Source organism: Streptomyces sp. NPDC045955 (genome assembly GCF_056430805.1).
The window spans coordinates 1-42,367 of sequence record NZ_JBWKKY010000023.1; the positions used below are offsets into that span (position 1 = coordinate 1).

The 42,367-nt window shown below is 71.7% G+C and carries 37 protein-coding genes; 28 read left to right on the top strand and 9 right to left on the bottom strand.

The genetic code is table 11. The annotated features are described in order from the left end of the window. Positions 1 to 156 precede the first annotated feature (156 nt). Positions 157 to 660 (bottom strand): transcriptional regulator BldD, encoded by a 504-nt coding sequence (bldD, locus tag AC07F0_RS33450; protein WP_003988955.1) that lies wholly within the window; start codon positions 658 to 660, stop codon positions 157 to 159. 266 nt (positions 661 to 926) lie between these two features. Between bldD and pyrR the strand changes: the two genes are divergently transcribed. From pyrR to AC07F0_RS33520, 14 genes are all read left to right on the top strand, one after another. Next, entirely contained in the window at positions 927 to 1,493 is a 567-nt protein-coding gene (pyrR, locus tag AC07F0_RS33455) for a bifunctional pyr operon transcriptional regulator/uracil phosphoribosyltransferase PyrR (protein WP_436725959.1), read from the top strand. A 100-nt stretch (positions 1,494 to 1,593) separates the two neighbouring features. Beyond that, complete coding sequence (locus AC07F0_RS33460; protein WP_478983700.1) at positions 1,594 to 2,571, top strand: aspartate carbamoyltransferase catalytic subunit; 978 nt, start codon at positions 1,594 to 1,596, stop codon at positions 2,569 to 2,571. A 5-nt stretch (positions 2,572 to 2,576) separates the two neighbouring features. Then, a complete protein-coding gene (locus AC07F0_RS33465) occupies positions 2,577 to 3,863 on the top strand; it encodes a dihydroorotase (RefSeq protein ID WP_478983701.1) in 1,287 nt (428 codons plus the stop codon). After that, positions 3,860 to 4,429, top strand: a complete 570-nt coding sequence (locus AC07F0_RS33470; RefSeq protein WP_478983702.1) for a PH-like domain-containing protein — start codon at positions 3,860 to 3,862, stop codon at positions 4,427 to 4,429. Before AC07F0_RS33465 ends, AC07F0_RS33470 begins: the two co-directional genes overlap by 4 nt. Continuing rightward, positions 4,426 to 5,565: a glutamine-hydrolyzing carbamoyl-phosphate synthase small subunit gene (gene carA / locus AC07F0_RS33475; RefSeq protein ID WP_478983703.1), complete on the top strand. Its 1,140-nt coding sequence runs from the start codon at positions 4,426 to 4,428 to the stop codon at positions 5,563 to 5,565. Before AC07F0_RS33470 ends, carA begins: the two co-directional genes overlap by 4 nt. Beyond that, positions 5,558 to 8,866: a carbamoyl-phosphate synthase large subunit gene (gene carB, locus AC07F0_RS33480; protein ID WP_478983704.1), complete on the top strand. Its 3,309-nt coding sequence runs from the start codon at positions 5,558 to 5,560 to the stop codon at positions 8,864 to 8,866. The genes carA and carB overlap by 8 nt, the downstream gene beginning before the upstream one ends. Before the next feature lie 71 nt (positions 8,867 to 8,937). Then, entirely contained in the window at positions 8,938 to 10,044 is a 1,107-nt protein-coding gene (locus AC07F0_RS33485; protein WP_478983705.1) for a quinone-dependent dihydroorotate dehydrogenase, read from the top strand. Then, positions 10,041 to 10,886, top strand: coding sequence for an orotidine-5'-phosphate decarboxylase (gene pyrF / locus AC07F0_RS33490; protein WP_478983706.1), 846 nt, complete (start codon positions 10,041 to 10,043; stop codon positions 10,884 to 10,886). Before AC07F0_RS33485 ends, pyrF begins: the two co-directional genes overlap by 4 nt. A gap of 277 nt (positions 10,887 to 11,163) precedes the next feature. After that, entirely contained in the window at positions 11,164 to 11,487 is a 324-nt protein-coding gene (locus tag AC07F0_RS33495; RefSeq protein ID WP_003977346.1) for an integration host factor, read from the top strand. Between the two features lie 58 nt (positions 11,488 to 11,545). Then, positions 11,546 to 12,139 (top strand): guanylate kinase, encoded by a 594-nt coding sequence (gene gmk, locus AC07F0_RS33500; protein ID WP_399411991.1) that lies wholly within the window; start codon positions 11,546 to 11,548, stop codon positions 12,137 to 12,139. A gap of 71 nt (positions 12,140 to 12,210) precedes the next feature. Then, positions 12,211 to 12,483, top strand: coding sequence for a DNA-directed RNA polymerase subunit omega (gene rpoZ / locus AC07F0_RS33505; protein ID WP_003988945.1), 273 nt, complete (start codon positions 12,211 to 12,213; stop codon positions 12,481 to 12,483). A 114-nt stretch (positions 12,484 to 12,597) separates the two neighbouring features. Continuing rightward, positions 12,598 to 13,800 carry a bifunctional phosphopantothenoylcysteine decarboxylase/phosphopantothenate--cysteine ligase CoaBC gene (gene coaBC / locus AC07F0_RS33510; protein WP_478983707.1) on the top strand — a complete coding sequence of 401 codons (1,203 nt, stop codon included), beginning with the start codon at positions 12,598 to 12,600 and terminating at the stop codon, positions 13,798 to 13,800. Positions 13,801 to 14,037: 237 nt separating this feature from the next. Beyond that, positions 14,038 to 15,246, top strand: a complete 1,209-nt coding sequence (gene metK / locus AC07F0_RS33515) for a methionine adenosyltransferase (protein ID WP_243381336.1) — start codon at positions 14,038 to 14,040, stop codon at positions 15,244 to 15,246. Positions 15,247 to 15,404: 158 nt separating this feature from the next. Continuing rightward, positions 15,405 to 17,552 carry a primosomal protein N' gene (locus tag AC07F0_RS33520; protein ID WP_478983708.1) on the top strand — a complete coding sequence of 716 codons (2,148 nt, stop codon included), beginning with the start codon at positions 15,405 to 15,407 and terminating at the stop codon, positions 17,550 to 17,552. A 130-nt stretch (positions 17,553 to 17,682) separates the two neighbouring features. Here the strand turns inward: AC07F0_RS33520 and AC07F0_RS33525 are convergent, their stop codons facing one another. After that, positions 17,683 to 18,228: a hypothetical protein gene (locus AC07F0_RS33525; RefSeq protein ID WP_150479757.1), complete on the bottom strand. Its 546-nt coding sequence runs from the start codon at positions 18,226 to 18,228 to the stop codon at positions 17,683 to 17,685. A gap of 327 nt (positions 18,229 to 18,555) precedes the next feature. Between AC07F0_RS33525 and fmt the strand changes: the two genes are divergently transcribed. Then, positions 18,556 to 19,488: a methionyl-tRNA formyltransferase gene (gene fmt / locus AC07F0_RS33530; RefSeq protein ID WP_478983709.1), complete on the top strand. Its 933-nt coding sequence runs from the start codon at positions 18,556 to 18,558 to the stop codon at positions 19,486 to 19,488. 69 nt (positions 19,489 to 19,557) lie between these two features. Next, entirely contained in the window at positions 19,558 to 20,985 is a 1,428-nt protein-coding gene (locus tag AC07F0_RS33535; RefSeq protein WP_478983710.1) for an RsmB/NOP family class I SAM-dependent RNA methyltransferase, read from the top strand. Here the strand turns inward: AC07F0_RS33535 and AC07F0_RS33540 are convergent. After that, the gene (locus tag AC07F0_RS33540) at positions 20,966 to 23,107 is read right to left on the bottom strand and encodes an MMPL family transporter (protein ID WP_478983711.1); all 2,142 of its coding nucleotides are present in this window, start codon (positions 23,105 to 23,107) and stop codon (positions 20,966 to 20,968) included. The two genes, AC07F0_RS33535 and AC07F0_RS33540, sit on opposite strands and share 20 nt — an antisense overlap. 154 nt (positions 23,108 to 23,261) lie before the next feature. Between AC07F0_RS33540 and rpe the strand changes: the two genes are divergently transcribed. The 7 genes from rpe (at position 23,262) to AC07F0_RS33575 (ending at position 29,742) form a co-directional block, all read left to right on the top strand. After that, positions 23,262 to 23,948, top strand: coding sequence for a ribulose-phosphate 3-epimerase (gene rpe, locus AC07F0_RS33545; RefSeq protein ID WP_031138926.1), 687 nt, complete (start codon positions 23,262 to 23,264; stop codon positions 23,946 to 23,948). Between the two features lie 78 nt (positions 23,949 to 24,026). Beyond that, complete coding sequence (locus AC07F0_RS33550; protein ID WP_356929292.1) at positions 24,027 to 25,070, top strand: sugar-binding transcriptional regulator; 1,044 nt, start codon at positions 24,027 to 24,029, stop codon at positions 25,068 to 25,070. A 3-nt stretch (positions 25,071 to 25,073) separates the two neighbouring features. Beyond that, positions 25,074 to 25,448, top strand: a complete 375-nt coding sequence (locus AC07F0_RS33555) for a barstar family protein (RefSeq protein ID WP_478983712.1) — start codon at positions 25,074 to 25,076, stop codon at positions 25,446 to 25,448. A gap of 108 nt (positions 25,449 to 25,556) precedes the next feature. After that, entirely contained in the window at positions 25,557 to 26,999 is a 1,443-nt protein-coding gene (locus AC07F0_RS33560; RefSeq protein ID WP_478983713.1) for a GuaB1 family IMP dehydrogenase-related protein, read from the top strand. A gap of 78 nt (positions 27,000 to 27,077) precedes the next feature. After that, positions 27,078 to 27,644, top strand: coding sequence for a GNAT family N-acetyltransferase (locus tag AC07F0_RS33565; protein WP_436725997.1), 567 nt, complete (start codon positions 27,078 to 27,080; stop codon positions 27,642 to 27,644). 168 nt (positions 27,645 to 27,812) lie between these two features. Then, positions 27,813 to 29,279, top strand: coding sequence for an amino acid permease (locus tag AC07F0_RS33570; protein WP_478983714.1), 1,467 nt, complete (start codon positions 27,813 to 27,815; stop codon positions 29,277 to 29,279). Positions 29,280 to 29,289: 10 nt separating this feature from the next. Further along, positions 29,290 to 29,742 (top strand): Lrp/AsnC family transcriptional regulator, encoded by a 453-nt coding sequence (locus AC07F0_RS33575; protein ID WP_010046396.1) that lies wholly within the window; start codon positions 29,290 to 29,292, stop codon positions 29,740 to 29,742. A 219-nt stretch (positions 29,743 to 29,961) separates the two neighbouring features. On the opposite strand, the gene AC07F0_RS33580 is transcribed toward AC07F0_RS33575, so the two are convergent. Then, positions 29,962 to 30,228, bottom strand: a complete 267-nt coding sequence (locus AC07F0_RS33580) for a hypothetical protein (protein ID WP_478983715.1) — start codon at positions 30,226 to 30,228, stop codon at positions 29,962 to 29,964. Between the two features lie 513 nt (positions 30,229 to 30,741). Here AC07F0_RS33580 and AC07F0_RS33585 point away from each other — a divergent pair. Further along, on the top strand, positions 30,742 to 31,938 hold the full coding sequence (locus AC07F0_RS33585; RefSeq protein WP_478983716.1) for an MFS transporter: 1,197 nt from the start codon (positions 30,742 to 30,744) through the stop codon (positions 31,936 to 31,938). On the opposite strand, the gene AC07F0_RS33590 is transcribed toward AC07F0_RS33585, so the two are convergent. Next, positions 31,907 to 32,458 (bottom strand): Repetin, encoded by a 552-nt coding sequence (locus AC07F0_RS33590; protein ID WP_478983717.1) that lies wholly within the window; start codon positions 32,456 to 32,458, stop codon positions 31,907 to 31,909. The genes AC07F0_RS33585 and AC07F0_RS33590 overlap by 32 nt on opposite strands. Positions 32,459 to 32,756: 298 nt before the next feature. Here AC07F0_RS33590 and AC07F0_RS33595 point away from each other — a divergent pair, with 298 nt between their 5' ends. Both AC07F0_RS33595 and AC07F0_RS33600 read left to right on the top strand, forming a co-directional pair. Continuing rightward, on the top strand, positions 32,757 to 33,545 hold the full coding sequence (locus AC07F0_RS33595) for a carbon-nitrogen hydrolase family protein (RefSeq protein WP_478983718.1): 789 nt from the start codon (positions 32,757 to 32,759) through the stop codon (positions 33,543 to 33,545). Between the two features lie 45 nt (positions 33,546 to 33,590). After that, positions 33,591 to 35,288, top strand: coding sequence for a flavin monoamine oxidase family protein (locus AC07F0_RS33600; protein WP_478983719.1), 1,698 nt, complete (start codon positions 33,591 to 33,593; stop codon positions 35,286 to 35,288). Positions 35,289 to 35,302: 14 nt separating this feature from the next. Here the strand turns inward: AC07F0_RS33600 and AC07F0_RS33605 are convergent, their stop codons facing one another. Next, the gene (locus AC07F0_RS33605; protein WP_478983720.1) at positions 35,303 to 36,016 is read right to left on the bottom strand and encodes a DUF5995 family protein; all 714 of its coding nucleotides are present in this window, start codon (positions 36,014 to 36,016) and stop codon (positions 35,303 to 35,305) included. A 175-nt stretch (positions 36,017 to 36,191) separates the two neighbouring features. Here AC07F0_RS33605 and AC07F0_RS33610 point away from each other — a divergent pair, with 175 nt between their 5' ends. Beyond that, a complete protein-coding gene (locus tag AC07F0_RS33610) occupies positions 36,192 to 37,325 on the top strand; it encodes a glycoside hydrolase family 6 protein (RefSeq protein WP_478983769.1) in 1,134 nt (377 codons plus the stop codon). Here the strand turns inward: AC07F0_RS33610 and AC07F0_RS33615 are convergent. After that, positions 37,304 to 38,686 (bottom strand): uracil-xanthine permease family protein, encoded by a 1,383-nt coding sequence (locus AC07F0_RS33615; protein WP_478983721.1) that lies wholly within the window; start codon positions 38,684 to 38,686, stop codon positions 37,304 to 37,306. The two genes, AC07F0_RS33610 and AC07F0_RS33615, sit on opposite strands and share 22 nt — an antisense overlap. 93 nt (positions 38,687 to 38,779) lie before the next feature. Then, positions 38,780 to 39,979, bottom strand: a complete 1,200-nt coding sequence (locus AC07F0_RS33620; RefSeq protein ID WP_478983722.1) for an MFS transporter — start codon at positions 39,977 to 39,979, stop codon at positions 38,780 to 38,782. Between the two features lie 159 nt (positions 39,980 to 40,138). Here AC07F0_RS33620 and AC07F0_RS33625 point away from each other — a divergent pair, with 159 nt between their 5' ends. Continuing rightward, positions 40,139 to 41,410 carry an ROK family transcriptional regulator gene (locus AC07F0_RS33625; RefSeq protein WP_478983723.1) on the top strand — a complete coding sequence of 424 codons (1,272 nt, stop codon included), beginning with the start codon at positions 40,139 to 40,141 and terminating at the stop codon, positions 41,408 to 41,410. Between the two features lie 13 nt (positions 41,411 to 41,423). Here AC07F0_RS33625 and AC07F0_RS33630 read toward each other — a convergent pair whose 3' ends face one another. Then, positions 41,424 to 42,203: an SDR family oxidoreductase gene (locus tag AC07F0_RS33630; protein ID WP_478983724.1), complete on the bottom strand. Its 780-nt coding sequence runs from the start codon at positions 42,201 to 42,203 to the stop codon at positions 41,424 to 41,426. Between the last annotated feature and the right edge of the window lie 164 nt (positions 42,204 to 42,367).

The following is a 42,367-nucleotide window of genomic DNA, read 5'->3' on the forward strand; positions in this document are numbered from 1 at the left end:
CCTGCACGCTCACGGGCGTCCCGGACCCGGACGCCGTGGACCGAGCGGACACACCCGCCCCCCCCCCCCCCCCCCCCTCCCTCCCCCCCCCCCCCCCTCCCCCCCCCCCCCCCGGCGGCACGTTTCTGCTGACTCCTCGGCCAGCCCGGAAAGCGGTCAGCCCTCGTCGTGGGTCGCCACCGCGCGACGCGCGTCCGCGTCCAGGACACCCCAGCTGATGAGCTGCTCGGTGAGGACCGAGGGCGACTGGTCGTAGATGACGGCGAGTGTGCGCAGGTCGTCCTGGCGGATCGAGAGCACCTTGCCGTTGTAGTCACCGCGCTGCGACTGGATCGTGGCCGCATAGCGCTGAAGAGGGCCTGCCTTCTCGGCCGGCACCGTGGCCAGCCGCTCCAGGTCCAGGACCAGCTTCGGCGGCGGCTCGGCGGCGCCGCCCGGGGTGGTGCCCGGGAGCAGCTCCTGCACCGGAACGCCGTAGAAATCCGCCAGCTCGGCGAGGCGCTGCACGGTCACGGCACGGTCGCCGCGCTCGTACGAACCGACCACGACCGCCTTCCAGCGTCCCTGGGACTTCTCCTCGACACCGTGGAGGGAAAGGCCCTGCTGGGTGCGGATCGCCCGGAGCTTGGCCCCGAGCTGTTTGGCGTATTCGCTGGACATATAGCTCCCCGGCACTGTGTCGACGCGTCTGGCGTGGGTGCCAGGCCGCGCGGCTGGTAACTCACTGTGAGGTTACGCAGCGTTACTCTGCCGCGTCAAGCCGAATGGTCCGCACCGGCTCTTCCGTGGTATCGGCACTCTGTTGGGCCGAGTGGGTGATCCGAGGGGGCCGTCCGGGTGACGGCGAGGGCCTGCTACCGTGGATGGCGCAATCCCGACGTCCTTTAAGGTCCGTCCCGTGAGACGGAGAAGGAGGTCCGTTTCGTATGGACTCGCACGGCACACCGTCCGATGCCCGGCCCGTTCTCGAAGGGCCCGACATCGCGCGGGTACTGACCCGCATCGCCCACGAGATCGTCGAACGCGCCAAAGGCGCCGACGACGTGGTGCTCCTCGGCATTCCGACCCGGGGCGTCTTCCTCGCCCGGCGGATCGCCGACAAGCTCGAGCAGATCACCGAGCGCAAGGTTCCCTGCGGCTCGCTCGACATCACCATGTACCGCGACGACCTGCGTATGCACCCGCCGCGTGCGCTGGCCCGCACCGAGATCCCCGGTGACGGCATCGACGGCAAGCTGGTCGTCCTCGTCGACGACGTCCTCTTCTCCGGCCGCACGATCCGCGCCGCCCTCGACGCCCTGAACGACATCGGGCGCCCCCGCGCGGTGCAGCTCGCGGTCCTCGTCGACCGCGGTCACCGCGAACTGCCCATCCGCGCCGACTACGTCGGCAAGAACCTCCCCACGTCGTTGCGGGAGACGGTCAAGGTCCAGCTCGCCGAGGAGGACGGTCGCGACACCGTGCTGCTCGGTGCCAAGCAGACCGCCCAGTAGCGCTCCAGGCGTACGCCGCTGTCGTACGCCGGCTCAGTGCGCCCTCGCGCACCGGTCTGCCCCATTTCTCCAGCTTGAACTGCCTTACGGAGCCTGACAGATGCAGCGTCATCTCATCTCGGCCGCCGACCTCACCCGCGACGACGCCGTCCTGATCCTCGACACCGCCGAGGAGATGGCCCGGGTCGCCGACCGGCCGATCAAGAAGCTGCCGACCCTGCGCGGCCGCACGATCGTCAACCTCTTCTTCGAGGACTCCACCCGGACCCGGATCTCCTTCGAGGCCGCCGAGAAGCGGCTCTCCGCGGACGTCATCAACTTCTCCGCCAAGGGTTCGAGCGTCTCCAAGGGCGAGTCCCTGAAGGACACCGCCCAGACGCTGGAGGCCATGGGCGTCGACGCCGTGGTCATCCGGCACGGTTCCTCGGGAGCCCCGTACCGGCTGGCGAACTCCGGCTGGATCGACGCGGTCGTCGTCAACGCCGGTGACGGCACCCACCAGCACCCCACCCAGGCCCTGCTGGACGCCTTCACCATGCGCCGCCGCCTGATCGGCCCGGAGGCCGGGATCGGCCAGGACCTCGACGGCAAGCGCATCACGATCGTCGGCGACGTCCTGCACAGCCGGGTCGCCCGCTCCAACGTCGACCTGCTGCACACCCTCGGCGCCGAGGTCACCCTCGTCGCCCCGCCTACCCTGCTGCCGGTCGGCATCGAGAGCTGGCCCTGCGAGGTGTCGTACGACCTCGACAGCACGCTGCCCAAGTCCGACGCTGTGATGATGCTGCGCGTCCAGCGCGAGCGCATGAACGCCGCCTTCTTCCCGACCGAGCGCGAGTACTCCCGGCGCTACGGCCTCGACGGCGACCGCATGGCGCGGATGCCCGAGCACGCCGTCGTGATGCATCCCGGCCCGATGGTCCGCGGCATGGAGATCACCGCCGAGGTCGCCGACTCCGACCGCTGCACCGTCGTGGAGCAGGTGGCGAACGGAGTCTCCATCCGGATGGCCGTCCTGTACCTGCTGCTGGGCGGAAACGAACCCGCCGTCACCCAGACCCGTACCGAGGAGAAGTAAGACAGATGAGCAAGATCCTGATCCGTGGTACGAAGGTGCTGGGCGGCGAGCCGCAGGACGTGCTGATCGACGGCGGGACGATCGCGGAGGTGGGCAGCGGGCTGTCCGCCGAGGGTGCCGAGGTCGTCGAGGCCGAGGGCAAGGTGCTGCTGCCGGGGCTGGTCGACCTGCACACGCATCTGCGCGAGCCCGGCCGCGAGGACTCCGAGACCGTCCTCACCGGCACCCGCGCCGCGGCCTCCGGCGGCTACACCACCGTGTTCGCCATGGCCAACACCTTCCCGGTCGCCGACACCGCCGGTGTCGTCGAGCAGGTCTGGCGGCTCGGCAAGGAGCACGGCTACTGCGACGTCCAGCCCATCGGTGCCGTCACCGTCGGACTGGAGGGCCGCAAGCTCGCCGAGCTGGGCGCCATGCACGAGTCGGCCGCCGGGGTCACCGTCTTCTCCGACGACGGCAAGTGCGTCCACGACGCGGTGATCATGCGCCGGGCCCTGGAGTACGTGAAGGCCTTCGGCGGTGTCGTCGCGCAGCACGCGCAGGAGCCGCGGCTGACCGAGGGCGCCGAGATGAACGAGGGGGTCGTCTCCGCCGAGCTGGGCCTCGGGGGCTGGCCCGCGGTGGCCGAAGAATCGATCATCGCCCGGGATGTCCTGCTCGCCGACCACGTCGGCTCCCGCGTCCACATCTGCCACCTGTCGACCGCCGGGTCCGTCGAGATCGTCCGCTGGGCCAAGTCCCGCGGCATCGACGTCACCGCCGAGGTCACCCCGCACCACCTGCTCCTCACCGACGAGCTGGTCCGCACGTACAACCCCGTCTACAAGGTCAACCCGCCGCTGCGCACCGAGCGCGACGTGATGGCCCTGCGCGAGGCGCTCGCCGACGGCACGATCGACATCGTCGCCACCGACCACGCCCCGCACCCGCACGAGGACAAGGACTGCGAGTGGGCCGCGGCCGCCATGGGCATGGTCGGCCTGGAGACCGCGTTGTCAGTGGTGCAGGAGACCATGGTCGACACGGGCCTGCTGGACTGGGCCGGCGTCGCCGACCGGATGTCCGTCAAGCCCGCGCAGATCGGACAGGCCACGGGGCACGGCCGTCCCGTCTCGGCAGGTGAGCCCGCCAACCTCACCCTCGTCGACACGGCATACCGTGGCTCTGTGGATCCCGCGGGCTTCGCCTCGCGCAGCCGCAACACCCCGTACGAGGGTCGTGAGCTGCCGGGCCGTGTGACGCACACGTGGCTGCGGGGCAAGGCCACGCTCGTCGACGGGAAGCTCACGTGACACCTGTACTCCTGCTGGCCGCCGAGAAGGAATCGGCGCAAGTGACCGACTGGGCCGCCCGCATCGGCTGGGTCGTCGGCCTCGCCCTCTTCGTCGCGCTCGTCTACTGGCTGATGCGCGAGGGCTGGAAGTGGCGCGGCACGCTCCAGGGCGACCTGCCCGAGCTGCCCACCACTCCGGACGAGACGGGCCCGGAGCGCCTGGCCATGAGCGGCCGCTACCACGGCTCCACCACCGCCGGGCAGTGGCTCGACCGCATCGTCGCGCACGGCCTGGGCACCCGCAGCCGCGCCGAGCTGACCCTCACGGACGCCGGACTGGACGTCGTACGCCCCGGGGCGAGCGACTTCTTCGTCCCGGCCGCACAACTGCGCGAGGCCCGGCTCGACAAGGGCATCGCGGGCAAGGTGCTCACCGAGGGCGGCCTGCTGGTCGTCACCTGGGCGCACGGCGACCGGCTGATCGACTCCGGCTTCCGCTCCGACCACGCGGCCGAGCACAACGAGTGGGTCGAAGCCATCAACTCCATGATCGAAACGAACACCAGGGAAGGCGCCGAACGATGACCACCTCCACCAGGGGAGCCAAAACTCCCGCCGTACTCGTCCTGGAGGACGGCCGGGTCTTCCGCGGCCGTGCCTACGGGGCCGTGGGGGAGACCTTCGGCGAAGCGGTGTTCTCCACCGGCATGACCGGCTACCAGGAGACCCTCACCGACCCCTCGTACCACCGCCAGGTCGTGGTGATGACCGCACCGCACGTCGGCAACACCGGCGTCAACGACGAGGACCCCGAGTCCAAGCGCATCTGGGTCTCCGGGTACGTCGTGCGCGACCCCGCGCGCGTGCCGTCCAGCTGGCGCTCCCGGCGCACGCTGGACGAGGAGCTCGCCGCGCAGGGCGTCGTAGGCATCTCCGGCATCGACACCCGCGCCCTCACGCGCCACCTGCGCGAGCGCGGCGCGATGCGCGTCGGCATCTTCAGCGGTGACGCGGTCCGGGAGGACAGCGCACTCCTCGCGCGCGTGCAGGAAGCCCCGCAGATGAAGGGCGCGAACCTCTCCGCCGAGGTCGCCACCACCGAGCCGTACGTCGTCCCGGCGATCGGCGAGAAGAAGTTCACCGTCGCCGCCGTCGACCTCGGCATCAAGGGCATGACCCCGCACCGCATGGCCGAGCGCGGCATCGAGGTGCACGTGCTCCCGGCGACCGCGACCATCGAGGACGTCTACGCGGTCGACCCGGACGGCGTGTTCTTCTCCAACGGCCCGGGCGACCCGGCCACCGCCGACCACCCCGTCTCCGTCATGCGGGGCGTCCTGGAGCGCGGCACCCCGCTGTTCGGCATCTGCTTCGGCAACCAGATCCTGGGCCGCGCGCTCGGCTTCGGCACCTACAAGCTGAAGTACGGTCACCGCGGCATCAACCAGCCGGTGCAGGACCGTACGACCGGCAAGGTCGAGGTCACCGCGCACAACCACGGCTTCGCCGTCGACGCCCCGCTCGACAAGGTCTCCGAGACCCCGTTCGGCCGCGCCGAGGTGTCCCACGTCTGCCTGAACGACAACGTGGTGGAGGGGCTGCAGCTCCTCGACCGCCCCGCCTTCAGCGTCCAGTACCACCCCGAAGCGGCAGCCGGCCCGCACGACGCCGCCTACCTCTTCGACCGCTTCGTGAAGCTCATGGAGGGCCAGCGTGCCTAAGCGCACCGATATCCAGTCCGTCCTGGTCATCGGCTCCGGCCCGATCGTCATCGGCCAGGCCGCCGAGTTCGACTACTCCGGCACCCAGGCGTGCCGCGTGCTGAAGTCCGAGGGCCTCCGGGTCATCCTCGTGAACTCCAACCCGGCGACGATCATGACCGACCCGGAGATCGCCGACGCCACCTACGTCGAGCCGATCACCCCCGAGTTCGTCGAGAAGATCATCGCCAAGGAGCGGCCCGACGCGCTGCTGCCCACCCTGGGCGGCCAGACGGCCCTCAACACCGCCATCTCGCTGCACGAGAACGGCGTCCTGGACAAGCACGGCGTCGAGCTGATCGGCGCCAACGTCGAGGCGATCCACAAGGGCGAGGACCGCGACCAGTTCAAGGAGGTCGTGGAGGAGGTCCGCAAGAAGATCGGCCACGGCGAGTCCGCCCGGTCCTACATCTGCCACTCCATGGACGACGTCCTCAAGGGCGTCGAGGAGCTCGGCGGTTACCCGGTCGTCGTCCGTCCGTCCTTCACCATGGGCGGCGCCGGCTCCGGCTTCGCCCACGACGAGGAGGAGCTGCGCCGCATCGCGGGCACCGGCCTCACGCTCTCGCCGACCACCGAGGTGCTCCTTGAGGAGTCCATCCTCGGCTGGAAGGAGTACGAGCTGGAGCTGATGCGCGACAAGCACGACAACGTCGTGGTCGTCTGCTCCATCGAGAACTTCGACCCCATGGGCGTGCACACCGGTGACTCGATCACCGTCGCCCCGGCGATGACCCTCACCGACCGCGAGTACCAGACCCTGCGCGACATCGGCATCGCGGTCATCCGCGAGGTCGGCGTCGACACCGGCGGCTGCAACATCCAGTTCGCCGTGAACCCCGAGGACGGCCGGGTCATCGTCATCGAGATGAACCCGCGCGTGTCGCGCTCGTCGGCGCTCGCCTCCAAGGCCACCGGCTTCCCGATCGCCAAGATCGCCGCCAAGCTCGCGGTCGGCTACACGCTGGACGAGATCCCGAACGACATCACGCAGGAGACCCCGGCCTCCTTCGAGCCGACGCTCGACTACGTGGTCGTGAAGGCCCCGCGCTTCGCCTTCGAGAAGTTCCCGAGCGCCGACTCCACCCTCACCACCACCATGAAGTCGGTCGGCGAGGCCATGGCCATCGGCCGCAACTTCACCGAGGCCTTCCAGAAGGCCCTGCGCTCGCTGGAGAAGAAGGGCAGCCAGTTCACCTTCGTCGGCGACCCCGGCGACAAGGAAGAGCTGCTCCGCGAGGCGGTGCGCCCCACCGACGGCCGGATCAACACGGTCATGCAGGCCATCCGCGCGGGCGCCACGCCCGAGGAGGTCTTCGAGTACACGAAGATCGATCCCTGGTTCGTCGACCAGCTCTTCCTGATCAAGGAGATCGCCGACGAGCTGGCCGAGGCGCCCGAGCTGACCGCCGACCTGCTCGCCGAGGCCAAGCGGCACGGATTCTCCGACACGCAGATCGGCGAGATCCGCGGCCTGCGCGAGGACGTCGTCCGCGAGGTCCGGCACGCGCTCGGCATCCGCCCGGTCTACAAGACGGTCGACACCTGCGCCGCGGAGTTCGCCGCGAAGACGCCGTACTTCTACTCCTCCTACGACGAGGAGACCGAGGTCGCGCCGCGGGAGAAGGCGGCCGTCATCATCCTGGGCTCCGGCCCGAACCGCATCGGCCAGGGCATCGAGTTCGACTACTCCTGCGTCCACGCCTCCTTCGCGCTGAGCGACGCGGGCTACGAGACGGTGATGGTCAACTGCAACCCGGAGACCGTCTCCACGGACTACGACACCTCCGACCGTCTGTACTTCGAGCCGCTGACGCTGGAAGACGTGCTGGAGATCGTGCACGCCGAGCAGCAGGCCGGACCGGTCGCGGGCGTCGTCGTCCAGCTCGGCGGCCAGACCCCGCTGGGCCTGTCGCAGGCGCTGAAGGACAACGGCGTGCCGATCGTCGGCACCTCCCCGGAGGCCATCCACGCCGCCGAGGACCGGGGCGCCTTCGGCCGGGTCCTCAAGGAGGCCGGTCTCCCGGCCCCCAAGCACGGCACCGCCACCACCTTCGCCGAGGCCAAGGCCATCGCCGACGAGATCGGCTACCCGGTCCTGGTGCGTCCCTCGTACGTCCTCGGCGGGCGCGGCATGGAGATCGTCTACGACGAGACGCGCCTGGAGGCGTACATCGCCGAGTCGACGGAGATCAGCCCGTCCCGGCCGGTCCTGGTCGACCGGTTCCTCGACGACGCGATCGAGATCGACGTGGACGCGCTCTACGACGGTGAGGAGCTCTACCTCGGCGGCGTCATGGAGCACATCGAGGAGGCCGGCATCCACTCCGGCGACTCGGCGTGCGCCCTGCCCCCGATCACCCTCGGCGGCTACGACATCAAGCGCCTGCGCGCCTCCACGGAGGGCATCGCCAAGGGCGTCGGCGTGCGCGGCCTGATCAACATCCAGTTCGCGCTCGCCGGCGACATCCTCTACGTCCTGGAGGCCAACCCGCGTGCCTCCCGGACCGTCCCCTTCACCTCGAAGGCGACGGCGGTACCGCTGGCGAAGGCCGCTGCCCGGATCTCGCTGGGCGCCACGATCGCCGAGCTGCGCGCCGAGGGCCTGCTGCCGGCCACCGGTGACGGCGGCGAGCTGCCGTTCGACGCGCCGATCTCCGTGAAGGAGGCCGTCATGCCGTGGTCGCGCTTCCGTGACATCCACGGCCGCGGCGTCGACACGGTCCTCGGCCCGGAGATGCGCTCCACCGGCGAGGTCATGGGCATCGACTCCGTCTTCGGCACGGCGTACGCCAAGTCGCAGGCGGGCGCCTACGGCCCGCTGCCCACCAAGGGCCGCGCGTTCATCTCGGTCGCCAACCGCGACAAGCGCTCGATGATCTTCCCGGCCCGCGAGCTGGTCGCGCACGGCTTCGAGCTGATGGCCACGTCCGGCACGGCCGAGGTGCTCAAGCGCAACGGCATCAACGCCACGATCGTGCGCAAGCAGTCCGAGGGCACCGGCCCGAACGGCGAGAAGACCATCGTCCAGCTCATCCACGACGGCGAGGTCGACCTCATCGTCAACACCCCGTACGGCACCGGCGGCCGCCTCGACGGCTACGACATCCGCACGGCGGCCGTGGCACGCTCCGTGCCGTGCCTGACGACGGTCCAGGCGCTCGCGGCGGCGGTCCAGGGCATCGACGCCCTCAACCGCGGCGACGTGGGCGTGCGATCGCTCCAGGAACACGCGGAACACCTGACCGCGGCCCGCGACTAGCAGCCGAAGAGGGGGACACCGGAAACGGTGTCCCCCTCTTCGTGAGGACGTCATGTCTTCGTGAGGACACCATGTACAAGATCTTCTTCAGTCTGTTCTTCAAGCGGATGGACCCGGAGCAGGCGCACCACCTGGCCTTCCGCTGGATCCGCCTGGCCGCCCGCGTGCCCGTGCTGCGCACCTTCCTCGCGGCCGCCCTCGCGCCCCGCTACAAGGAGCTGCGCACCGAGGCCCTCGGGCTGCGCATGCACGGCCCCTTCGGGCTCGCCGCGGGCTTCGACAAGAACGCCGTCGGCATCGACGGCATGGCGATGCTCGGCTTCGGCCACGTCGAGATCGGCACGGTCACCGGCGAGCCGCAGCCCGGCAACCCCAAGCAGCGGCTGTTCCGCCTGGTCAAGGACCGGGCACTGATCAACCGCATGGGCTTCAACAACGAGGGCTCGCTCCGCGTCGCCGCCCGTCTGGCCTCCAGGACGCCCGTCTTCAAGACCGTCGTCGGCGTCAACATCGGCAAGACCAAGGTCGTACCCGAGGAGGAGGCCGTCGCGGACTACGTGAAGTCCGCGGAGCGGCTGGCGCCCTACGCCGACTACCTCGTGGTCAACGTCTCCTCCCCGAACACGCCGGGTCTGCGCAGCCTCCAGGCCACGCAGGCGCTGCGTCCGCTCCTGAGCGCCGTCCGCGAGGCCGCCGACCGCACGGTGCCGGCACGGCGCGTCCCGCTCCTGGTCAAGATCGCGCCGGACCTCGCCGACGAGGACATCGACGCCGTCGCCGACCTCGCCGTGGAACTCGGCCTGGACGGGATCATCGCGACGAACACCACCATCGCGCGCGAGGGACTCGGCCTGAGGTCCGGCCCCGCCCTGGTCAAGGAGGCCGGCGGCCTGTCCGGCGCGCCCCTGAAGGAACGCTCCCTGGAGGTCCTGCGCCGCCTCTACGCGCGCGTCGGGGACCGGATCACCCTGGTGGGCGTCGGGGGCGTCGAGAACGCCGAGGACGCCTGGCAGCGCATCCTGGCCGGTGCCACGCTGGTCCAGGGCTACAGCGCGTTCATCTACGAGGGTCCGTTTTACGCTCGCGACCTCCACAAGGGGCTCGCCGCGCGCCTGCGCACCAGCCCGTACGCCACGCTCGCCGACGCGGTGGGCGCCGACGTGAGGAAGACGGCATGAGTGGTCTCGAACCCTTCGGCGCCCGCCTGCGCCGCGCCATGGACGAGCGCGGCCCGCTCTGCGTCGGCATCGACCCGCACGCCTCCCTGCTCGCCGAGTGGGGTCTCGACGACGACGTGACGGGCCTGGAGCGGTTCAGCCGCACGGTCGTCGAGGCGGTGGCCGACCGGGTCGCCGTGCTCAAGCCGCAGAGCGCGTTCTTCGAGCGGTTCGGCTCGCGTGGCGTCGCCGTCCTGGAGAAGTCGGTGGCCGAGGCGCGGGCGGCCGGCGCGCTGGTCGTGATGGACGCCAAGCGCGGCGACATCGGCTCGACCATGGCCGCGTACGCCGAGTCCTTCCTGCACAAGGACGCCCCCCTGTTCTCCGACGCGCTGACCGTCTCGCCCTACCTCGGTTACGGCTCGCTGAGCCCGGCCGTCGCGCTGGCGCGGGAGAACGGCGCCGGGCTGTTCGTGCTGGCGCTGACCTCCAACCCGGAGGGCGGCGAGGTCCAGCACGCCGTACGGTCCGACGGGCGGAACGTCGGAGCGACCATGCTCGCGCACCTGTCCGCGGAGAACGCGGGGGAGGAGCCCCTGGGGTCCTTCGGCGCGGTCGTCGGCGCGACCCTCGGCGATCTGTCCTCGTACGACCTGGACATCAACGGCCCGCTCCTCGCGCCCGGCATCGGTGCCCAGGGGGCCACGCCGGCCGATCTACCCCAGGTCTTCGGGACGGCGGTGCGCAATGTCGTGCCGAACGTCAGCCGGGGAGTGCTACGCCACGGTCCCGACGCGGTCGCGCTGCGTGACGCCGCGGAACGCTTCGCGGAGGAGATCCGGCACGCCGTGACCTCCTCCTGACGCCTTCCTGCTCTTCCCAGGAGTCCTCCGATGAGTGGTCCGGGGCACGCTTGAGTCTGAATACATCCTCAAATCCGGGGCAGTATGTCCTAAATGTCCGTTCAGATGAAGGCTGACCAGGACTTTTCCGCTGTTCTCGCTGACTCTGGCGGACTTGCCCGCTAGTCTCCGACGAGAGTGAACGGGCAAGCGTGTTGCTCGTAGCTCCCCAGGTGTGGGGCGACTAGGTTCCTCACCGGTCCGTATCCGACAGTTCGACATCCGAGGTGACGTAGGCGTGGCTCTTCCGCCCCTTACCCCTGAACAGCGCGCAGCCGCGCTCGAAAAGGCCGCCGCGGCTCGCCGGGAGCGGGCCGAGGTCAAGAATCGACTCAAGCACTCCGGCGCCTCTCTTCACGAGGTCATCAAGCAGGGCCAGGAGAACGACGTCATCGGCAAGATGAAGGTCTCCGCCCTCCTCGAGTCCCTGCCGGGCGTGGGCAAGGTCCGCGCCAAGCAGATCATGGAGCGACTCGGTATCTCCGAGAGCCGCCGCGTGCGTGGTCTCGGTTCCAACCAGATCGCCTCCCTTGAGCGTGAGTTCGGCAGCACCGGTTCCTGAACCGGGCATTCCGGGGGAGCGAGTCCCGGGCACTCCGGGATTGCTGGATAATCGCTGCATGGCTGCAACACCCCGGGGGACCACCCCCGTGCCCCCGGACGTACGTCCGCGGCTGACCGTGCTCTCCGGCCCCTCCGGGGTCGGCAAGAGCACGGTCGTCGCCCATATGCGCAAGGAACATCCCGAGGTCTGGCTCTCGGTGTCGGCGACGACCCGCAAGCCCCGCCCCGGCGAGAAGCACGGAGTCCACTACTTCTTCGTCAGCGACGACGAGATGGACAAGCTGATCGCCAACGGCGAACTGCTGGAGTGGGCCGAGTTCGCGGGCAACCGCTACGGCACGCCGCGTGCGGCCGTACAGGAGCGCCTGGAGAAGGGTGAGCCCGTACTCCTCGAGATCGATCTCCAGGGCGCCCGTCTGGTCCGGGAGTCGATGCCCGAGGCCCAGCTGGTGTTCCTGGCTCCGCCCTCCTGGGAGGAGCTGGTGCGCAGACTCACCGGGCGGGGCACCGAACCGCCCGAGGTCATCGAGCGCCGGCTCGAGGCGGCGAAGACCGAACTGGCCGCCGAGCCCGAGTTCGATACGACCCTGGTGAACACCTCCGTCGAGGACGTGGCTCGCGAGCTGCTAGCCTTGGTGGACGTCGTGTGACCATCGCTGATCGTTCCCGGGTCTCGCTGATCACCCTGACAGAATCTTTCCCATCCATCGGAAGGTAGAGCGTGTCCTCTTCCATCTCCGCGCCCGAGGGCATCATCAACCCGCCGATCGACGAGCTCCTCGAGGCCACCGACTCGAAGTACAGCCTCGTGATCTACGCGGCCAAGCGGGCCCGCCAGATCAACGCGTACTACTCGCAGCTCGGCGAGGGTCTCCTCGAGTACGTCGGTCCTCTCGTCGACACCCACGTCCACGAGAAGCCGCTCTCGATCGCCCTTCGCGAGATCAACGCGGGGCTGCTGACGTCCGAGGCCGTAGAGGGCCCGGCGCAGTAAGTACTATTTGCAGCTTGACGCTGACTTTTCCACAGGCCCGGCAGGCCGACTGCCGGGCCTGTGGTGTGTCATGGAGTCGTACGGTGTGCCGGTTGCCGAGGTCCGGGGAGAGACGTGGACAAGCCGAAGGTCGTTCTGGGGGTCAGTGGCGGCATCGCCGCGTACAAGGCCTGTGAGCTGCTGCGGCGGCTGACGGAGTCGGGCCATGACGTGCGCGTGGTGCCCACCGCCTCCGCGCTGCACTTCGTCGGCGCCGCCACCTGGTCCGCGCTCTCCGGAAACCCGGTCTCCACCGAGGTGTGGGACGAGGTGCACGAGGTCCCGCACGTCCGCATCGGACAGCACGCCGACCTGGTCGTCGTCGCCCCCGCCACCGCCGACCTGCTCGCCAGGGCGGCCCACGGCCTCGCCGACGACCTCCTCACCAACACGCTGCTCACCGCCCGCTGCCCGGTCGTCTTCGCCCCCGCCATGCACACCGAGATGTGGGAGCACCCGGCCACCCGGGAGAACGTGGCGAGGCTGCGCCGCCGCGGCGCCCTCGTCATCGAACCGGCCGTGGGGCGCCTCACCGGCGTCGACACCGGCAAGGGCCGGCTGCCCGACCCCGGCGAGATCTTCGAGGTCTGCCGCCGGGTGCTGGCCCGGGGCGTGACCGAGCCCGACCTGAAGGGCCGGCACGTTGTGGTCAGCGCCGGAGGCACCCGCGAGCCCCTGGACCCCGTCCGGTTCCTCGGCAACCGCTCCTCCGGCAAGCAGGGCTACGCCCTCGCCCGCACCGCGGCCGCCCGGGGCGCCCGCGTCACGCTGATCGCGGCCAACAGCGCCCTGCCCGACCCGGCCGGCGTGGACGTCGTCCCCGTGGGTACCGCCGTGCAGCTGCGCGAGGCGGTGCTGCAGGCCTCCGCCGACGCCGACGCGGTGGTCATGGCGGCGGCGGTGGCGGACTTCCGCCCGGCGGCGTACGCGGCCGGGAAGATCAAGAAGAAGGACGACCAGGAGCCGGAGCCGATCACCCTGGTGCGGAATCCGGACATCCTCGCGGAGATCTCCACCGAGCGCGCCCGCCCCGGACAGGTGATCGTCGGCTTCGCCGCGGAGACCGACGACGTGCTCGCCAACGGCCGCGCGAAACTGAAGCGCAAGGGCTGCGATCTGCTGGTGGTGAACGAGGTCGGGGAGAGCCGGACCTTCGGTTCCGAGGAGAACGAGGCCGTCGTCATCGGCGCCGACGGCAGTGAGAGCGCGGTGCCGTACGGCCCCAAGGAAGCCCTGGCCGAAACCGTATGGGACCTGGTGGTCGAGCGTCTCCGCTGATGTTTCAGTCGCCCTGCGACCCAGTGAAACCCGGCCGATCCGGGCGTGGCGCCTCTGGCCAACGCCACTCGCCATTGGGCAGAATGCCCGTGCCGCAGGTCACAGCACTTCCGAGTGGCGAGACAGGGGGGCCGTGGCCGAAGCGTGACCGATAAACTGTTCCACGGACGGCGCCGGGTGCAGCCCCCGCCGTCCGCCACTGATCAGCCAGCAGCCGCTGCAACCCCAGGGAGCGTTGTGTCCCGTCGTCTGTTCACCTCGGAGTCCGTGACCGAGGGTCACCCCGACAAGATCGCTGACCAGATCAGCGACACCATTCTCGATGCGCTGCTCCGCGAGGACCCGACCTCCCGGGTCGCCGTCGAAACCCTGATCACGACCGGTCTCGTGCACGTGGCCGGTGAGGTCACGACCAAGACGTACGCGGACATCGCGACGCTGGTCCGGAGCAAGATCCTCGAAATCGGCTACGACTCCTCCAAGAAGGGCTTCGACGGCGCCTCCTGCGGTGTCTCGGTGTCCATCGGCGCGCAGTCCCCGGACATCGCCCAGGGCGTGGACACGGCTTACGAGTCCCGTGTCGAGGGCGACGAGGACGAGCTCGACAAGCAGGGCGCGGGCGACCAAGGCCTGATGTTCGGTTACGCGACGGACGAGACGCCCACGCTGATGCCGCTGCCGATCTTCCTGGCGCACCGCCTGTCGAAGCGCCTGTCCGACGTGCGCAAGAACGGCACCATCCCCTACCTGCGCCCGGACGGCAAGACGCAGGTCACCATCGAGTACGACGGCGACAAGGCGGTCCGCCTGGACACCGTCGTGGTCTCCTCGCAGCACGCCTCCGACATCGACCTGGACTCGCTCCTGGCTCCGGACATCAAGGAGTTCGTCGTCGACCCGGAGCTCAAGGCGCTGCTCGACGAGGGCATCAAGATCGACACGGAGAACTACCGCCTCCTGGTCAACCCGACCGGCCGCTTCGAGATCGGCGGCCCGATGGGTGACGCCGGCCTGACCGGCCGCAAGATCATCATCGACACCTACGGCGGCATGGCCCGCCACGGCGGCGGTGCCTTCTCCGGCAAGGACCCGTCCAAGGTCGACCGCTCCGCGGCGTACGCGATGCGCTGGGTCGCCAAGAACGTGGTCGCAGCGGGTCTCGCCACCCGCTGCGAGGTCCAGGTGGCGTACGCCATCGGCAAGGCCGAGCCGGTCGGTCTGTTCGTCGAGACCTTCGGCACCGCCAAGGTCGACACGGAGAAGATCGAGAAGGCGATCGACGAGGTCTTCGACCTCCGTCCGGCCGCGATCATCCGCGACCTCGACCTGCTCCGCCCGATCTACTCCCAGACGGCTGCCTACGGCCACTTCGGCCGCGAGCTTCCCGAGTTCACCTGGGAGCGCACGGACCGCGTGGACGCGCTGCGCAAGGCCGCGGGGCTGTAAGTCCCGGCAAGGCGGCGGGGCCGCGCGCCCGACGCCGCCGCGGTACCTCGCGAGGCCCGGCACCCTTCGGGGCGCCGGGCCTCGTCGTGCGTCCGGTGCGCGGGCGGCGGGTACTCGGGACCCGCCGGATGTCAGTGGCGTTTGGTAAGAATGCAAGCGTGAGCAGCGAGAACGAACAGGCGGGCGGCGGCGCTGAAGGTGCGCCGCCCGAGCAGCTCGCGCTCATCCGGGAAAGTGTGCGCAAGGCCAGGACGCCCCGGGCCAAGCCGCGGACCTGGCGGGGAGCCGCGCTCGCCAAGAACCTGCCCGTCGCGCGGGTGCTCGTCGACAAGGGCGTGCTCCATCTCGACCGGTACTTCGACTACGCCGTGCCCGAGGAACTGGACGAGCAGGCCCAGCCGGGCGTCCGGGTGCGGGTCCGGTTCGGGGCCGGGCGGCACCGGGTGCGGGACGGGCGGCGCGAGGGCGGCGGGCTGATCGACGGGTTCCTCGTCGAGCGGCTGGCCGAGTCCGACTACTCCGGGCCGCTGGCCGCCCTCGCCCAGGTCGTGTCGCCCGAGCGGGTGCTGAGCGAGGAACTGCTGGGGCTGGCCCGGGCGGTCGCCGACCGGTACGCGGGCAGCCTCGCCGACGTCCTGCAGCTCGCGGTGCCACCGCGCAACGCCCGGGCCGAGCAGCGCCCCTCGCCCGCACCGCTGCCGCCGCCCCCGGCGCCCGAGGCGGGCTCCTGGCAGCGGTACGAGCAGGGGGCTGCCTTCTTGGAGTCGCTGGCCTCGGGCGGTGCGCCACGGGCCGTGTGGAACGCGCTGCCCGGCCCGGAGTGGAGCGAGGAGCTGGCCCGGGCGGTCGGGGCGACACTGGCCTCCGGTCGCGGGGCGCTCGTGGTCCTGCCCGACGGCCGGGCGGTCGCGCGGGCCGACGCCGCCCTGACCGCCCTGCTGGGGGAGGGGCGGCACGCGGTGCTCACCGCCGACGCGGGTCCCGAGAAGCGGTACGCGCAGTGGCTCGCGGTCCGGCGGGGCTCGGTACGGGCCGTGATCGGGACCCGGGCCGCGATGTTCGCACCGGTCCAGGACCTCGGGCTGGTCGCCATCTGGGACGACGGGGACGACAGCCACAGCGAGCAGCACGCCCCGCAGCCCCACGCACGCGAGGTGCTGCTGCTGCGCGCCGCCCAGGACAAGTGCGGCTTCCTGCTGGGCAGCTGGGGCTGCACGGTGGAGGCCGCGCAGCTCGTCGAGAGCGGATGGGCGCGCCCGCTGGTCGCCGGGCGTGAGCAGGTGCGCGCCACCGCCCCGCTCGTCCGCACCGTCGGGGACGGGGACCTCGCACGGGACGAGGCGGCCCGGGCCGCCCGGCTGCCCACTCTCGCCTGGCAGGTCGTCAGGGAAGGCCTGCGGCAGGGCCCGGTGCTCGTGCAGGTGCCCCGGCGGGGATACGTGCCGCGCATGGCGTGCGCCAACTGCCGGGCGCCCGCGCGGTGCCGGCACTGCTCCGGACCGCTGGAAACCAGGGACGGCGGCGCGTTGTGCTGCGGGTGGTGCGGCCGCGCGGAGGGCAGCTGGCACTGCCCGGAGTGCGGCGCTTTCCGGCTGCGCGCCTCGGTGGTGGGAGCCCGGCGGACCGCCGAGGAACTCGGACGGGCCTTCCCCGCCGTCCCGGTGCGGACCTCGGGCCGAGAACACGTGCTCGACACGGTGCCGGGGGCTCCCGCCCTGGTGGTGAGCACGCCGGGGGCCGAGCCCGTCGCCGAGGGCGGGTACGCGGCGGCGCTGCTGCTGGACGGGTGGGCCATGCTCGGGCGGCCCGACCTGCGGGCCGGGGAGGACGCCTTGCGACGGTGGATCGCGGCCGGGGCACTCGTCCGGCCGCAGCCGGCCGGTGGCACGGTGGTGGTCGTGGCCGAGCCGACGCTGCGGCCCGTCCAGGCGCTCGTACGGTGGGACCCCGTCGGTCACGCGGTGCGGGAACTCGCCGAGCGGGCCGAGCTGGGGTTTCCGCCGGTGTCGCGGATGGCGGCCGTGTCGGGTCCGGCGGAGGCGGTGACCGAGTTTCTCCGTGCGGCCGAACTGCCACCGGAGGCCGAGGTGCTGGGGCCGGTGCCGTTGCCCGTGCCCGCAGCGGGGCGACCGCGGCGGGCGGGGGCGCCGCCGCCCGGGGAGCAGTGGGAGCGGGCGTTGGTCAGGGTGCCGCCGGGGAAGGGTGCCGCGCTGGCCGGTGCGCTGAAGGCCGCGCAGGCCGCGCGGATGGCCCGGGGGAGTGCGGAGCCTGTCTGGGTCCGGATCGATCCGGCTGACATCGGGTGAAGCAGCCGGGTGGCGCGGTGGGACGGTGGCTGTGGTCGTCGCCTGGTGGCCGCCGCTGTTCCTCCGCGTACACGCCGCTGCCCTCCCGGACGCATCGGGAGGGCAGCGGCCTGTCGGGGCGGGGCGCGGTTCAGCCGTTGCGCGGCCCGGGGAAGGCCGTCGGCCTCGCCTCGTCGCGGAGGGCCGGGCTGCCCGCCGTCGGCTGAGTGGGCATGGAGCGGGCCGCCGGGACCGTCGGGACCGTGGGGAGGCCGGTGTTCACACTGACCGTGCGGGAACCCGACGGCTCCGGTGTGCGCTCGGCCTCGGCCGCGGCCGGCTGGGGAGTGGCCCGGCGTGCGCCGTAACGGCGGTGGACCGCCTGTTTGGTGACTCCGAGCGCGGAGCCCACCGCGTCCCACGAGAAGCCGAGTGAGCGGTCGAAGTCCACGGCCGCCGTGACCAGGGTCTCGACACTGTCCCGCAGCTCCTGGGCGAGCCGTACCGTCGGGGCGGGGGCGCGTCCGTAGACGACGAAGCCCGTGGAGGGGCCGGAGCGGCGCGGGCGGTAGACGTTGCCCAGCTGGGCGGTGAGTGTGCGCAGTGCGTCCACCTGCCGGCGGACCCGCTCGATGTCCCGCACCAGCAAGTGCAGGCTGGCCCGAGCCTGGGCGTCGTGGGTTGCGTGGTCGGCCATGAACAAGCCTCTCGAACCGGCGTTGAAAGGAATGGGCCGCGATCGCGGCCCGAAGTGGTCAACTCTGTCTTGACCAACGCGGATTCGCTCCGCGGGTCACGGTCTGGGGGCGTGGAGGCATCTCCGTGCGCCCGTTTGCGTGGGGTGTGCGCCTCGGCCTCCGGTCTTCGGCTTTGGTCTCCCACCCGCGCACCACCCGTGACTTTCCGTGTGGTGGCCTGGCTCTCCCGTGGGTGGCCGGGCGCCGTCGGCCGCTTTCCACGGCGGGGCTCATAGACTTGTGAGCTGCCCGCCGTCCGCCCCTGCCCGAGAGGCCCCCACCACCCCATGAAGCTCGTCTTCGCCGGTACACCCGAGGTCGCCGTTCCCGCTCTGGACGCCCTTCTCGCCTCCGGGCGGCACGAGGTGGCCGCTGTCGTCACGCGGCCCGACGCGCCGGCCGGGCGGGGGCGCAGGCTCGTCGCGTCGCCCGTCGCCGAGCGGGCGGAGGAGGCGGGGATCGAGGTGCTGAAGCCCGCGAAGCCGAAGGATCCCGAGTTCCTGGAGCGGCTGCGGGAGATCGGGCCGGACTGCTGTCCCGTCGTCGCCTACGGCGCCCTGCTGCCCCGTGTGGCCCTGGACGTCCCCGCGCACGGCTGGGTCAATCTGCACTTCTCCCTGCTGCCGGCCTGGCGCGGTGCCGCCCCCGTGCAGCACTCCATCATGGCCGGGGACGAGATCACCGGGGCTTCCACCTTCCTGATCGAGGAGGGGCTCGACTCCGGCCCGGTGTACGGGACGGTCACCGAGGAGATCCGGCCCACCGACACCAGCGGGGATCTGCTGACGCGGCTCGCGTTCGCCGGTGCCGGGCTGCTCGCGGCGACCATGGACGGGATCGAGGACGGCACGCTGAAGGCCGTACCGCAGCCCGCCGAGGGGGTCAGCCTGGCCCCGAAGGTCACCGTCGAGGACGCCCACGTCGACTGGAACGCCCCCGCGCTGCGCGTCGACCGGTTGGTGCGGGGCTGCACTCCGGCACCGGGCGCCTGGACCACGTTCCGCGGTGAGCGGCTCAAGCTCATCCAGGTCACCCCGGTGCCGGACCGGAAGGACCTCGCCCCGGGGCAGATCTCCGCCGGGAAGAACAACGTGTACGTCGGCACCGGCTCGTACGCCGTCGAGCTGGTCTGGGTACAGGCCCAGGGCAAGAAGCCGATGCGGGCGGCGGACTGGGCCCGCGGGGTGCGGATCACCGAGGGCGAGCGGCTCGGGGGCTGACACGGCGCCACGTCCGGGGCGGCGTAGGCTGGACGGCGCACTTCTTCTCACACCCGGAGCACATTTTTCGTGAGCGACCAGCACCGTCGGCCCCGTTCGTCCGGCAAGCCCTACCGTCGGCCCAAGAAGGACCCCGTCCGCATCCTCGCCTTCGAGGCGCTCAGGGCCGTGGACGAGCGGGACGCCTACGCCAACCTCGTTCTGCCGCCCCTGTTGCGCAAGGCGCGGGAGAAGGAGGGCCCCGAGAACTTCGACGCCCGGGACGCGGCGCTCGCCACCGAGCTGGTGTACGGCACGCTGCGGTGGCAGGGGACGTACGACGCGGTTCTCTCGGCCTGCGTGGACCGGCCGCTGAGGGAGGTCGACCCGCCGGTGCTGGACGTGCTGAGCCTCGGCGCGCATCAGCTCCTCGGGACGCGGATCCCGACGCACGCGGCCGTGTCCGCCACCGTCGAGCTCGCCCGGGTCGTGCTCGGCGACGGGCGCGCCAAGTTCGTCAACGCCGTGCTGCGGAAGGTCGCGCAGCACGATCTGGACGGCTGGCTGGAGCGCGTGGCGCCGCCCTACGACGAGGATCCCGAGGACCATCTCGCCGTCGTCCACTCGCATCCGCGGTGGGTCGTGTCGGCGCTGTGGGACTCCCTCGGCGGCGGTCGCGCCGGCATCGAGGCGCTGCTGCGCGCCGACAACGAGCGGCCCGAGGTGACCCTGGTGGCGCGGCCCGGGCGGGCCACCGCCGAGGAACTGCTCGAAGAGGACGCCGCCCTGCCGGGGCACTGGTCGCCGTACGCCGTGCGGCTGGCCGAGGGCGGTGAGCCGGGCGCCGTCGCGGCCGTGCGGGACGGACGCGCGGGCGTGCAGGACGAGGGCAGCCAGCTCGTGGCGCTCGCTCTCGCCGGCGCGCCGCTGGAGGGGCCCGACCGGCGGTGGCTGGACGGGTGTGCAGGGCCCGGCGGCAAGGCCGCGCTGCTCGGGGCCCTGGCCGCCGAGCGCGGTGCTCTGCTGGTGGCCTCCGAGAAGCAGACCCACCGTGCCGGGCTGGTGGCGAGGGCGCTGGAGGGCAATCCGGGGCCGTATCAGGTGATCGCCGCCGACGGGACCCGCCCGGCGTGGCGGCCCGGCAGCTTCGACCGGGTGCTGGTCGACGTGCCGTGCACCGGGCTCGGCGCCCTGCGGCGTCGCCCCGAGGCACGCTGGCGGCGCCGGCCGGACGACCTGGAAGGGTTCGCGCCGCTGCAGCGCGGCCTGCTGCGCACCGCCCTGGAGTCGGTGCGGGTCGGCGGTGTCGTCGGCTACGCGACCTGCTCGCCGCACCTCGCCGAGACCAGGGCCGTGGTCGCCGACGTCCTCAAGCAGCACCCTGACACCGAGCTCCTCGACGCCCGGCCGCTGCTGCCCGGCGTACCGAACCTCGGCGAAGGGCCCGACGTGCAGCTGTGGCCGCATCTGCACGGGACCGACGCGATGTACCTGGCGCTCATCCGCCGGACCGGCTGACCCCCGCCCCGACGCTCTCCCGGGCCGCCGCACCGCCGTCCTCCCTGGCCAGCCGGTGCGGCCACCACACCTTCGGACCGACGTCCAGGAACAGCGACGTCACCAGGACCGAGCGCACGATGAACGTGTCGATGAGGACGCCGAGGGCGACCGCGAAGCCGATCTCGGCGAAGGCGACCATCGGGAGGGTGCCGAGGGCGGCGAAGGTGCCGGCCAGGACCAGGCCGGCGGAGGTGATGACCGCGCCGGTGGTGGCGAGCCCGGTGACCACGCCAGGTCTGGTGCCCTGGCGGCCCGCCTCCTCGCGGATGCGCGTGGTGAGGAAGATGTTGTAGTCGATGCCCAGGGCGACCAGGAAGACGAAGACGAACAGCGGGAAGTCGGTCGCCTCGCCCGCGTAGTCGAAGACGTACCGGAACGCGAGCGCGCTGATGCCGAGCGCCGCCGTGTACGACAGGATCACCGTCCCGATCAGCAGCAGCGGGGCGATCAGGGCGCGCAGCAGGACGCACAGGATCAGCAGGACGACCACCAGCACCAGTGGGATGATCAGCGCGTTGTCGTGCGTGGTCGCCTCGTCCATGTCGAGCAGGGCCGCCGTACCGCCGCCCACCTGGGCGTCGGCGTCCGGCACCGCGTGCACGGTGTCCCGCACCCGCTCCACCGTCTGCTTGGCGGCCTCGCTGTCCGCCGGGGCGGTCATGGTGGCCTCGAACAGGACCTTGCCCTCGAAGGCCGGTTTGGTGCCGGGCGGCAGCCCGGGGGACTGCGGGACCACGCCCTGCGTCGCCGCCACCGCGCGGCCCACCTGCTCGGCCTGCGCATGGTTGCTGATGATGACCAGGCGATCGCCGCTGCCCCCCGGGAAGTAACGCGCCGAGACCTCCTGGCCGGTGATCGAGTCCGGTTTCCCGGTGAACGCGTCCGCGTTGCCGATGCCCTCCGCGCGCAGCTGGATCAGGCCCAGCGAACAGACCGCCAGGGCCAGTGCCGTGACGGCCCAGGTCGTGCGCGGGCGGCGGGCGATACGGCGGCCCATGCGTGCCCAGATGCCGCGCTCGGTCGGGTCGGGCGTGCCGTAGTGCGGGATCACCGGCCAGAAGATCCACCGGCCGAAGATCACCAGCAGGGCCGGGAAGAGCGTCATCATCGCGATCAGGGCGACCGCGACACCGATCGCGGCCACCGGGCCCAGGCCGCTGGTCGAGTTCATCTCGGCGGCCAGCAGCACCAGCATGCTCAGCACGACCGTCGCGCCGGAGGCCAGCACGGCGGGTCCCGCGCGGTGCAGCGCCAGGGCCATCGCCTCGTGCCGGTCCTCGTGTCGGCGCAGTTCCTCCCGGTAGCGGGCGACCAGCAACAGGGCGTAGTCCGTCCCCGCCCCGAAGACCAGCACCGTGAGGATGCCGGCGCTCTGGCCGTTGACCGTCAGCCCCGCGTGCCCGGCCAGCAGGTAGATCAGCGCCTGGGAGGTGAACAGCGCGCAGACCACCGAGATCAGGGGGACGAGCAGCAGGGTCAGGCTGCGGTAGGTGATGAGCAGCATGACGATGACGACGGCCATCGCCGCGAACAGCAGCGTCGAGTCGATGCCCTCGAAGGCCTCCGCGAAGTCCGCAGACGTGCCGCCCGGGCCCGTGATGTGCACGGCCAGGCCGCGGCCGCCCTCGCCGGCGTCGTCCCGGATCGAGTCGACGGCGGGCGCGATCCGCTCCCAGCCCTTCTCGTCCATCGTGATCGGCACGAAGACCTGCGCCGCCCGCGGATCGTCCGGCCGGTCGAAGACCGGACCCCGGGTCTCCGCACCCCGGATGCCGTGGTCACGCAGCTCCTTGAGCTGCCGCACGTCCTCGGCGATCTCCGCCCGGTCCCCGGCCGTCAGCCCCCCGTCCCGGGCGTAGATCACCACCGCCGGGATCTGCTCCGGCCGGAAGTCCTGCGAGATCTCCAGTACCTGCGTCGACTCCGCGGACCCCGGCAGCCAGGACGACGCGTCGTTGTCCTGGGCGTCGGTGAGCTTCATCGCGAGTGGTGCCATCACGAACACCACCGCCACCCACGACACCAGCACCAGCCACTTGGCCCGCCGCCCGCAGACGAGATGCACAACGCCCTGTTTCACGACAACCCCCCTGTGGCAGCGCCCCGCAAGGGGCGCGGGGCGGTGACCAATGCGGCTGTGCCGCGTGAGCGCGATCAGCCGCAGACGGCCCGCAGCCAACAGACCATCCGGGACCGATGCCCACAACCACCGGAGGGCATGGCAGTCTTAGGTCATGGCCGCGCAGATCAACCCCAGCATCCTGTCCGCCGATTTCGCCCGCCTCGCGGACGAGGCGAAGGCCGTGGAGGGAGCCGACTGGCTCCACGTCGACGTCATGGACAACCATTTCGTCCCGAACCTCACGCTCGGTGTGCCGGTCGTGGAGTCGCTCGCCCGTGCGACGGACACCCCGCTGGACTGCCATCTGATGATCGAGGCCCCCGATCGGTGGGCGCCCCAGTACGTCGAGGCGGGGGCAGGTTCCGTCACCTTCCACGTCGAGGCGGCGGCCGCCCCGGTCCGGCTCGCCCGGGAGATCCGCGCCAAGGGCGCCCGCGCCTCCATGGCGCTGAAGCCCGCGACCCCGATCGAGCCGTACGAGGACCTGCTCCCCGAGCTCGACATGCTGCTGATCATGACGGTCGAACCGGGCTTCGGGGGACAGGCCTTCCTCGACATCATGCTTCCGAAGATTCGCCGCACCCGCGAGTTGATCAGCAAGCACGGTCTGGAGCTCTGGCTCCAGGTCGACGGCGGAGTCTCCGCTTCCACGATCGAGCGGTGCGCGGACGCCGGAGCCGACGTCTTCGTGGCCGGATCGGCGGTCTACGGGGCGAACGACCCGGCAGAGGCGGTACGTGCACTACGCACGCAGGCGGAGGCGGCGACCGCCAAGGCCTCCTGGGCCTGCGACCACTGAGCCACAGCAAAGTGAACGGCTCTCATCAGGGCTGATCATCCGCGCCGGATCTGCAAGGATGAACGGCGAATCCAGAGTGTGAACAGCAGTGAGGAGATCGCCGTGTCGGGTATGTCGGCGGGCCGGTCAGCCATGCGGATGGGACCCGCTGAGCTGGTGCAGGCGGCGGCCATGGCCCGCCGCTTCTACCTCGAGGGCAAGTCCAAGATCCAGATCGCGGAGGAGTTCGGCGTCAGCCGCTTCAAGGTGGCCCGGGTCCTGGAGACCGCCCTCGAACGGGATCTCGTACGTATCGAGATCCGTGTGCCTGCGGAGCTGGACGCCGAGCGCTCGGACGCGCTCCGCGCCCGCTACGGCCTCAGGCACGCCGTCGTGGTCGAGTCCCCGGCCGACGCCGAGGAGTCGCCCGACCCCGAGAACCTGGGAGAGGTGGCCGCCGACCTGCTCGGCGAACTGGTCAACGAAGGTGATGTGCTGGGCCTGGCCTGGGGCCGCTCCACCATCCACATGGCGGCGGCGCTCGACCGGCTGCCGCCGTGCACGGTGGTGCAGCTGACAGGCGTGTACGACGCCGGGACCGCCGAGCGCGGCTCGGTGGAGGCGGTACGCCGTGCCGCCCAGGTGTCCGGCGGTGACGCGCACCCCATCTACGCGCCGATGCTGCTGCCCGACGCGGCCACGGCCACGGCGCTGCGCAACCAGACGGGCATCGCCCGTGCCTTCGAGCACTTCGACAAGGTCACCGTCGCCTGCGTCTCCATCGGCTCCTGGGAGCCGGGCATCTCCACGGTGCACGACATGCTCAGCGACGAGGAGCGCGCGCACTACGCCTCCCTCGGCGTCGCCGCCGAGATGTCCGCGCACCTCTTCGACGCCGAGGGCCGCAGGGTCGGCCGGGACCTGGGCGAGCGGTGCATCACCGTCAAGGCCGACCAGCTCCGCCGTATCCCCGAGGTCGTCGCGATCGCCGGCGGGCAGCGCAAGGGCCCCGCGATCGACGCGGTGCTGCGGTCCGGGCTCGTCACCAGCCTGGTGACGGACACGTCGGCAGCGGACTATCTGATGACGGCGGGCCCGGCACCGAAGTCCGCGCTCAACAGGACCGACCCGGACGGAGTCTGACCTATGGCCAGGGAGGCGCGTGAGGTACCGGACGATCCGGCCGGCCGGATCGTGCTCGTGCTGGACCTGGAGGGGGTCACGGACAAGGCGGGCCTGATGGACCGCTGCGCCCGTGACCTCTCCCTGCCCGAGTGGTTCGGTCGCAACTGGGACGCCCTCGCCGACTGCCTGGCCGACCCCGCGCTCTGGCCCGAGGGAGCCGTGGAGCAGGGGCTGCTGGTCGTCGTCCGGGGCTGGCGGGAGTACGCCGAGAAGCGGCCCGAGGAGTGGCAGGTCGCGGAGGAGATCTTCGCGGAGGCGACGGACCGGGGCCCGGGTCTCTTCGTGACCCTGGGGCTTGGAGCATCCTCCAAAGGCGCCCCTGACCAGCCTGGATGATCCGCTGGGGGACGTGCGCGCATCCGGCATGGGACAATGAAGTACGTGCTCTTTCCCCCTGGCCGGCCGGTCGGGGGGTCACCTCTGATCGACTGGGATGTGCAGCACGTGCGTTTCCTCAATGACATCCAGCCCGGGTACGACCTGACGTACGACGACGTCTTCATGGTGCCGAGCCGTTCCTCGGTCGGCTCGCGGCAGGCCGTCGACCTCAGCTCCCCGGACGGCACGGGCACCACCATCCCGCTCGTCGTCGCCAACATGACCGCCATCGCCGGGCGCCGCATGGCCGAGACCGTGGCCCGTCGCGGTGGCCTCGTCGTCATACCGCAGGACATCCCGATCGACGTGGTCACCGACGTCGTCTCCTGGGTCAAGAGCCGCCATCTGGTCCTGGACACCCCGATCATGCTGGTGCCCCACCAGACGGTCGCGGACGCGCTGGCGCTGCTGCCCAAGCGCGCGCACAACGCCGGAGTCGTCGTCGACGAGAACCACCGGCCGGTCGGTGTGGTCACCGACTCCGACCTGTCCGGCGTGGACCGCTTCACGCAGCTGGGCGAGGTCATGTCCCGGGACCTGCTGCTCATCGACGCGGACATGGACCCGGGCGAGGCCTTCGACACCCTCGACCACGCCAACCGCCGCTACGCCCCCGCGGTCAACAAGGACGGCACGCTCGCCGGCATCCTCACCCGCAAGGGCGCCCTGCGCGCCACGCTCTACAAGCCGGCCACGGACGCGCAGGGGCGGCTGCGGATCGCCGCCGCCGTCGGCGTCAACGGCGACGTCGCTGGCAAGGCCAAGCAGCTGCTGGACGCGGGCGTCGACACGCTCGTCATCGACACCGCGCACGGCCACCAGGAATCGATGATCAACGCCCTGAAGCTGGTGCGGGACCTCGACCCGCAGGTGCCGATCGTCGCGGGCAACGTCGTGGCCGCAGCGGGCGTGCGCGACCTGATCGAGGCGGGCGCGGACATCGTCAAGGTCGGTGTCGGCCCCGGCGCCATGTGCACCACGCGCATGATGACCGGCGTCGGCCGGCCGCAGTTCTCCGCCGTCCTGGAATGCGCCGCCGAGGCGAAGAAGTACGGCAAGCACGTGTGGGCCGACGGCGGGATCCGCCACCCGCGAGACGTGGCCATGGCGCTCGCCGCCGGCGCGTCCAACGTGATGGTCGGCTCCTGGTTCGCGGGCACCTACGAATCCCCGGGCGACCTCCAGCACGACGCCCAGGGGCGCGCCTACAAGGAGTCCTTCGGCATGGCCTCCGCCCGGGCCGTGCGCAACCGCACGTCCGAGGAGTCGGCGTACGACCGGGCCCGCAAGGCGCTGTTCGAGGAGGGCATCTCCACGTCCCGCATGTTCCTCGACCCGGCCCGCCCCGGCGTCGAGGACCTGATCGACTCGATCATCGCGGGCGTCCGCTCCTCCTGCACCTACGCCGGCGCCGGCTCCCTGGAGGAGTTCGCCGAGAAGGCCATCGTCGGCATCCAGAGCGCCGCCGGCTACGCCGAGGGCAAGCCCCTGCACGCCAGCTGGAGCTGACGGCCCGCACGCCCTTCTCCCAGGCCCCCGGTGAAAATCGGGGGCCTCGTGCGTGCGGGCGCCCTACCGTCGTACGCCATGGAGATCACCGTCTGCCGGGCCGCCGACGTGGCGCTGCTCGATCAGTACCTCGGCTCCCCGGGCGCCACCTCGTTCCACGCGCGCCGCTTCGCACGCCAGGAGCGGGGCCTGAGCACCTATCTCGTCGCCTGGCTCGACGGACGGCCCGTGGGGCACACGGAGCTGCGCTGGGGCGGCTGCGACGACGCTTCCGTGCGGGCGGCACGGCCCGGCTGCCCGGAGATCAACGCGCTGACCGTGTGGCCCGAGACGCTGCGCTCGCGCGGCATCGGCAGCGCCCTGGTCCGGGCCGCCGAGGAACGCGCCCGGGAGCGGGGCCGCACGGCCATCGGCCTCGGCGTCGCCCACGACAACCCGCGCGCCGCCGCCCTCTACGCCCGGCTCGGCTATCTGCCACTCGCCCCCTACGTCGGCCGCTGGTCCTACGAGGACCACGACGGTGTCCTGCGCGAATGTGTCGAGGAGCTCACGTTCCTGGTGAAAGAGCTGGTCCGAGCAAGTCCCGTGCAATGGACGAACGCCGACGTGCAACGAACCTCCGGCCAGTCACGAGGAACGCAATGATCTTGCGGGCACGCGCAAGGTTGCTGCATTACACGGGCAACGCCGCTCCTCGTAGGCTGTCGCCTCGTACGTGGCGCGGCGGGGACCCCGCTCGGTGGGTCCCGGCTGTCGGGCGGGGCGCTGCCGGTCCCCGCCGCGCAAGACCGGCAGTGACGAAGGAGTCAGCGCGTGCTCGATCAAGGCGCACCCCCGCACAGCAGTAGTCAGACCGCCCCGCCGCCCCCCGGCGTCGGCGCGCGCCTCATGCGTCGCAAGCCGGTGGAGAACCTGGTCGCGGAGGGCGGCCAGGGCGAGGGAGGCTCGCTGCGGCGCTCCCTCGGCCTGTGGCAGCTCACCATGATCAGCATCGGTGCCACCCTCGGCACCGGCATCTTCGTCGTGCTCGGCGAGGCCGTCCCCAAGGCGGGCCCTGCCGTCACGCTCTCCTTCGTCATCGCTGGTCTGACCGCCCTGTTCTCGGCCCTGTCCTACGCCGAGCTGGCGGGCACCATCCCGGTCTCCGGCTCCTCGTACTCGTATGCGTACGCAACGATGGGCGAACTGATCGCCTGGATATGCGGTTGGTGCCTGGTCCTGGAGTACGGCGTGTCCGTCGCCGCCGTCGCCGTCGGCTGGGGCGAGTACCTCAACGAACTGCTCGACGGGACCATCGGCGTCACCCTCCCGGCCGCCCTGTCCGCCCCGCCTGGCGACGGCGGCGTGTTCAACCTGCCCGCGCTGATCGTCGTCCTGCTCGCGATGGCGTTCCTGCTGGGCGGCGCCCGCGAGTCCGCCCGCGCCAACACCGTCATGGTCATCGTGAAGATCGCCGCGCTGGTGATGTTCTGCGCCATCGGCGTCCAGGGCTTCCGCTCCGGCAACTACGAGAATTTCATGCCGCTCGGCATGGCGGGCGTCAGCGCCGCCGGGGCGACGTTGTTCTTCTCCTACATCGGCTTCGACGCCGCCTCCACCGCCGGCGAGGAGGCGAAGAACGCCCAGCGCGACCTGCCGCGCGCGATCATGCTGTCGCTGGTCATCGTCACGGCGCTGTACGTCCTCGTCGCCGCCGTCGCGGTCGGCGCCAAACCGTGGAAGAACTTCACCGACTCCGAGGCCGCCCTCGCCCAGATCATGCGCGAGGTCACCGGGCAGACCTTCTGGGGCACGCTGCTGGCCTTCTGCGCCGTCATCGCCATCGCGAGCGTGGTGCTGACCGTGCTCTACGGCCAGACCCGCATCCTGTTCGCCATGTCCCGCGACGGCCTCGTGCCGAAGGTGTTCGCCAGGGTCCACCCGAAGACCGGCACGCCCCGCGCCAACACCCTCATCGTCTCCCTGTTCTGCGGTGTCCTGGCCGCCGCCATTCCGCTCGGGCAGCTCGCCGACGCCACCAGCATCGGCACCCTGTTCGCCTTCGCGCTGGTCAACGTGGCGGTCGTGGTGCTGCGCCGGACCCGGCCGGACATGCCCCGCACCTTCCGGGTGCCGCTCTCCCCGGTCCTGCCCGCGCTGGGCTTCGCCTTCTGCGTCTGGATGATGGGCAGCCTGCCGACCGTGACCTGGGTCGTCTTCGGTGTCTGGATGGCCGCCGGGCTCGTGTTCTACTTCGTGTACGGCTATCGCCGTTCCCGACTCGCACCATCCGAAAAGTGACCGACCCACTGTGCTGAACGATCTCGACGAACGCATCGTGCACGCCCTCGCCGAGGACGCCCGCCGCTCCTACGCCGACATCGGCCACATCGTCGGCCTGTCCGCGCCCGCCGTGAAACGGCGCGTGGACCGGCTGCGGGCCACCGGAGCCATCACCGGCTTCACCGTACGGGTGGACCCGGGCGCCCTCGGCTGGCAGACCGAGGGGTTCGTCGAGATCTACTGCCGGGGCAACACCTCCCCGGAGACCATCCAGCGGGGCCTGGAGCGCTACCAGGAGGTCGTGGCCGCGTCCACCGTCACCGGGGACGCGGACGCGATCGCCCAGGTCTTCGCCTCCGACATGCGCCACTTCGAACGGGTCCTGGAGCGGATCGCCGGGGAGCCGTTCGTCGAGCGCACCAAGTCCGTGCTCGTACTGTCGCCGCTGCTGCGGCGCTTCTCGTCGGGGTCGCCGACCTAGTGCCGCGGTAGGCAACGTTCGCCCGTCAAGGAGCGGCGTCCGGTGCGTGCTCTGGGGGTCTCCCCGGCCGAAGGCTGGGGGAGTGCCGGCCGGAAGCCCTCGTACTGGACGTACTCGGGCTTTCGGCCGGTGCGGCGAGTGGGGGCACCTCCCACGCCCTTGAGGCAGTGGGGGAGCGTGCCGGGCGTCGCGACGGGGCGAACGTTGCCTGCCGCGGCACTAGCGTTCCCGCCGGCGCGTTCCGGCGGTGTCGCCGACCCTGCGTATCGTCGTCAGCAGGCGCCGAACGCCGAGCGCGTGTCCGCCCGTGGTCCTCAGGAGACGACCGTAGAGGGCGCCGGCCGGGCCGGAGAACCTCGCCCGGGTCTCGGCACGCAGCCGGGTGCGTCCCGGGCCGGCCTCCTCCAGGTGGAAGAGCAGGGCGTACGTCGAGAAGTGGTGACGCCCGATCAGGACCAGCTCTGCCCCCGGAACCGCGGAAGCCACCCGGAAACCGGGAATCGTCGAGCCCTCCCCCAGGGGACGGGGCCCGGAGGCCGTGCGGTCGGCGCAACCGACCAGGCGTGCGTACACGACCGCTCGGACACCCCCGAAGGAGCGGTCCAAAACCTCACCGAGTGCCCCCCCACACGACCTCGGCGTCCGCCGCGACGACCGTCGTGTGCTCATCGACGTACGGCAGGGAGAGCGGTGCGGCGGCATCCATGGAGCCCCCTTCGCCGACCGGTCGGGTTCGGCTTGCCCAGCCAGTCTCGCGCGCCTGGCCGTGCGGGGGCCTCCTCCAGCAGGCGGACATCCGTCGCCGCTCGGCGGAGCGGGCGGCGCCCGCCCTCCTCCCGGCGCAGGAGGCCCCTTTGGGGAATCTCGCTGTGCTCCGGCCCCCGGCCCGCCTACCATCGGTGTCATGACCTGGCGACATTGATCCACCAGCCGCGCCTCCCGAGGACCGCCTCGGACGCCGTACCTCCGGCATCCGATCGGTCCTTACGGGAAGGCCTCATGACACTCTCACCCGCACGCGTGCCCGCCACCGGCGTCCGGCGGCTGACGACCACGCTGTACGGCTACGCGTTCCTCGACGACTTCGTCCTGCTCTACCCGGTGTACGCGCTGCTGTTCGCCGACACCGGCATGTCGCTCTGGCAGATCTCCTCCCTGTTCGCCCTGTGGTCGACCACCTCGGTGGCGCTGGAAGTGCCCTCCGGGGCCTGGGCCGACGCCATGTCGCGCCGGAGGCTGCTGTGGATCGGCCCGCTGCTCACCGCCGCCGGCTTCGCGCTGTGGGTGATCGTGCCGTCGTACTGGGCCTTCGCGGCCGGCTTCGTCCTGTGGGGCGCGGGCGGGGCGCTCGGCTCCGGCGCGCTGGAGGCGCTGGTGTACGACGAGCTGCACCGGCTCGGAGCCGCCGGCCGGTACGCGCGGGTCATGGGCCGGGCCCGGGCCGCGCGCCTGGTGGGCACCGTGGCCTGCCTCGGCCTCGCGGGGCCCGTCTTCGCCCAGGGCGGTTACGCGGCGGTCGGTGCCGCCAGCTTCCTGGCCTGTGTGCTGACCGCCCTGACCGCGACCCGGTTCCCCGAGCACCGGGTGCGGCCGGACGACGCGGGCGACAGCTGGGCCACGACCCTGCGGACCGGGCTCGCCGAGGTCCGCGAGGACCGTTCCGTGCGCGGCGCCCTGCTGCTGATTCCGGCCGTGGCCGCGGTGTGGGGCGCGCTCGACGAGTACACCCCACTGCTGGTCCGGGACATCGGTGTCGCGGAGGCGACGGTGCCCTACCTGATCATGCTGATCTGGGCGGGCGTCACCGTGGGCAGCCTCCTGACCGGACCGGCCGAACGCCTCGGCCCGGCCGGTCTCGCCACGCTGCTCGCGGGCGCCGCACTCGCCCTGGCCGTGGGCGCCGCGTCCCGCTCACTGGCCGGGATCGCCCTCGTGAGCGTCGCCTTCGCCGGGTTCCAGCTGGCGGAGGTGCTGGCCGACGTCCGCCTCCAGCACCGTATCGACGAGTCCCGCCGGGCCACGCTCACCTCCGTCGCGAGCCTGGGCACCGAGCTGGCGACGGTCGCCACGTTCGGCGGGTACGCGCTGCTCGGCACGGACATGGCGCACAGCAGCGTCTTCGCGGTGCTGGCGATCCCCTATCTGGTGACAGCGCTGGTGCTGGCTAGAAGTCGGGCCGCCAGGGGACGACCGTGAAGTCGCCCGTCCCCTTCCTGACCTTCTCGAAGGGGGCGGATCCCACGCACTTGGGCAGGTCCTTCGTCTCGACGGGGCTGCCCGTCGACGCCCAGCTGTAGCCGAGGCGGTCGTGCCGGCCGGCGTCATGGACGGTGATGCCGACGCGCTTGCCCTCGGCCCCCGGCAGGTCGGAGTCGGTGATCACACCGGAGACGACGGCCACCTTCCCGCCGGTCAACAGGCAGTCGACCCGCGCCTTCGCCCAGGCCCCCTGGCCGTTCAGGTAGTGGCTCCACTCGAAGGTGCCGGTGGCCTTCATCGGGTCGGCCGTGTCCTTCGCGGCCAGGTGCGCGTCGAAGGAGAAGGTGATGTCGTCCCCGGCCGACCGGTACAGCTTGGCCTTGCCGGTGAGAGCGGCGGCCTCACGCCTGCTCTCGTCGGGGCCGGTGGGTCCGGCGGCTCCGGCGGAGCCGGCCGCGGCGGCGACGGTGAGCAGCAGCGCGGAGCCGAGTAAAGCGGTCCTCGTACGGCGGTTCATGGCGGTCCTTTCCGCAGGTGACACACGTCGAATGGACGCTCACCACTGTCCCGCCGCGGCGCCCTCGCCACATCGCACCCGGGACGGGACCCGGCCTCCGCCGCCCGGCGGAGAAAGGCCGTTCGGGCATGCGCCCGGGGAAGGATCGTCAAAGCCCGCAACGAATCGCCGCCGACCCGCCGGCGAACGCAATGATCCGCTCACGGACGCGCAACGGCTGCTCCTTGTCCGGCCGGAGCCGCCGACCGTACCGTCTATCAGGCCCCCCGAAACCCCCGCGTACCGGTGAGGAACACGCATGCGCACCGCCCTGCTCCAGAGCTCCGGCCGACCCGGCTCCACCGTCGAGAACCTCAAGGTCCTCGACGAGACCGCGGGCCGGGCCGCCGCCGCGGGCGCCGGGCTGCTGGTCGCGCCGGAGATGTTCCTGACCGGGTACGCGATCGGCGACGACATCGGCCGGCTCGCCGAGCCCGCCGACGGCGACTGCGCCGACGCCGTCGCCGAGACCGCGGCCAGGCACGGACTGGCGATCGCCTACGGCTACCCCGAGCGGGCCGGCGAGACCGTGTTCAACTCCGCCCAGCTGATCTCCGCCGAGGGCACCCGTCTCGCCAACTACCGCAAGACCCACCTCTTCGGCTGCTTCGAGCGCGACCACTTCACACCCGGGGACCAGCCGGTCGTCCAGGCGGAACTCGACGGTCTGCGCGTCGGGATCCTGATCTGCTACGACGTCGAGTTCCCGGAGAACGTCCGCGCCCACGCCCTCGCCGGCACCGACCTGCTGGTCGTCCCGACCGCGCAGATGCACCCGTTCCAGTTCGTGGCCGAGTCGATGATCCCGGTGCGTGCCTTCGAGAACCAGATGTACGTCGCGTACGTCAACCGGGCCGGCCGGGAGGGCGAGTTCGAGTTCGTGGGCCTGTCCACGCTCGCCGGGCCCGACGGGGTCGCCCGGGCCCGGGCCGGGCGCGCCGAGGAACTCGTCCTCGCCGACGTCGACCCCATCTTCCTCGCCGCGTCGCGCGAGGCCAACCCGTATCTGCGGGACCGGCGCCCGGGCCTCTACCGGCCGCTCGTCTGACCCCCCCGGCACCTGCCTGTTTCTTCTGCAAGGAGTCCGCACCCCATGACGTCCACCGTGCCCAACGCCGTCGAGCACGCAGACGCGCAGCAGCCGCCGATCACCATGTTCGGCCCGGACTTCCCGTACGCCTACGACGACTTCCTCGCCCACCCGGCGGGTCTCGGGCAGATACCCGCGACCGAGCACGGCACGGAGGTCGCGGTCATCGGGGGCGGCCTGTCCGGCATCGTCGCCGCGTACGAGCTGATGAAGATGGGCCTCAAGCCGGTCGTGTACGAGGCCGACCGGATCGGCGGCCGGCTGCGGACGGTGGGCTTCGACGGCTGCGACGACTCCCTCACCGCCGAGATGGGCGCGATGCGCTTCCCGCCGTCCTCCACGGCCCTCCAGCACTACATCGACCTCGTCGGCCTTCAGACGCGGCCCTTCCCCAACCCCCTGGCGGAGGCGACCCCGTCGACCGTCGTCGACCTCAAGGGCGAGTCGCACTACGCCGAGACGATCGCCGACCTGCCCCAGGTCTACCGGGACGTCGCCGAGGCCTGGAACCGGTGCCTGGAGGAGGGCGCCGACTTCTCCGACATGAACCGGGCCCTGCGCGAGCGGGACGTCCCGCGCATCCGCGAGATCTGGTCCCGGCTCGTCGAGAAGCTCGACAACCAGACCTTCTACGGCTTCCTCTGCGACTCCGAGGCGTTCAAGTCCTTCCGGCACCGCGAGATCTTCGGCCAGGTCGGCTTCGGCACCGGCGGCTGGGACACCGACTTCCCGAACTCCATCCTGGAGATCCTGCGCGTCGTCTACACCGAGGCCGACGACCACCACCGCGGCATCGTCGGCGGCTCCCAGCAACTGCCGCTGCGCCTGTGGGAGCGCGAGCCGGAGAAGATCGTCCACTGGCCCTACGGGACCTCCCTCGCGAGCCTCCACGACAATCGTGAGCCCCGCCCGGCCGTCACCCGCCTGCGCCGCACCGCGGGCAACCGCATCACGGTGACCGACGCGAACGGCGACATCCGCACCTACCCGGCGGCGATCTTCACCGCCCAGTCCTGGATGCTGCTGTCGAAGATCGACTGCGACGACTCGCTCTTCCCGATCGACCACTGGACGGCCATCGAGCGCACGCACTACATGGAGAGCTCCAAGCTCTTCGTGCCGGTCGACCGGCCGTTCTGGCTCGACAAGGACGAGGAGACCGGGCGGGACGTCATGTCGATGACGCTCACCGACCGTATGACGCGCGGGACCTACCTGCTCGACAACGGCCCGGACCAGCCCGCCGTCATCTGCCTCTCCTACACATGGTGCGACGACAGCCTCAAGTGGCTGCCGCTGTCCGCGAACGAGCGGATGGAGGTCATGCTGAAGTCGCTCGGCGAGATCTATCCGAAGGTCGACATCCGCAAGCACATCATCGGCAACCCGGTGACCGTCTCCTGGGAGAACGAGCCCTACTTCATGGGCGCGTTCAAGGCCAACCTGCCCGGCCACTACCGTTACCAGCGGCGTCTGTTCACGCACTTCATGCAGGACCGGCTGCCCGAGGACAAGCGCGGCGTCTTCCTCGCCGGCGACGACATCTCCTGGACGGCCGGCTGGGCCGAGGGTGCCGTCCAGACCGCCCTCAACGCGGTCTGGGGCGTCATGCACCACTTCGGCGGCACGACCGACCCGGCCAACCCCGGGCCGGGCGACGTGTACGACGAGATCGCGCCGGTCGAGCTGCCCGAGGACTGAAGCAGGCAGGAGGACTAAGGCAGGCAGGAGGGCTGCGGCAGGGGCGTGAGCAGCATGCGCCCCGCGAAGCCCACCGCCGTGTCCAGGCGTTCGGTGAACTCCTCGGCGACATCGGGGAGTCCGCGCAGCGCCCACAGCGCCCGGGCCGCCGTCCAGGTGGCGTCGCGGGCGCGCTCCAGGCTCCATGAGCCGAGCAGATGGGTCAGCGGGTCCGCGATCTGGAGGAGGTCGGGGCCCGGCATCAGATCTTCGCGGATGCGCTCCTCCAGCGAGACGAGGAGATCGCCCACCGCGTCGAACTCGTCCTCCAACTCGACGGGTGCGCAGTCGAGCGTACGGCAGGTGTCCACGACGGCCAGCGCGAGATCGTGGCCGATGTGCGCGTTGATGCCCGCGAGCGCGAACTGCAACGGCCGTACCCCGGGATGGCGCCGGAACTGGAACAGGGGCCGCCAGCAGGCCGGCGGGCGCCGCTCGCCGGCCACCGCCTCGACGGCCTCCAGGTACCGCTGCGCGAACCGAACGTCCAGCGTGATCGCGGCGTGCGGGTCCGCGAACCGCCCGGTGTCGACGTACCGGTCCACCGCTTGCGTCACGGCGAGGTAGACACGGTTGAAGACGGCCACCCCGTCCCGGGGGTGCAGGGTCTCGTCGAGGGCGCGCATACGGGAGATGACCCCGTCGACCGGAGTGTCCACGGCTGGGGGGACTTGTTCGCATCGCGGCATGCGGGCAGAGTCCCAGCTCTAGGCTGGCGGGAGTACCGGCAGGCCCGGCGCTTCCCCGAAACGGGGGAACGCCGCCCGCCGCAGGGGGAGGGGGACCGGCACCGTGTCAGGCTCGCGTGCCCAGCGCCTGGCCGCCCGCAGGGCCGAGCGCAGGCGTGCCGTACAACGTGGCGCGATGGTCGTGGCGGCCTCCGTCGTGGTCGCGGCAGGCTCGGTCGCCGGGGTGCTGTCCGGGTTCGGCGACCGGCGCGGCCCGGACCAGGCCCAGCACCGGGTGGTGTCCGCGTCGCCCCGTCTGGCGCCCTTGCCCGCGGTGCCGTCGGCGTCCCCGTCGGCCACCGGGTCCGCTTCCCCCGCGCCCGCCGTCTCCCCTCCGGTGACGCCGAGCCCCACGCCGTCGCCGTCGCGAACCCGCAAGAAGCGGGAGCGGACCAGCCCCGTGAGCGCCCGGCTCTACCGCCACCCCGACTCCCAGGTGCTCGACTGGGTCCGGGCCAACGCCGGCGATCCCCGCCACGCGGTCATCGCCTCCCGCATCGCCGGCCAGCCGGCCGCCGTCTGGTTCGCCGACTACTCCCCGGACACGCTCACCGCGCGGGTCGCCGCGGTGACGTCGGGCGGTGCCGCGCTGGGCCGGGTGCCCGTCCTCGTGCCGTACGCGATCCCCGGCCGGGACTGCGGCGGGTACTCCCAGGGCGGGGCGCCCGATCTGGACGCCTACGACGCGTGGATCGACCGGTTCGCCGACGGGCTGGGCTCCGGAGAGGTCATCGTCGTCCTGGAGCCGGACTCGGTCGCCCAGGCCGAGTGCCTGTCCGCCGGTGAACGCGCGGACCGCTTCGCCTCGCTGGCCCGGGCCGGACGCATCCTGAAGGCCGCCAATCCGCGGGCCCACGTGTACTTCGACGCGGGACACTCGGGCTGGAACGCGCCCGGCAAGCAGGCGGCCTGGCTGCGGCAGGCCGGTGCCGCCTCGCCCGCCTCCTCCGACGGGATCTTCAGCAACGTGTCCAACTTCCACACCACGGCCGACGAGGTGGCCTACGACCGGCGGGTCCTGGACGCGCTCGGCGGCCCGGCGGGCCTCGGCGCCGTCATCGACACCAGCCGCAACGGCAACGGCGCCCCGCCAGACGGCACGTGGTGCGACCCGGCGGGCCGCAAGCTCGGCCGGACACCGACCCTCAGCACCGGCGAGGACTGGATCGACGCCTATCTCTGGGTCAAGCTGCCGGGGGAGTCGGACGGCTGCAAGGGCGAACCAGGGACGTTCACGGCGTCGTACGCCTACGACTTGGCCTCGTCGTAGGAGCTGGTGCCCTCGTCGAGCAGCGGCGCTTGCGTCTTCAGGTGCGGCGGGGCGAAGGCCCGCAGCGCGTGGTAGCCGGTGATGACGACGAGCGTGCCGAGCGCGATGCCGCTCAGCGAGAAGGTGTCCGTGATCTTCATGGAGACGTTGCCGACGCCGATGATGATGCCGGCCGCCGCCGGGACCAGGTTCAGCGGATTGCGCAGGTCCACCCCGGCGTTGAGCCAGATCTGGGCACCGAGCAGGCCGATCATGCCGTACAGGATCACGGTGATGCCGCCGAGCACACCGCCCGGGATCGCGGCGACGACCGCGCCGAACTTCGGGCAGATGCCGAAGAGCAGGGCGAAGCCGGCGGCGGCCCAGTAGGCGGCCGTGGAGTAGACGCGGGTCGCGGCCATCACGCCGATGTTCTCGGAGTACGTGGTGTTGGGCGGGCCGCCGACCGCGGTGGACAGCATCGAGCCGACGCCGTCGGCCGCGATCGCCGTGCCGAGCTTGTCGTCCAGCGGGTCGCCGGTCATCTCGCCGACCGCCTTGACGTGCCCGGCGTTCTCCGCGACCAGCGCGATGACGACCGGCAGGGCGACCAGGATCGCCGACCACTCGAACGACGGGGCGTGCAGGGTCGGCAGCCCGATCCAATCCGCCTCGGCCACGCCGGAGAGGTCGAGCCGCCAGTGGTCGGTGAGCTTGCCGCTCGCGTCCACCGAGTGGATCCTGCCGAAGACCAGGTCGAAGACCCAGGAGATGCCGTACCCGAAGACCAGCCCCAGGAAGATCGCGATCCGGGACCAGAAGCCGCGCAGACAGACGACCGCCAGCCCGGTGAACAGCATCACGAGCAGGGCCGTCCACTGGTCCTGCGGCCAGTACGTCGAGGCCGTCACCGGCGCCAGGTTGAAGCCGATCAGCATCACCACCGCGCCGGTCACGACCGGGGGCATCGCGGCGTGGATGATCCGCGCCCCGAACCGCCGCACGGCGAGGCCCACGAGGAACAGCGCGACGCCGACGACGAACACCGCGCCGGTCACGGTGGCGCTGCTGCCGCCCTGCGCCCGGATGACCGCCGCCACGCCGACGAAGGACAGCGAGCAGCCCAGATAGCTGGGCACGCGGCCGCGGGTGGCGAGCAGGAACACGACGGTCGCGACGCCCGACATCATGATCGCGAGGTTGGGGTCCAGGCCCATCAGGACCGGCGCCACGAAGGACGCCCCGAACATGGCCACCACGTGCTGGGCACCGAGCCCGGCGGTGCGGGGCCAGGAGAGCCGCTCGTCGGGACGGACCACCGCGCCGGGCGCCGGGGTGCGTCCGTCGCCGCCGTGCAGTTTCCAGCGGACGCCGAGATCCATGGTGCGGTATCGCTTTCGTCGTGCGTGCGAGTGTCCGGACCATTGTCGGGGTGCCTCAGCGGTGGTGATGACCCAGGGCGGTCGGATGCCCGTTCAGGGGCGCGGGTCGGGGACCGCCGCGTCCGATCGGCTGATCGTCGCCCGGTCGCCGGGGCGCAGCACACGCGCGAACGCCACCAGTCCGCAGGACAGCAGCGTCACCAGGGCGAACGACACCATCAGGCTGGTCGCCTGCGCCAGCATGCCGATCGGCGCGACCAGGCCCGAGGTGTACGTGATGGTCGCGACGCCCGCGATGGCCAGGCTCGGGTTGGGCCCGCTGCGGCCCGCCGCCGCGAAGCACAGCGGTACGACGACGGCGATGCCCAGCCCCATCAGCGCGAACCCGGTCATCGCCACCGCCGGGTGCTCCGCGACCACGATCAGCAGCCCGCCGAGGACGGCGAACACGCCGCTCGCCCGAACGGTCCGCACGGCACCGAAGCGGTCCACGACCTTGTCACCGGCGATCCGGGCGATGGCCATGGTGAGCGTGAAGCCCGTCGTGCACGCCGCGGCGAGACCGGCCGAGGTCGCCAACTGCTCACGCAGATAGACCGCCGACCAGTCCAGGCTCGCGCCCTCGGCGAACACGGCGCAGAACCCGATCGCGCCGATGAGCAGCGCCGACCGGGGCGGCAGCGCGAATCGCGGCGGCGGTTCCTCGTCCTCGGCGGGCTGGAGGTCGAGCACCCACTGGCAGGACAGCACGCCGACGACGGTGAGGACCGCGGCGGCCAGGACGTGGTGCAGCCGGGCGTCCGAACCGAGGTGCGCGGCGAGTGTGCCCGCCGCCGAGCCGACCAGGGCGCCCGCGCTCCACATGCCGTGCAGTCCGGACATGATCGACCGGCCGAGGCGGTTCTCGACCTCGACGCCCAGCGCGTTCATCGCCACGTCCGCCATGCCCGCCGTGGCGCCGTAGGTGAACAGGGCCAGGCAGAGCGTGAGCATGTTCGGGGCGAGGGACGGCAGGACCAGCGACAGCGTCCACAGGGCGATCAGTCCGCGCAGCGCGTTGCGGGCACCGAAGCGGTGGCTGACGCTGCCGGCGAGCGGCATCGCGACGGACGCGCCGAGCGCGGGGAAGGCGAGCGCGATCCCCAACTGGCCGGCGCTGACGCCCGCGTGGTCCTGGATCCACGGCACGCGGGTGGCGAACGAGCCGGTCACGGCGCCGTGTACGGCGAAGACGGCGGCCACGGCGTACCGCGACCGCATCACCTCGCGCTGTTCGTAGACCACGTTGCTCATTCTCAGGCCCCCGTCGTCTCCTGGTCTTCCCCGCGTGTGCGCCCGTTGGCGCGCGTTGGCGGGCGTAAACTATCAGGAACCCTGCCTGATAGATAAGGGGATGACCGGTCGACCGGAGCACCCGGCCGTGTGGCCCCGCAGATCTGGAAGGATCCCGGCATGCCCGCATCTCCGAGCACCGCCCGGGCCATCAACGACCGGCTCGCCCTGCGCCTGCTCCAGCAGGAGGGCCCACTGACGGCAGGGCAGTTGAAGCACCTGACCGGTCTGTCCCGGCCGACCATCGCCGACCTCGTCGAACGCCTCACCGCCGCAGGGCTGATCGAGGTGGTCGGCGAGGCGGGAGAGCAGCGGCGCGGGCCCAACGCCAAGGTGTACGGCATCGTCGCCGGCCGGGCGCACCTCGCCGCGCTGGACGTACGCACGGAGGGTGTCGCCGTGGCCGTCGCGGACCTGGTGGGACGGGTGCTGGCCGAGGAGTCGGTGCCCATCGGCGGCGACATGGCGACGGGTCCCGCCGTGGAGCAGGCGGTGGCGCTGGTCGAGCGCGTGGTGAAGGAGGCCGGCGCGGACCGTCTGCACACCGTAGGGATCGGGGCGCCCGGCCTGATCGACCCGGCCAGCGGTGAACTCCGCGACTCCTCCGGGCTGCCGGAGTGGCACCGCCGGCTCGTCGCCGCCCTCCAGGAGCGGCTGCCCGAGGCCCGGGTGAGCGTGGAGAACGAGACCAACCTCGCGGCGCTGGCGGAGCAGCGTGACGGGGCGGCCCGGGACCGGGACACCTTCGTCCTGCTGTGGCTCGGCCACGGAACGGGCGCGGCGGTGGTCCTCGACGGCGCACTACGGCGCGGTGCCTCCGGCGGCACCGGCGAGATCGGTTTCCTCCCGGTCCCGGGTCCCGCCGCGCTGCCGTCCTCGACGGACTGCGAAGGCGGCTTCCACTCCCTGGCCGCGGCGGGCGCGATCGTGGACCTCGCGGCGCGATACGGGGTTTCGCCGGAGCCGGGGCAGGAGCCGTCGGTGGTGGGGGTGGTGCGGGCGGCGGTGGGGCTGGTGGGGTCCGCGGTGGCGCAAGGGCGGCCGGTGCCGGGAGTGGACCAGAGGGAGATGCGAGAGAAGGTGCGGGGTGCCGTCCCCGTTGCCCGTTTCCTCGATGCTCTCGCCGACCGCCTCGCCGTCGGCGTCGCCTCCGTCGTCGCGATCCTGGACCCCGGTTGCGTGGTGCTCGGCGGCGAGGTCGGCCGAGCGGGCGGCGACGAGCTCGCCGCCCGCGTGCAGGAGCGCATCGCCCGGATGACGCCCCTGCCCACGGAGGTACGGACGACCACACTCGGCGGCGGCGCGGTTCTGCGCGGCGCCCTCCTGACGGCCCGCGACCGCGCCCAGGAGGAGCTCTTCGCACCAGGGGAGCGGCCGGTTCAGCGGTGGTAGGCCGTGCCGGGGCTCACGCCCTGGACCGCCCGCTGCCCGCCCGTGCCTGCTCGCCCCCGTACCGCCGCGCCAGGTACTCCTCGAACGTGCCCGTGCCGGTCGCCCGCTGCGGCGTCAGGTGACCACCGCTGCGGAAGCCCCGGAACGCCGCGCCCCACAGCGGTACGTTCACCACCGCCCGGCGCCGCCCGGCCGCCTTCAGATACGCGCGGGCCAAGGACTCGATCGTCCGCACCTGCGGCCCGCCCATGTCCTCGACCCGCCCCGCCGGCGCCCCCGCCGCGAGTCCGGCCAGCCGGTCGGCGACCTCGGCCACCTCGACCGGCTGGTCCCGGACACCCGCCGGCAGAAACAGGACCGGCAGCTTCGACAGCCCCTGGAACACCATGACGAGCAGGTCGTGGAACTGCGTCGCCCGCAGCACCGTCCAGTCGAGCCCCGACTGCTCGATCAGCTTCTCCACCGCGAGCTTGCTCCTGTAGTAGCGCAACGGCACCCGGTCCACGCCCACGATGGAGATGTAGACGAGGTGCCGCACACCGGCCCCGCGCGCCGCCCTGATCAGGTTCGCCGCCGCCCGCTCGTCGCCGCCCTTGGGCGATGACGCGCAGTGCACGATCGTGTCCACACCGGCGACGGCCGCGTCCAGCGCGGCACCGCCCTCCCGCAGGTCCAGCGCGTACGGCTGGGTGTGCCGGCTGAGCACCCGCACGTCGTGCCCGTCCGCGCGCAGTCGCTCGACGACGAGCCGGCCGAGCGTTCCGGTGCCGCCGGTCACCAGGATCGTGGTCATGCTGTTCAGCCCTTTCGGAACGCCGGCGCTCCCGGACGGAGCGCCCTCTGCGACTGAGACCGGACAGCCCCTGCCGAATGTGACATCCCCGCGCGGCGATCCGCGACCGTGCCTGGCGTTCGCCTTCGTGCCCGGCGCGACTGGTGTTCCGCTCCGGCGATCCG

Bases quoted from the DNA above. Each gene is read 5' to 3' on its own strand.
- bldD (WP_003988955.1), bottom strand. From the start codon at position 660: ATGTCCAGCGAATACGCCAAACAGCTCGGGGCCAAGCTCCGGGCGATC.
- carA (WP_478983703.1), top strand. From the start codon at position 4,426: ATGACCACCTCCACCAGGGGAGCCAAAACTCCCGCCGTACTCGTCCTG.
- AC07F0_RS33620 (WP_478983722.1), bottom strand. From the start codon at position 39,979: ATGAGCAACGTGGTCTACGAACAGCGCGAGGTGATGCGGTCGCGGTAC.
- AC07F0_RS33610 (WP_478983769.1), top strand. From the start codon at position 36,192: ATGGTCGTGGCGGCCTCCGTCGTGGTCGCGGCAGGCTCGGTCGCCGGG.
- gmk (WP_399411991.1), top strand. From the start codon at position 11,546: ATGGCTGCAACACCCCGGGGGACCACCCCCGTGCCCCCGGACGTACGT.
- AC07F0_RS33595 (WP_478983718.1), top strand. From the start codon at position 32,757: ATGCGCACCGCCCTGCTCCAGAGCTCCGGCCGACCCGGCTCCACCGTC.
- AC07F0_RS33460 (WP_478983700.1), top strand. From the start codon at position 1,594: ATGCAGCGTCATCTCATCTCGGCCGCCGACCTCACCCGCGACGACGCC.
- AC07F0_RS33615 (WP_478983721.1), bottom strand. From the start codon at position 38,686: ATGGATCTCGGCGTCCGCTGGAAACTGCACGGCGGCGACGGACGCACC.
- AC07F0_RS33465 (WP_478983701.1), top strand. From the start codon at position 2,577: ATGAGCAAGATCCTGATCCGTGGTACGAAGGTGCTGGGCGGCGAGCCG.
- AC07F0_RS33555 (WP_478983712.1), top strand. From the start codon at position 25,074: ATGGCCAGGGAGGCGCGTGAGGTACCGGACGATCCGGCCGGCCGGATC.
- pyrF (WP_478983706.1), top strand. From the start codon at position 10,041: ATGAGTGGTCTCGAACCCTTCGGCGCCCGCCTGCGCCGCGCCATGGAC.
- rpe (WP_031138926.1), top strand. From the start codon at position 23,262: ATGGCCGCGCAGATCAACCCCAGCATCCTGTCCGCCGATTTCGCCCGC.
- AC07F0_RS33600 (WP_478983719.1), top strand. From the start codon at position 33,591: ATGACGTCCACCGTGCCCAACGCCGTCGAGCACGCAGACGCGCAGCAG.
- AC07F0_RS33525 (WP_150479757.1), bottom strand. From the start codon at position 18,228: ATGGCCGACCACGCAACCCACGACGCCCAGGCTCGGGCCAGCCTGCAC.
- AC07F0_RS33485 (WP_478983705.1), top strand. From the start codon at position 8,938: ATGTACAAGATCTTCTTCAGTCTGTTCTTCAAGCGGATGGACCCGGAG.
- AC07F0_RS33590 (WP_478983717.1), bottom strand. From the start codon at position 32,458: ATGAACCGCCGTACGAGGACCGCTTTACTCGGCTCCGCGCTGCTGCTC.
- fmt (WP_478983709.1), top strand. From the start codon at position 18,556: ATGAAGCTCGTCTTCGCCGGTACACCCGAGGTCGCCGTTCCCGCTCTG.
- AC07F0_RS33585 (WP_478983716.1), top strand. From the start codon at position 30,742: ATGACACTCTCACCCGCACGCGTGCCCGCCACCGGCGTCCGGCGGCTG.
- AC07F0_RS33630 (WP_478983724.1), bottom strand. From the start codon at position 42,203: ATGACCACGATCCTGGTGACCGGCGGCACCGGAACGCTCGGCCGGCTC.
- AC07F0_RS33565 (WP_436725997.1), top strand. From the start codon at position 27,078: ATGGAGATCACCGTCTGCCGGGCCGCCGACGTGGCGCTGCTCGATCAG.
- AC07F0_RS33625 (WP_478983723.1), top strand. From the start codon at position 40,139: ATGCCCGCATCTCCGAGCACCGCCCGGGCCATCAACGACCGGCTCGCC.
- pyrR (WP_436725959.1), top strand. From the start codon at position 927: ATGGACTCGCACGGCACACCGTCCGATGCCCGGCCCGTTCTCGAAGGG.
- AC07F0_RS33605 (WP_478983720.1), bottom strand. From the start codon at position 36,016: ATGCCGCGATGCGAACAAGTCCCCCCAGCCGTGGACACTCCGGTCGAC.